The organism is Marinomonas epiphytica (assembly GCF_054780655.1).
The window spans coordinates 346,030-402,259 of record NZ_BAAGVX010000038.1; the positions used below are offsets into that span (position 1 = coordinate 346,030).

General features: G+C 44.1%; 61 protein-coding genes (2 of these 61 running past the window's edge). 31 read left to right on the plus strand and 30 right to left on the minus strand.

Annotated elements, in window-relative coordinates:
- Positions 1 to 489 carry the 5' portion of an exodeoxyribonuclease III gene (locus tag ACYVGZ_RS14070; RefSeq protein WP_460756872.1) on the minus strand. Its footprint begins 288 nt before the window's first position, so only the first 489 of its 777 coding nucleotides appear in the window; its start codon is at positions 487 to 489; its stop codon lies off the left edge, out of view.
- A 118-nt stretch (positions 490 to 607) separates the two neighbouring features.
- Between ACYVGZ_RS14070 and pyrE the strand changes: the two genes are divergently transcribed.
- The gene (pyrE, locus tag ACYVGZ_RS14075) at positions 608 to 1,255 is read left to right on the plus strand and encodes an orotate phosphoribosyltransferase (protein ID WP_460756875.1); all 648 of its coding nucleotides are present in this window, start codon (positions 608 to 610) and stop codon (positions 1,253 to 1,255) included.
- Between the two features lie 35 nt (positions 1,256 to 1,290).
- On the opposite strand, the gene slmA is transcribed toward pyrE, so the two are convergent.
- The 4 genes from slmA to coaBC form a co-directional block, all read right to left on the minus strand.
- Complete coding sequence (gene slmA, locus ACYVGZ_RS14080) at positions 1,291 to 1,884, minus strand: nucleoid occlusion factor SlmA (RefSeq protein ID WP_460756877.1); 594 nt, start codon at positions 1,882 to 1,884, stop codon at positions 1,291 to 1,293.
- Between the two features lie 59 nt (positions 1,885 to 1,943).
- The gene (gene argB / locus ACYVGZ_RS14085) at positions 1,944 to 2,852 is read right to left on the minus strand and encodes an acetylglutamate kinase (protein WP_460756879.1); all 909 of its coding nucleotides are present in this window, start codon (positions 2,850 to 2,852) and stop codon (positions 1,944 to 1,946) included.
- A 270-nt stretch (positions 2,853 to 3,122) separates the two neighbouring features.
- Positions 3,123 to 3,581 (minus strand): dUTP diphosphatase, encoded by a 459-nt coding sequence (dut, locus tag ACYVGZ_RS14090; RefSeq protein ID WP_460756882.1) that lies wholly within the window; start codon positions 3,579 to 3,581, stop codon positions 3,123 to 3,125.
- Positions 3,578 to 4,804, minus strand: a complete 1,227-nt coding sequence (gene coaBC / locus ACYVGZ_RS14095) for a bifunctional phosphopantothenoylcysteine decarboxylase/phosphopantothenate--cysteine ligase CoaBC (protein ID WP_460756885.1) — start codon at positions 4,802 to 4,804, stop codon at positions 3,578 to 3,580. Before coaBC ends, dut begins: the two co-directional genes overlap by 4 nt.
- A 144-nt stretch (positions 4,805 to 4,948) precedes the next feature.
- On the opposite strand from coaBC, the gene radC reads away from it, so the two are divergent.
- The 11 genes from radC to ACYVGZ_RS14150 all read left to right on the plus strand — a co-directional run bounded on the left by radC (position 4,949) and on the right by ACYVGZ_RS14150 (position 15,974).
- Positions 4,949 to 5,623, plus strand: a complete 675-nt coding sequence (gene radC / locus ACYVGZ_RS14100) for a RadC family protein (RefSeq protein WP_460756887.1) — start codon at positions 4,949 to 4,951, stop codon at positions 5,621 to 5,623.
- Between the two features lie 106 nt (positions 5,624 to 5,729).
- A complete protein-coding gene (locus ACYVGZ_RS14105) occupies positions 5,730 to 6,608 on the plus strand; it encodes a hypothetical protein (protein ID WP_460756890.1) in 879 nt (292 codons plus the stop codon).
- Positions 6,609 to 6,808: 200 nt separating this feature from the next.
- The gene (rpmB, locus tag ACYVGZ_RS14110) at positions 6,809 to 7,045 is read left to right on the plus strand and encodes a 50S ribosomal protein L28 (protein ID WP_013659714.1); all 237 of its coding nucleotides are present in this window, start codon (positions 6,809 to 6,811) and stop codon (positions 7,043 to 7,045) included.
- Between the two features lie 11 nt (positions 7,046 to 7,056).
- A complete protein-coding gene (gene rpmG, locus ACYVGZ_RS14115; protein ID WP_011978459.1) occupies positions 7,057 to 7,227 on the plus strand; it encodes a 50S ribosomal protein L33 in 171 nt (56 codons plus the stop codon).
- A 132-nt stretch (positions 7,228 to 7,359) separates the two neighbouring features.
- A complete protein-coding gene (mutM, locus tag ACYVGZ_RS14120; protein WP_460756893.1) occupies positions 7,360 to 8,175 on the plus strand; it encodes a bifunctional DNA-formamidopyrimidine glycosylase/DNA-(apurinic or apyrimidinic site) lyase in 816 nt (271 codons plus the stop codon).
- Positions 8,176 to 8,443: 268 nt separating this feature from the next.
- A complete protein-coding gene (locus ACYVGZ_RS14125; RefSeq protein ID WP_460756896.1) occupies positions 8,444 to 9,439 on the plus strand; it encodes a BMP family lipoprotein in 996 nt (331 codons plus the stop codon).
- A 164-nt stretch (positions 9,440 to 9,603) separates the two neighbouring features.
- A complete protein-coding gene (locus ACYVGZ_RS14130; RefSeq protein WP_460756898.1) occupies positions 9,604 to 11,151 on the plus strand; it encodes an ABC transporter ATP-binding protein in 1,548 nt (515 codons plus the stop codon).
- The gene (locus tag ACYVGZ_RS14135; protein WP_460756901.1) at positions 11,148 to 12,245 is read left to right on the plus strand and encodes an ABC transporter permease; all 1,098 of its coding nucleotides are present in this window, start codon (positions 11,148 to 11,150) and stop codon (positions 12,243 to 12,245) included. Before ACYVGZ_RS14130 ends, ACYVGZ_RS14135 begins: the two co-directional genes overlap by 4 nt.
- Before the next feature lie 9 nt (positions 12,246 to 12,254).
- Positions 12,255 to 13,223, plus strand: a complete 969-nt coding sequence (locus ACYVGZ_RS14140) for an ABC transporter permease (RefSeq protein WP_460756903.1) — start codon at positions 12,255 to 12,257, stop codon at positions 13,221 to 13,223.
- Position 13,224: 1 nt separating this feature from the next.
- A complete protein-coding gene (cdd, locus tag ACYVGZ_RS14145; RefSeq protein WP_460756904.1) occupies positions 13,225 to 13,626 on the plus strand; it encodes a cytidine deaminase in 402 nt (133 codons plus the stop codon).
- Positions 13,627 to 13,883: 257 nt separating this feature from the next.
- On the plus strand, positions 13,884 to 15,974 hold the full coding sequence (locus ACYVGZ_RS14150) for a methyl-accepting chemotaxis protein (RefSeq protein ID WP_460756907.1): 2,091 nt from the start codon (positions 13,884 to 13,886) through the stop codon (positions 15,972 to 15,974).
- Between the two features lie 51 nt (positions 15,975 to 16,025).
- Here the strand turns inward: ACYVGZ_RS14150 and ACYVGZ_RS14155 are convergent, their stop codons facing one another.
- Positions 16,026 to 16,412, minus strand: coding sequence for a hypothetical protein (locus ACYVGZ_RS14155; RefSeq protein WP_460756909.1), 387 nt, complete (start codon positions 16,410 to 16,412; stop codon positions 16,026 to 16,028).
- A gap of 199 nt (positions 16,413 to 16,611) precedes the next feature.
- On the opposite strand from ACYVGZ_RS14155, the gene ACYVGZ_RS14160 reads away from it, so the two are divergent.
- The 11 genes from ACYVGZ_RS14160 (at position 16,612) to ACYVGZ_RS14210 (ending at position 26,996) form a co-directional block, all read left to right on the plus strand.
- A complete protein-coding gene (locus ACYVGZ_RS14160; RefSeq protein ID WP_460756912.1) occupies positions 16,612 to 16,842 on the plus strand; it encodes a Trp family transcriptional regulator in 231 nt (76 codons plus the stop codon).
- Positions 16,839 to 18,242: an anthranilate synthase component I family protein gene (locus ACYVGZ_RS14165; protein ID WP_460756914.1), complete on the plus strand. Its 1,404-nt coding sequence runs from the start codon at positions 16,839 to 16,841 to the stop codon at positions 18,240 to 18,242. Before ACYVGZ_RS14160 ends, ACYVGZ_RS14165 begins: the two co-directional genes overlap by 4 nt.
- A gap of 10 nt (positions 18,243 to 18,252) precedes the next feature.
- Positions 18,253 to 18,915 (plus strand): anthranilate synthase component II, encoded by a 663-nt coding sequence (locus ACYVGZ_RS14170; protein WP_460756917.1) that lies wholly within the window; start codon positions 18,253 to 18,255, stop codon positions 18,913 to 18,915.
- 235 nt (positions 18,916 to 19,150) lie between these two features.
- Complete coding sequence (locus ACYVGZ_RS14175) at positions 19,151 to 20,122, plus strand: transposase (protein WP_460756920.1); 972 nt, start codon at positions 19,151 to 19,153, stop codon at positions 20,120 to 20,122.
- 42 nt (positions 20,123 to 20,164) lie between these two features.
- Positions 20,165 to 20,512, plus strand: a complete 348-nt coding sequence (locus ACYVGZ_RS14180) for a MerR family transcriptional regulator (RefSeq protein ID WP_460756923.1) — start codon at positions 20,165 to 20,167, stop codon at positions 20,510 to 20,512.
- Positions 20,513 to 20,951: 439 nt separating this feature from the next.
- Entirely contained in the window at positions 20,952 to 22,037 is a 1,086-nt protein-coding gene (locus ACYVGZ_RS14185; RefSeq protein ID WP_460756926.1) for a TRAP transporter substrate-binding protein, read from the plus strand.
- Between the two features lie 57 nt (positions 22,038 to 22,094).
- Positions 22,095 to 22,634 carry a TRAP transporter small permease subunit gene (locus tag ACYVGZ_RS14190; protein WP_460756928.1) on the plus strand — a complete coding sequence of 180 codons (540 nt, stop codon included), beginning with the start codon at positions 22,095 to 22,097 and terminating at the stop codon, positions 22,632 to 22,634.
- Between the two features lie 33 nt (positions 22,635 to 22,667).
- Positions 22,668 to 23,957 (plus strand): TRAP transporter large permease, encoded by a 1,290-nt coding sequence (locus ACYVGZ_RS14195; protein WP_460756931.1) that lies wholly within the window; start codon positions 22,668 to 22,670, stop codon positions 23,955 to 23,957.
- Positions 23,958 to 24,125: 168 nt separating this feature from the next.
- Entirely contained in the window at positions 24,126 to 25,469 is a 1,344-nt protein-coding gene (locus tag ACYVGZ_RS14200; RefSeq protein WP_460756934.1) for a cache domain-containing protein, read from the plus strand.
- A 39-nt stretch (positions 25,470 to 25,508) separates the two neighbouring features.
- Positions 25,509 to 26,153, plus strand: coding sequence for a response regulator (locus ACYVGZ_RS14205; protein ID WP_460756936.1), 645 nt, complete (start codon positions 25,509 to 25,511; stop codon positions 26,151 to 26,153).
- 9 nt (positions 26,154 to 26,162) lie between these two features.
- Positions 26,163 to 26,996 (plus strand): AraC family transcriptional regulator, encoded by an 834-nt coding sequence (locus ACYVGZ_RS14210; RefSeq protein ID WP_460756939.1) that lies wholly within the window; start codon positions 26,163 to 26,165, stop codon positions 26,994 to 26,996.
- A 2-nt stretch (positions 26,997 to 26,998) separates the two neighbouring features.
- Here ACYVGZ_RS14210 and ACYVGZ_RS14215 read toward each other — a convergent pair whose 3' ends face one another.
- On the minus strand, positions 26,999 to 27,589 hold the full coding sequence (locus ACYVGZ_RS14215; RefSeq protein WP_460756941.1) for a LysE family translocator: 591 nt from the start codon (positions 27,587 to 27,589) through the stop codon (positions 26,999 to 27,001).
- Between the two features lie 109 nt (positions 27,590 to 27,698).
- Here ACYVGZ_RS14215 and ACYVGZ_RS14220 point away from each other — a divergent pair, with 109 nt between their 5' ends.
- The 3 genes from ACYVGZ_RS14220 to ACYVGZ_RS14230 are packed head-to-tail and all read left to right on the plus strand — an operon-like array spanning position 27,699 to position 28,944.
- Positions 27,699 to 27,995 (plus strand): Dabb family protein, encoded by a 297-nt coding sequence (locus tag ACYVGZ_RS14220; RefSeq protein WP_460756944.1) that lies wholly within the window; start codon positions 27,699 to 27,701, stop codon positions 27,993 to 27,995.
- Positions 27,996 to 28,036: 41 nt separating this feature from the next.
- Positions 28,037 to 28,396 (plus strand): hypothetical protein, encoded by a 360-nt coding sequence (locus tag ACYVGZ_RS14225; RefSeq protein WP_460756947.1) that lies wholly within the window; start codon positions 28,037 to 28,039, stop codon positions 28,394 to 28,396.
- Positions 28,393 to 28,944 carry a cysteine hydrolase family protein gene (locus ACYVGZ_RS14230; protein ID WP_460756949.1) on the plus strand — a complete coding sequence of 184 codons (552 nt, stop codon included), beginning with the start codon at positions 28,393 to 28,395 and terminating at the stop codon, positions 28,942 to 28,944. The genes ACYVGZ_RS14225 and ACYVGZ_RS14230 overlap by 4 nt, the downstream gene beginning before the upstream one ends.
- Here the strand turns inward: ACYVGZ_RS14230 and fecE are convergent.
- The 20 genes from fecE to ACYVGZ_RS14330 all read right to left on the minus strand — a co-directional run bounded on the left by fecE (position 28,941) and on the right by ACYVGZ_RS14330 (position 46,658).
- Entirely contained in the window at positions 28,941 to 29,711 is a 771-nt protein-coding gene (gene fecE / locus ACYVGZ_RS14235; RefSeq protein ID WP_460756952.1) for a Fe(3+) dicitrate ABC transporter ATP-binding protein FecE, read from the minus strand. The genes ACYVGZ_RS14230 and fecE overlap by 4 nt on opposite strands.
- A 2-nt stretch (positions 29,712 to 29,713) precedes the next feature.
- Positions 29,714 to 30,670, minus strand: a complete 957-nt coding sequence (gene fecD / locus ACYVGZ_RS14240; protein WP_460756954.1) for a Fe(3+) dicitrate ABC transporter permease subunit FecD — start codon at positions 30,668 to 30,670, stop codon at positions 29,714 to 29,716.
- Positions 30,670 to 31,671 carry a FecCD family ABC transporter permease gene (locus tag ACYVGZ_RS14245; protein WP_460756956.1) on the minus strand — a complete coding sequence of 334 codons (1,002 nt, stop codon included), beginning with the start codon at positions 31,669 to 31,671 and terminating at the stop codon, positions 30,670 to 30,672. Before ACYVGZ_RS14245 ends, fecD begins: the two co-directional genes overlap by 1 nt.
- Positions 31,668 to 32,558 carry a Fe(3+) dicitrate ABC transporter substrate-binding protein gene (locus ACYVGZ_RS14250; protein WP_460756959.1) on the minus strand — a complete coding sequence of 297 codons (891 nt, stop codon included), beginning with the start codon at positions 32,556 to 32,558 and terminating at the stop codon, positions 31,668 to 31,670. Before ACYVGZ_RS14250 ends, ACYVGZ_RS14245 begins: the two co-directional genes overlap by 4 nt.
- Positions 32,559 to 32,643: 85 nt before the next feature.
- On the minus strand, positions 32,644 to 33,639 hold the full coding sequence (gntR, locus tag ACYVGZ_RS14255) for a gluconate operon transcriptional repressor GntR (RefSeq protein WP_460756962.1): 996 nt from the start codon (positions 33,637 to 33,639) through the stop codon (positions 32,644 to 32,646).
- A gap of 181 nt (positions 33,640 to 33,820) precedes the next feature.
- Positions 33,821 to 34,309: a gluconokinase gene (locus ACYVGZ_RS14260; protein WP_460756964.1), complete on the minus strand. Its 489-nt coding sequence runs from the start codon at positions 34,307 to 34,309 to the stop codon at positions 33,821 to 33,823.
- A gap of 65 nt (positions 34,310 to 34,374) precedes the next feature.
- Positions 34,375 to 35,691 carry a TRAP transporter large permease gene (locus ACYVGZ_RS14265; protein WP_460756966.1) on the minus strand — a complete coding sequence of 439 codons (1,317 nt, stop codon included), beginning with the start codon at positions 35,689 to 35,691 and terminating at the stop codon, positions 34,375 to 34,377.
- Positions 35,684 to 36,241 carry a TRAP transporter small permease subunit gene (locus ACYVGZ_RS14270; protein ID WP_460756969.1) on the minus strand — a complete coding sequence of 186 codons (558 nt, stop codon included), beginning with the start codon at positions 36,239 to 36,241 and terminating at the stop codon, positions 35,684 to 35,686. The genes ACYVGZ_RS14265 and ACYVGZ_RS14270 overlap by 8 nt, the downstream gene beginning before the upstream one ends.
- Before the next feature lie 76 nt (positions 36,242 to 36,317).
- Entirely contained in the window at positions 36,318 to 37,334 is a 1,017-nt protein-coding gene (locus ACYVGZ_RS14275; protein WP_460756972.1) for a TRAP transporter substrate-binding protein, read from the minus strand.
- 422 nt (positions 37,335 to 37,756) lie between these two features.
- Positions 37,757 to 38,557 carry a UDP-2,3-diacylglucosamine diphosphatase gene (locus ACYVGZ_RS14280; protein WP_460756975.1) on the minus strand — a complete coding sequence of 267 codons (801 nt, stop codon included), beginning with the start codon at positions 38,555 to 38,557 and terminating at the stop codon, positions 37,757 to 37,759.
- Positions 38,558 to 38,659: 102 nt separating this feature from the next.
- Positions 38,660 to 40,399, minus strand: coding sequence for an EAL domain-containing protein (locus ACYVGZ_RS14285; RefSeq protein ID WP_460756977.1), 1,740 nt, complete (start codon positions 40,397 to 40,399; stop codon positions 38,660 to 38,662).
- Positions 40,400 to 40,603: 204 nt separating this feature from the next.
- Complete coding sequence (locus tag ACYVGZ_RS14290; protein WP_460756980.1) at positions 40,604 to 40,786, minus strand: RSP_7527 family protein; 183 nt, start codon at positions 40,784 to 40,786, stop codon at positions 40,604 to 40,606.
- A 111-nt stretch (positions 40,787 to 40,897) separates the two neighbouring features.
- The gene (locus ACYVGZ_RS14295) at positions 40,898 to 41,935 is read right to left on the minus strand and encodes an LPP20 family lipoprotein (protein WP_460756982.1); all 1,038 of its coding nucleotides are present in this window, start codon (positions 41,933 to 41,935) and stop codon (positions 40,898 to 40,900) included.
- A complete protein-coding gene (locus tag ACYVGZ_RS14300; RefSeq protein ID WP_460756985.1) occupies positions 41,935 to 42,549 on the minus strand; it encodes a penicillin-binding protein activator LpoB in 615 nt (204 codons plus the stop codon). Before ACYVGZ_RS14300 ends, ACYVGZ_RS14295 begins: the two co-directional genes overlap by 1 nt.
- Positions 42,550 to 42,595: 46 nt before the next feature.
- Positions 42,596 to 44,272, minus strand: a complete 1,677-nt coding sequence (locus tag ACYVGZ_RS14305; protein ID WP_460756987.1) for a COG3014 family protein — start codon at positions 44,270 to 44,272, stop codon at positions 42,596 to 42,598.
- 15 nt (positions 44,273 to 44,287) lie between these two features.
- On the minus strand, positions 44,288 to 44,458 hold the full coding sequence (locus ACYVGZ_RS14310; RefSeq protein ID WP_460757078.1) for a disulfide bond formation protein B: 171 nt from the start codon (positions 44,456 to 44,458) through the stop codon (positions 44,288 to 44,290).
- Positions 44,459 to 44,474: 16 nt separating this feature from the next.
- Positions 44,475 to 44,957, minus strand: coding sequence for a protein-export chaperone SecB (gene secB / locus ACYVGZ_RS14315; RefSeq protein ID WP_460756990.1), 483 nt, complete (start codon positions 44,955 to 44,957; stop codon positions 44,475 to 44,477).
- A 47-nt stretch (positions 44,958 to 45,004) separates the two neighbouring features.
- The gene (grxC, locus tag ACYVGZ_RS14320; RefSeq protein ID WP_460756992.1) at positions 45,005 to 45,256 is read right to left on the minus strand and encodes a glutaredoxin 3; all 252 of its coding nucleotides are present in this window, start codon (positions 45,254 to 45,256) and stop codon (positions 45,005 to 45,007) included.
- A 12-nt stretch (positions 45,257 to 45,268) separates the two neighbouring features.
- Positions 45,269 to 45,688, minus strand: a complete 420-nt coding sequence (locus tag ACYVGZ_RS14325) for a rhodanese-like domain-containing protein (RefSeq protein WP_460756996.1) — start codon at positions 45,686 to 45,688, stop codon at positions 45,269 to 45,271.
- Between the two features lie 166 nt (positions 45,689 to 45,854).
- The gene (locus tag ACYVGZ_RS14330) at positions 45,855 to 46,658 is read right to left on the minus strand and encodes a 2-oxoadipate dioxygenase/decarboxylase family protein (protein WP_460756998.1); all 804 of its coding nucleotides are present in this window, start codon (positions 46,656 to 46,658) and stop codon (positions 45,855 to 45,857) included.
- A gap of 266 nt (positions 46,659 to 46,924) precedes the next feature.
- Between ACYVGZ_RS14330 and ACYVGZ_RS14335 the strand changes: the two genes are divergently transcribed.
- The 5 genes from ACYVGZ_RS14335 (at position 46,925) to ACYVGZ_RS14355 (ending at position 52,981) form a co-directional block, all read left to right on the plus strand.
- The gene (locus ACYVGZ_RS14335) at positions 46,925 to 47,830 is read left to right on the plus strand and encodes a LysR substrate-binding domain-containing protein (RefSeq protein WP_460757001.1); all 906 of its coding nucleotides are present in this window, start codon (positions 46,925 to 46,927) and stop codon (positions 47,828 to 47,830) included.
- A 100-nt stretch (positions 47,831 to 47,930) separates the two neighbouring features.
- Positions 47,931 to 49,460 (plus strand): 2,3-bisphosphoglycerate-independent phosphoglycerate mutase, encoded by a 1,530-nt coding sequence (gene gpmI / locus ACYVGZ_RS14340; protein ID WP_460757004.1) that lies wholly within the window; start codon positions 47,931 to 47,933, stop codon positions 49,458 to 49,460.
- A 16-nt stretch (positions 49,461 to 49,476) separates the two neighbouring features.
- Positions 49,477 to 50,613, plus strand: a complete 1,137-nt coding sequence (locus ACYVGZ_RS14345) for a murein hydrolase activator EnvC family protein (RefSeq protein WP_460757007.1) — start codon at positions 49,477 to 49,479, stop codon at positions 50,611 to 50,613.
- A gap of 47 nt (positions 50,614 to 50,660) precedes the next feature.
- A complete protein-coding gene (locus ACYVGZ_RS14350) occupies positions 50,661 to 51,923 on the plus strand; it encodes a S41 family peptidase (protein WP_460757010.1) in 1,263 nt (420 codons plus the stop codon).
- 17 nt (positions 51,924 to 51,940) lie between these two features.
- On the plus strand, positions 51,941 to 52,981 hold the full coding sequence (locus ACYVGZ_RS14355; RefSeq protein ID WP_460757012.1) for a divergent polysaccharide deacetylase family protein: 1,041 nt from the start codon (positions 51,941 to 51,943) through the stop codon (positions 52,979 to 52,981).
- A 1,314-nt stretch (positions 52,982 to 54,295) separates the two neighbouring features.
- Here ACYVGZ_RS14355 and ACYVGZ_RS14360 read toward each other — a convergent pair.
- The 3 genes from ACYVGZ_RS14360 to ntrC form a co-directional block, all read right to left on the minus strand.
- Entirely contained in the window at positions 54,296 to 54,850 is a 555-nt protein-coding gene (locus ACYVGZ_RS14360) for an L-threonylcarbamoyladenylate synthase (RefSeq protein WP_460757015.1), read from the minus strand.
- Between the two features lie 79 nt (positions 54,851 to 54,929).
- Complete coding sequence (locus ACYVGZ_RS14365) at positions 54,930 to 55,310, minus strand: DUF3461 family protein (RefSeq protein ID WP_460757017.1); 381 nt, start codon at positions 55,308 to 55,310, stop codon at positions 54,930 to 54,932.
- A 130-nt stretch (positions 55,311 to 55,440) separates the two neighbouring features.
- Positions 55,441 to 56,230 carry the 3' portion of a nitrogen regulation protein NR(I) gene (gene ntrC, locus ACYVGZ_RS14370; protein WP_460757020.1) on the minus strand. It continues 638 nt past the right edge of the window, so only the last 790 of its 1,428 coding nucleotides appear in the window; its start codon lies off the right edge, out of view — the gene reads right to left on this strand; it ends in the stop codon at positions 55,441 to 55,443.

Consider the following 56,230-nt stretch of genomic DNA (forward strand, 5'->3'; position numbering starts at 1 on the left):
CCAACTGCTTACATCAATAGGAGAGCGCGCCACATTGGCTGTGCCGCAAAAAATAAACTCACGGCGCTTTCGTCGAGTTTTAATTAAGTGGTTCTTAAACCCCTCCATAAAACGATACTTATGCTCCTGTAGAGCTTCTTCGTGATTGGAACCGTGAGGCGTTAAGAAAGCACCAATGCTGACCTTATCAAAGTCTGCTTGAATAAAGCGGCCTTCAAAGTCGCATTCAGGAAAACCCATCCCGGTCATAATGGCTTTAGGCATGGCTTTACAGTAAATCGCCACACCTGCTTGCTCTGGGTCTTCCATCGATTCGAAGAAGTATGTGTTGTACCCTTCAGGAAAGAATACACTGTCGTTTAGGGTGCGTTCGTCCGCCTGTACGTCTTGTAAACAGACGACGTCAGGGTTTTGACGAACCATCCACTCAAAGAAGCCGCGATCGGCTGCTTGTCTTATACCGTTTAGATTAAGGCTGATAACCTTCATTTCTAGTGCCTACAATTCCTAGCCGTGTGTTATATTAGCGTTTTTTCCCATGTTAGCATGGCTTCGCAAGTTCTGGGCGACGCTTTGTTTAGTATAAACTTATCTTTCTGGAGTCGGCATGAAACCTTACCAAAGAGACTTTATCGAATTCGCCATAGAGCAAAATGTTTTGCGTTTTGGCGAGTTTACGCTTAAATCTGGCCGTGTTAGCCCCTATTTTTTTAATGCCGGTCTCTTTAATTCTGGACAGGCTCTCGCTAAATTAGGGCGCTTTTACGCGGCCGCATTAATGGAAGCCAAGGTGCCATTCGATGTTTTGTTTGGCCCTGCCTATAAAGGCATTCCTTTAGCAACCACTACTGCCGTTGCACTTTACGAACATCATAACCTAGATACGCCTTATGTTTTTAACCGTAAGGAAGCAAAAACTCACGGTGAAGGCGGCTCATTGGTTGGCTCACCACTTGTGGGTAACGTCATGATTATCGATGACGTGATCACAGCGGGAACCGCTATCCGTGAAGTCATGGCCATCATCCAAGAAGCAGAAGCGACACCTGCTGGTGTTTTAATCGCCCTTGACCGCCAAGAGCGAGGACAAGGTGAACTTTCTGCCATTCAAGAAGTGGAACGTGACTTCTCAATGCCGGTTATTAGTATCGTTAGTTTACATGACATTATGACCTACTTGGCAGAACAGGATTCTCCTGAATTTGCCGAGCATCTTAATGCGGTAAAACAATATCGAGCTCAATATGGTATTTAATAGTTAAACTAAATAACTTGTAAATACCAATGGTATTAACGATTTAGCATCAAATTTTGTGCCAACACTGGCCATTGTTCTGGCCAGTTTGTTGTTGGCTTAGTTTTAAATTCGCTACGAACATAGTGGCGAATTTTGCCTTCCAATATAGCTATTAAGTAATCTGCACATGGTGTTACACCCATAGTAGGACGTAATCCCTGCTTCAAATCCGCTTCACGAATAATTTGTTTGAGTTGCGTTTCAACGCGATCAAACAATTGTGCAATACGAACACGCAAACGCTCTGTTTCACCAGCAAGAGCGTCGGCAGTTAACAATCTGCACATGCCTGGATTGTGTTCGGCAAACCCCAGAATAAGCTGGCTAATATGCTCTATTCTTACCATAACATCCGCTTCCTCTTGGATGATGAGGTTAATTCGGGTAAACAAGCTTTCTTCAATAAACTCGATTAAGCCCTCGAACATTTTGGCTTTACTGGGAAAGTGGCGATAAAGCGCCGCTTCGGATACGCCAACTTGTTTTGCTAACGCCGCCGTTGTAATCCGAGCACCAGGGCTACTTTCCAGCATGTGTGCTAGAGATTGTAATATCTGTGTACGACGATCACTTTTTTTATTGCTCATTTGACTATCCAGTTCTGATTTATGAGTTAGTTTGCCATTTAACACATCAGATGAATGCTTTAGTTTTCCTTTGCTGCATTCGATATGAAGGTGCCCACCCCTTTGTCGGTGAAAATCTCCAATAACGTGGCATGAGGTACTCGCCCATCTATGATAATAGCGCTAGTAACTCCTGCATTCACAGCGGAAAGTGCGCAGCTGATTTTAGGCAGCATGCCACCGTAAATGGTGCCATCTGCAATCAGTGCGTCTACTTGAGCAGTACTTAGGCCGGTGAGTACTTGCCCAGACTTATCCTGCACGCCAGAAATATTAGTCAGCAGCATGAGCTTTTCAGCATTTACTGCCTCAGCCACTTTGCCAGCCACAAGGTCTGCATTAATATTGTACGCATTGCCTTCATCATCGACCCCAATTGGTGCAATAACGGGGATGAAGTCACTGTTTTCAAGCTGCTTCAAAATGCTTGTGTCTATGTTGGCCACTTCACCAACATGACCAATGTCTACTTGCTCAGCACTGCTAGCGCCTTCCGCCTGATGCTTCACAAAGAGTTTTTTGGCTTTAATAAAACGGCTGTCTTTACCGGTAATACCAATGGCTTTACCACCGGCATCGCCAATTAAATTAACGATTTCTTTGTTTACTTGGCCACCTAAAACCATTTCAACTACATTCATTGTAGCGGTATCAGTAACTCGCATACCGTTTAGAAATTTAGATTCGATATTCAGTTTGGCAAGCATTTCACCAATTTGCGGACCACCACCGTGGACGACAATTGGATGAATGCCAACAGCCTTCATGAGCACTATGTCTCGTGCAAACCCGGCTTGAAGTGTTTCGTCGGTCATCGCGTTGCCACCATACTTAATGACAATCGTTTTACCCGCATAGCGTTGAATGTAAGGCAATGACTCACTTAAAACTTTTGCGACATCTAGTGCCGGCTCGCGAGAAACATCCACGAATCACGTACTCCTGTAAATCAAAAACAATTAGGTATTGGGGCTGTAAAAACACAAAGCACTGCTACAGCTGGTTAGCCATGTATGTGAGCAACCACTAAGGGGTAAAATAATAGCTTTATATGCGGGTAGAAACTACTGATTTTTGTATGAAAATTACAGACTTTTGGAGAGAAATCCTAAAAAAAATCGAAATTCTAAAAGAAGGGTGAAAGAATCTAAAATAATTGGCCCAAAAGGTGAAATAAAATCACCATTTGGGCCTTAATTTTACTTGGTTCCTGTATGGCCGAAGCCACCTTCGCCACGTTCGGAAGAAGCAAACTCATTAACAATATCAAATTCGGCTTGCACTACAGGTAATAAAACTAACTGAGCAATGCGCTCACCGGGTTCAATGATGAATTCGGTGTTTCCTCTGTTCCAACATGAAACCATCAGTTCGCCTTGGTAGTCAGAGTCGATTAAGCCAACAAGATTACCAAGGACGATGCCGTGCTTATGACCCAAGCCAGAACGAGGCAAAATAGTGGCGGCTAAACTAGGGTCCTGAATGTAAATGGCCAGTCCCGTGGGCAATAAAGTAGTTGCGCCAGGAGCTAAGGTAATTGCTTGGTCTAAGCAGGCTCTTAAATCTAGCCCTGCAGAACCTTCTGTTGCATAGGTTGGCAACGGAATGTCTTTACCAATTTTGTCGCTTAAAACTTTGAGTTGAATGGCTTGTTTCATGCTGGTCTCGTACAAGTGTGTTGAATAATATAATCCACCAATTGATCAGCAAGTTCACTTTTGGCGGCTTTAGCTGGTGACCAAGTGTCGCTTTTTGTAATCACGGTAACTTGGTTCTCGTTGTGATTAAAACCGATATCGGCTCTCGACACATCGTTGGCAATGATTATATCTAAACCCTTCCTTTCAAGCTTGTCTTTCGCATAAGCAATGACATTCTGGGTCTCGGCGGCGAAGCCAACTAGGGTCGTTGCGAGTTTTTGTTTAGCGAGAGTCGCAATAACATCAGGGTTTTTCACTAGGGTTAGCTGCAGCTCGTCACTGTCGGTTTGTTTTTTCATTTTTTGATCACAGGCCTGCAGCATTTTAAAGTCTGCAACCGCAGCTGCACCAATATACACGTCGGTTTGTTCTTGCATGATTTGTTGGCAGGTGGCGAGCATGTCATCTGCGCTTTTTATAGGGTAGTAGTTCACTCCTGCGGGCGGTGTGATGGTGACTGGGCCGCTAACAAGAGAGACACGAGCGCCTCGCTTTAATGCAGATTCTGCTAAGGCATAACCCATTTTTCCAGAGCTGTGATTGCTAATGTATCGAACTGGGTCAATTGCTTCCATCGTAGGGCCCGCGGTAATAACCCAGTGTTGGCCTTGTAAGTCTTGCGTCGTTAAAGAAGCAGAAAAGTGTTCTTGTATCGCCATGAATATTTCAGCAGGTTCGCTCATGCGCCCGAAGCCTATATCGCCACAGGCTTGAGCTCCCGCTGCTGGGCCGACTGTGAGCACTTGTCGGGCTAACAGGGTAGATAGATTGTGCTGGGTTGCTGGGTGTTTCCACATGGCTTGATTCATTGCTGGGGCAATGAGTACTGGCGCTTCGGTTGCTAAGCATAAGGTACTTAACAGATCGTCTGCCATTCCATGGCTGTAACGGGCGATAAAATCAGCAGAGGCAGGCGCGATAACAATCAGATCGGCCCATTTCGCTAATTCTATATGCCCCATTCCAGCTTCAGCATTAGGGTCAAGAATGGTGCTTCTCACTGGATTGCCTGAAATGGCTTGTAAAGTCATTTCAGTAACGAATGCTTTGGCACCTTGTGTAATTACAACCTGGACCTGTGCGCCAGCTTTGGTCAGTAGGCGGATGACTTCTATGCTTTTATAGGCAGCAATACCGCCAGTAATCCCAAGCAGGATTTTTTTGTTTGCTAAATCTGACATAAACCGCGTCTCGTTAAATGGGTTAGGGCGAAAAGGCACTGGAGGTTTTGTATAAGGACAACAAAACATTACTTACTCCAGGCTATCCGTACCGCAAAATAGTTAACAGTTAATGCAAGACTACCATGGATCAAGGAGTAGATCATGAGCATCAAGCATTGGCCTGAACAAGATAGGCCTCGGGAAAAACTCATCAATCTTGGCCCCTCAGCGTTAACAGACGCAGAGTTGTTGGCTATTTTTCTGCGTACTGGGAGCCAAGGGTTTAGCGCCGTAGAACTTGCCCGGCTTTTATTGACCGAATTTGGCGGGTTGCGTTCCCTACTTTCTGCCAGTCGTGAAGAATTTTGCCAAGGGTATGGCTTGGGGGATGCTAAATACACTCAATTACAAGCCGTGATGGAAATGTCAAAACGTCACTTATTGGAACAACTGCAAAGAGACACTATCTTTGCGAGCGCAGACCTAGTTCGACAGTATTTAGCTTCTCAGCTTAGGCATGTGCAACGAGAAACGTTTGCTGTGCTGTTTTTGGATTCGCAACATAGGCTCATTCAATACCAAGAGCTGTTCTTTGGTACGATCGATAGTGCTGCAGTGTATCCGCGAGAGGTGGTTAAGGCCGCATTAAAGCATAATGCGGCGGCGGTTATTTTAGCTCATAACCACCCCTCGGGGGTGGCTGAGCCAAGTCAGGCGGACATCGCCATTACGGAAAGAATTAAGTCGGCATTACAACTGGTGGATATTCGTTTACTGGACCACTTTGTAGTGGGAGAAGGAGAGCCCGTTTCGCTTGCAGAGCGTGGTTGTGTGTAACTCATAGGGTGGGCGAAAATGTGCGAAAACAGTGCGGGTGTGGTATTAATTGCAAATAGGGGAGATTACTCTTTATAAAACTCTGGATAAAAGAGCTCTGATAGTTATGAAAAATACACAAATTATATTTTTAGCATTTGGGCCTCGATTGGATCTTTATACCCAGATACACTTTGCATTACGCTCGATTCAAATGTGGGGCGAGGAAGGCTATACCGTAACGCTTCTTACGGATAGAGTAGATAGATTTGCGACCTTAAAAGATGAAGTGAACATTCTTCCTTTAACTGCGGATCAAATGCAGGCTTGGAGGGGGAGACATGATTTTATGTGGCGTATAAAAATGAAGGCCATCGAGCATGTTGCTAACATTTATCCAAATGACCATGTTCTCTATTTTGATTCTGATGTAGTCATCGGCAAGCCATTAACGAATATTTTCAAGGGTTTGGAAAATAATCAGTTTTTTATGCACAAAGCGGAGAAAGTCATTGCTGACTCCCCATCCAGCAAAGATAAAAAACTGACTCGAGCCTTGCAGGGGTTCGCATCCCAAAACTATCAATTTGATGGAACAACTCAAATGTACAATGCCGGCGTAATTGCAGCGCCTGCTGAAAGAGCCTCAACAGTTTTAGCTGATGCCATCGAATTGTGTGATGCGCTGTGTGAGACAGCAGCAGATAAAACCTTTCTGGAGCAGTTAGCTTTTTCAATGGCCTTTTATCGTACTGGTGGCTTGCGAGAAGCGGCTGCTGAAGTTATTCATTACTGGGGAAACAAGGACAATTGGAACCGAATTGCTGAAGTCTTTTTTATTGAATCACGTTTGGAGAATAGAACAAAGGCTGAAGAACTTGACGCGATTAAACAGATCGATGTGAGCGCCACGCCTTATTATTACCGCATCCAGGCTACCAACAGAAGGCTCAAAAAACTGATAGATAAATGTTTTGGTAAGGAGAGGAAAACATTTTTTGGATGATCGCTATACAGGAGTTTCTTTAAAATAAGAGTCAGTTGATCAAAAAATTAACAAAAAGTTTGCTCATTCAGTCGGCTTATGGGAGAATGCGCGCCGCTATATCCTCGGTATGGGATTTATTTGAATCATTCGGATTCATGCTCCGCCTGAGGAAGTGAAGCGCACTTCCAACAATTTCTGGATAGCAAAAGGTATTTAATATGTCTCGCGTATGTCAAGTTACTGGGAAGCGTCCTGTTACAGGTAACAACGTTTCTCACTCAAAGCGTCGCACAAAGCGCCGTTTTCTTCCTAACCTTCACTGGCACCGTTTTTGGGTAGACAGTGAAAACCGTTACGTTCGTATCCGTGTATCTTCAAAAGGTATGCGTATTATCGATAAAAAAGGCATCGATGCAGTTCTTGCTGACATGCGTGCTAACGGCGAAAAAGTATAAGGAACTGAATTATGGCTTCTAAAGGCGCTCGCGATTTAATTCGCATGGTATCTTCTGCTGGTACTGGTCATTTTTACACAACTGACAAGAACAAGCGAAATACTCCAGACAAGCTTGAAATGAAAAAGTTTGACCCTGTTGTACGTAAGCACGTTATGTACAAAGAAGCAAAAATTAAATAATTTTTGCTTCTGCAAACAGAACCGACTCTTGCAGTCGGTTTTTTTGTATCTGAAGTTTATGACTAGCTGTGAAAGAACATATAAAAGCGTTAACTTGTCATAGTCATTTGCGATTATTTGGTGAGGTAAACTGTGCCCGAGTTACCAGAAGTAGAAACGACACTGAAAGGTATTGAACCTCATATTGTCGGTAAGGTAGTAGAGCGTGTAGCTATACGTCAACCTAAATTACGTTGGCCCATAACGACAGGTCTAGCTGAGCAAATACAAGGTCAGGAAATTCTCCACTTAACTAGGCGTGGTAAGTACATTGGTATACATACGCCAGCTGGCACGATGATTATCCATTTAGGTATGTCAGGAAGCTTGTATCTGGTGGATAGTGAGACCCCGCCAATGTTTCATGATCATGTTGATATCTGTTTGTCTGGTGAATTATGGCTCAGATATACCGACCCAAGGCGGTTTGGGGCCATTTTATGGACTCAGCAGGACTGGTTGAATCATGAGCTATTGGTAAGCTTAGGGCCTGAACCGTTATCGGACGATTTTACTGCAGAACAACTTTATCAAAGAGCCAAAGGTCGTAAAGTACCTATAAAAACTTTCATTATGGACAGCAAGGTCGTGGTAGGGGTTGGTAACATATATGCCAATGAGGCTTTGTTTATGGCTGGTATCCGTCCTACTAGAATGGCAGGTAGTATCAGTAAAGCAAGGTTGAGTAGGCTAGTTGATAGTATTAAGCAAGTTCTTGCCCAAGCGATAGAACAGGGCGGGACAACGTTAAAAGACTTTGTCGGCGGTGACGGTAAACCGGGCTACTTTAAACAACAGCTTTGCGTTTATGGCCGTGCCGAGCAAGCATGTGTTTCGTGTGGCAGGACATTAAAAGAAATACGTTTAGGTCAGCGTAGCACAGTGTTCTGTGCAAACTGCCAAACATAGAGACTTGTGAACGGGCTTATTTAAAAGGACTGTACGTTTTATGCGGCACAAGATTTGCTGGTTGAAATACGAAGGGGCTTTTTCAGCTCTTTTAGGCAATTTAAACCGGAAAAAGATGAAAATTTGATCTGTTTTTTATGTTAAATGCACTAAAATAATGGATTAATTTTGAATTTCGCATTGCTGTATTGCACGAATAGGTATATTTTTTGACCGTATGGACAGGTAAACTGTCTAACTATAATTAAAAAAGAAAAGAGGAATTGGAATGAAAGCTGTCTTTTTGGCGTCTGTAACAGCGCTTGCCATCTCTACAACTGTAGCTCACGCGGCTAACACAAAGCCTGCAGTAGTTTATGATCAGGCAGGTAAGTTTGATAAATCCTTTAACGAGGGCGTGTTTAATGGTGTACAGCGTTATACCGCTGATACCAGCATCCAAGTTCGTGAATTTGAACCTAAGAATGAGGCGCAGGTAGAGCAAGGACTACGTCGCTTAGCGAAACGTGGTTACTCTCCGATTGTTGCCGTAGGTTTCTCAATGACGTCAGCTGTAGAAAAAGTAGCGAAAGACTTTCCTGAAATTCATTTCAGCATTATTGATGGTGTTATCGACTTACCTAATGTTCAGTCTATCGTATTTAAAGAACATGAAGGTTCGTTCTTAGTTGGTGCATTGGCTGCTATGGCATCGCAAACTGATACAGTCGGTTTTGTGGGGGGGATGGACATTCCTCTTATCCGTAAGTTTGGCTGTGGTTACGAGCAAGGCGCTAAGTACATCACGCCAAATGCTAAAGTAATTCAGAATATGACAGGTTCGACTGGTGCAGCCTTCAATGACCCAACTAAGGGTTCTGAGCTAGCGAAAAGCCAATTCTCACAAGGCGCTGATGTCGTCTTTGCAGCAGCTGGTGGTACCGGTATCGGTGTATACCAAGCAGCGAAAGACGAAGGTAAATTTGCTATTGGTGTAGATTCAAACCAAAACCACTTGCAACCAGGCACAATGCTGTCTTCTATGGTGAAACGAGTCGACCAAGCAGCATATAACGCCTACAGCGAAGCGGAAGCAGGTCAATGGAAAGCTGGTTTTACAGTACTTGGTCTAGCCGAAAAAGGGATTGATTGGGCTCTTGATGACAATAACAAGAATCTGATTACTCCAGAAATGAAAGCCAAAATGGATGAAATCACAGCTAAAATTATTAGCGGTGAAATTAAAGTACACGATTACATGGCAGACAGTACCTGCTCATACTAATCGTATGATAAGCAGTTGCTCACTTACTTAGTGGGCAACTGCTTTTTTGTTTATAAGCATCTAGTTTTTAGATGCTCTAAATATAAGCTTGCAACCGCTATTAACAATTTTGACTCTGTCACCTTGTTTTGGTGCAGCTTAATTTAAAGCAGACGAATTTAAATATGACGAATAACATCCCCTACGCAATAGAATTGCGCGATATAAGCAAACGCTTTGGAGCCGTTCAAGCTAATAAAGATATTTGCTTACAAATCCCTGCGGGCACAATACACGGTATCATTGGTGAAAACGGAGCAGGTAAATCGACCTTAATGAGTATAATTTATGGCTTTTATGAAGCCGACTCAGGTTACATTGAGGTTGATGGTAAGCGGGTTAATATCCGCAACTCTCAGGACGCTATTAACGCCGGTATTGGCATGGTTCACCAGCACTTTATGTTGGTTGACAACTTCACTGTGCTAGAAAATGTTGTGCTAGGTGCGGAAGGTGGGTCGTTACTAAAAGAAGGAATGGAGGCTGCGCGTGTAGAGCTGCAGCGTTTAGCCCAAGAATACAGTTTAGACATAGATGTGGATGCCGTTGTGGAAGAGTTGCCTGTCGGCCTACAGCAACGAGTGGAGATCCTTAAAGCATTGTATCGCGGTGCCCGGGTTTTAATTCTAGATGAACCGACAGGAGTGTTAACGCCACAAGAAGCTGATCACCTTTTCCGTATCTTAAAAGCTTTAAAAGAGCAGGGTGTGACGGTTCTGTTAATCACCCACAAGCTGCGTGAAATTATGGCTTCCACTGATAATATATCCGTGATGCGCCAAGGGCAGATGGTGGCAGACAGAAAGACCTCAGAAACCTCTACGGATGAGCTGGCTGAGCTTATGGTGGGCAAAAAAGTCCGTCTAGTTGTGAACAAAGAAGAGGCAACACCAGCTCAAGTATTATTGAATGCAAAAGACTTGAGCCTTTTTGATGGCCAAGGTGTAAAACGCTTGAAAGAGGTTTCCTTGCAGCTCAAAGCCGGTGAAATCTTAGGTATTGCGGGCGTGTCTGGCAATGGGCAAAGCGAGCTGTTAAATGTGTTATCTGGCATTGAGACGATGAGCGAGGGGGAGATTACTTTCTCAGGGCAAACGATCAATGCTCAGAATCCTAAAAATGCGGCACAAATGCGAGAGCTTAAAATGGCTCACGTGCCAGAAGATCGCCATAAAATGGGGCTAGTGACCGGCTTCGAAGCCTATGAGGCTGCGGTACTTGGTTATCATAACTCATCCGACTATAACGGTAAGGTTCTCATGAATCGCTCAGTAATGTTGGACGAGTGTAAAGAGCGTATGGCGGATTGGGATGTGCGTCCGCCAAATCCACATTTGAAGACCGCAAACTTCTCCGGTGGTAACCAGCAGAAGATCGTTATCGCTCGTGAAGTAGAGCAAAACCCTGATGTTCTACTGATTGGCCAGCCAACACGTGGTGTTGATATTGGCGCCATTGAAAATATACACGAACAAATTGTGAAACTTAGAGACTCAGGTAAAGCGATTTTGCTTGTGTCGGTAGAATTGGATGAAATCATGGCATTAAGTGACCGCATCTTAGTGATGTTTGATGGGGCTGTTGTGGGTGAGCTAGATGCGAAAGAGGCAAATGAGCGTACTCTCGGTTTAATGATGGCGAATGCCTATAACGAAGAAGGAGAGACGGCATGAGTCAACCGAAAGTGCCTGTATGGGTTAATGTTGCGTTAATTCCTTTTATTAACATAGTGTTAGCTTTTATCGTCTCTGGCCTTGTGATTTTAGCCATCGGCGAGAATCCAATTGAAGCGGCCGGTTATCTAATTTACGGTGCCTTTGGCTACGATGAAGGTGTGGGCTATACCCTTTATTACGCAACCAACTTTATTTTTACTGGCTTAGCTGTGTCTGTGGCATTTAAAGCTGGCTTGTTTAATATCGGTGGTGAAGGTCAGGCTTACATTGGGGGCTTGGGTGTTGGACTGGTCTGCTTGGCATTTGACCACACCCTACCTTTCATAGTGATAGTGCCTCTCGCTATTATTGGCGCCGCGGCATTTGGTGCTGCATGGGCTTATATTCCGGCGTATCTGCAAGCTAAGCGTGGTAGCCACATTGTTATTACAACCATTATGTTCAACTTCATTGCATCGTCTTTGATGGTTTATCTAATGGTTAACTGGCTAAAAGAAGATGGCCGTATGGCGCCTAATAGTCGTACTTTCGATGAAAACGCGTGGCTACCTTACCTGCATGAGTTGTTATCTCCACTCGGCATTGATATTGGTGATTCTCCTTTGAATATGGCCTTTATTTGGGCGCTTATTTGCTGTGTATTAGTGTGGGGACTCATTTGGCATACTCGCTGGGGCTATCAGCTACGCACATTGGGTACTAACCCGACTGCTGCCAAGTACGCTGGCATCAATACCGTTCGCGTTACTATATGGGTAATGTTGATTTCAGGTGGCTTAGCGGGTTTTGTGGGTATCAACGAAATTATGGGCGTTAATCACAATCTATTACTGAACTTTACGGCTGGCTATGGTTTTGCTGGTATCGCGGTATCTTTAATGGGGCGTAACCACCCAATTGGTATTATCATGGCGTCTGTTTTATTCGGTGCCTTGTATCAAGGTGGTGCAGAACTGGCGTTTGAGCTGCCAAGCATCACACCTGAAATCGTGGTTGTTATTCAGGGTCTAGTTATTCTTTTCTCAGGGGCACTTGAGCATATGTTTAAAGACCGTATCGAAGGCTTTTTTATTCGTAGATCAGTGGCCTAGGAGAAAGATATGTTTGAGACACTCATACTGATTTTAGATGCCACAATGCGTGTGGCAACCCCATTATTATTAGCGGCTTTAGCGGGCTTGTATGCTGAGCGTTCTGGTATCGTCGATATTGGCTTAGAAGGTAAAATATTAGGCAGTGCTTTTGCCGCTGCTGCAGGGGCAGCCGTTTATGGGTCTGCTTGGGTTGGCTTAGGCTTTGGTATTTTAGCGTCTATATTCCTAGCATTGATTCATGGCTTTGCGTGTATTACGCACCGAGGTGACCATATTGTATCGGGGGTGGCTATTAATACCGTCGTTGCGGGTTTAACGGTGACCTTAGGGCTTGACTGGTTTGGTTTGGGTGGGCAAACACCTACCTTAGCAGGTGATGCTCGCTTTACTTCTATTACCTTTCCGTTTGCCGATGCATTAGCGGATGTTCCTGTTATTGGTCTGATTTATTCAGAGCTGTTAAGTGGTCACAACATTCTGGTTTACTTAGCTTTTCTGATGGTGCCAGCAACTTATTGGGTGGTGTATAAAACTCGCTTTGGTTTGCGTTTACGTGCTACTGGCGAAAACCCACATGCAGTCGATACAGCGGGTATTTCCGTGGCTCTCGTCCGTTATCGTGCCATGATCATTTGTGGTGTTTTGTGTGGTTTAGCGGGAGCTTATCTGTCTACCGCCCATAATGCCGGTTTCTTAAAAGATATGAGTGCTGGTAAAGGTTACATGGCCTTGGCGGCGTTAATCTTTGGTAAATGGCGTCCCGTTCCTGTTTTGTTTGCTTGTTTGTTATTTGGTTTCTTAGATGCGGTTGCTGTTCGCTTACAAGGGGTTGTTTTACCTGGTATTGGCGAAGTGCCAGTTCAGGCTATCGAAGTGCTTCCGTACGTTCTAACCGTGCTTTTACTCGCTGGCTTTATTGGTAAAGCGGTTGGGCCAAAAGCCGTAGGCCGCCCTTATGTGAAAGAGCGAGCTTAGTATGAGAAACAACAATGAGACACTGCTTCAGCTAGCTGAAGATGCAATGGACAAAGCGTATGCTCCTTATTCTAAGTTTTCTGTGGGAGCGGCTATTGAAACAACGGCAGGGAAAGTATTCTCTGGTTGTAATGTAGAGAATGCTTCCTACCCAGAAGGTACTTGTGCGGAAGCGGGCGCTATTGCAGCTATGGTCATGGCTGGCGAAAAACAGATAAAGGACATATATGTAATGGGTAAGGGCGATCAGCTCGTTACTCCTTGCGGTGGTTGCCGCCAGCGAATTCGCGAATTTGCTGTAGCAGAAACGCAAATACACATCTGCGGTCCTCAGGGAGTGCGTAAATCATTAACTATGAATGAGTTGCTACCTTTCTCTTTTGGTCCTGAAAATCTAGATTAGATCGATTGCGCCAATCCTTAAGCCCCTCCCGGACTAATCTCTGCGAGGGGCTTTTTATTGCGTTTTGCTTTGAGCGTGGGAATTATCGATGAATAGCATATATAAAAGATTTTAAGAAAAATCATCTACTTCATATGGAACAATGAGTTAGATTTCATTAAAATTGCGAACTTACAAAAAATTACACAGTGGGTTTTCGCTATTTAGCCAATGTAACAACTCCACTATTCTCTTTAACTATACAGGAGCGTTGGTTAATGAAGTCCATTCAAATGAAAATTGCTTTAGTTACAGGGCTGACTACTTTAGTCGCTATTTTGTGTTTATCGTCATTTTCTTTTATATCAAATAAGCAATTACATAATAGTGTACAGCACAGTACGCAAAAGTTGGTGGATGAGCTCTTTAAAAAGCAATTAGAGGGACATTTAGAAAATAGTGCTCAGCACATCAGTAATTTAATGCAGCAAGCATTACTTATGACTCAAGAGCAAGCTCGGACTTTTGCTAGTTTAAAAAAAAGCGCTGAATCCCAAGGAACGGTGAACGTCCTTAGGCATAATATTAATACCATTCTTAAAGACACAATTGTCTCAACTCCAAATGTAATTGGTGTGTATACAGCATGGGAGCCAAACGCTCTCGATAACGAGGACAGGCACTATAAAAACCAAGTAACTGAAGGTTATGACCATACCGGTAGGTTAGTGCCATATTGGACTTTGTCGACCAACGGAGCACCTAAAATTGAAGCTTTGCTCGGTTATGATAACGAAAGTTATTATTCATGCACTCGATTCTCTAAGCAAAGTTGTTTGCTGGATCCTTATTCTTACCCCGTTAATGGGGTCGATACAATGATGACCTCTATCGTCAGTCCCATTCTAGATAGTGGTAGATTCTTGGGTATTGCAGGGGTAGATATTTCTTTAAAAAGCTTTGAGAGTGTTGCTCAGGACTTGAGTAAGGCGCTTTACAATGGGCAAAGTCAAGTCTTCATTATTAGCCGAAATGGGACAGTTGTATCTGATAGTAAAGGAGTTCATTCTGGTGACAATATTAAAGACATTCTCAATGAGCACACAGATCGTATTGTGTCTTCAATGGAGAATAGTTCATTCGAATTGTTATCTGATGACGAAAGCCCAACTATTAGCGCAGTTAATAGCATAAAAATTGGTAAGGGGTTAGATAGCTGGGGTCTTTGGGTGAGTGTACCAAAGAAAATTGTGATGGCTGACTTTATAGCTTTAAATCAGTCAACTAATGAGAAGCAGTTCTCTCAGGGTATATGGATTATAGTAGCAGGCTTGTTGATAACTGCTTTATCTATTACCTTAATTTGGTGGTTTTCTGGAAAAATCTCTAAACCAGTTGTGGTGCTTACGAACTTTATGAAGCGAGTTGCTGACGGTAATTTTCGGGAAAGAATAGAGCACTATTCTACTGATGAAATTGGTCAATTAAGTCATGCATGTAATCAGTTTCTAGATCAGATTCAGCCACTTTTAAAGCAAGTGGTTATCTCAAGTGAGCATATTTCTAAACTTGCAGAGCAGTCTGCTAAGATTTCTTCTGAAACTTTGCAAGGTGCAAGCCAGCAGCAGGGCGATGTTATTCAGCTTGCTTCAGCTTTGACTGAATTAAGTGCAACAGCCCAAAATGTAGCGGATAACACAATCACTTCTGCACAATCAACAAATAATATGAGAGGGAACGCGGCGCAAGGTCAAGAAGTGTTACATCTATCAAATTTATCAATGGCTGCCTTATCTGAAAATGTGAAATATTCGGGACAGGTGATAGATCGAGTGAGTCAGGATAGCCAAGAGATACAAACAGTTATGGATGTAATTCGCGAAATTGCCGAGCAAACGAATTTGCTGGCGTTGAATGCTGCAATAGAGGCTGCTCGGGCTGGAGAGCAAGGCCGTGGTTTTGCCGTAGTGGCTGATGAGGTTCGCTCACTTGCCAAACGGACGCAGGACTCAACGTCAGCCATACAAGAAAAAATTGAGAGGTTGCAAGCCAGTGCCATAGAAGCTGTAAACGCTATGAAGCAGGGCAGTGAAAAGGCTATAGAGTCGGAATTAAGAACGAATGAGGCGAATCAGAAGCTTAAAGAGATTCTCGACAACATTGAGGAGCTGAATGACCTAATTATTCAAGTTTCTAGTGCTGCTGAACAACAAAGAAGTGTTACTGACAGTATTAATGCAAATGTTAATAACATTACTACAATTGCAAGCCAAACTGCATCTGGGGCGACAAGTACAAATGAAACAAGCTTGGAATTAGAAAACCACGCAGAACATATGAAGGGACTTGTTAGCCAATTTAAGCTATAGCTCTAATTGAAGGACCCTAGCAACTACAAGCAGGGTCCTTTCTTAATGGTATTAATGCACCATATTTAGCTTTAGTAGGTTATAGGTGTACAGGCAGAAGAATACAAACAGAATGACTAAACATAATTCGTAAAGCCCTTGTGGGAAGCATCGAGTTTTATGTTGAGCCTTGCTAGTGAGCTTTTGCAGGAAAGAAGGCAGAAGCTCTGTTTTTAGCAGAGGAAGGCTTGTAAGCATCATGAGCAATCCTGAAACCAAAGAAGCATTCCCCCATAGTTCGCCAATATGCTGAGCCCCATACCAAAAAAAATTCCAAACGCCTCCTAAAAAAGCCGCAGCAGCTAAGATTCCTTGCCATTTTCTGACCCAGCCTCGAAGAGGGCTAGGCACCGAAAGTAGCAATATAACCACCATAAGTACGGCCATTAAAATGCCCATTAAAGATCTCCAAAATAATTGAACTCAACGTTAGACGCCAAATTATGTAATTTGTTACATGGATCTAGCAAAAAATTCTTATAGGGTAAACTTTAATGTAAAGCGGTGTTGCGGTATTTGTCTTTTTCAATTATTGTACTTTTAGATATCTGTACTAGTACGTAAGTGCAGAAGTAACAGTGTAATCAGAGTGAGACACATGAAAGACCTTATTCAGTTCTTAAAAGCCTCGGCAGATGACAACGACCTTGAAAAGCGTTTGACAGCCCTGCTGACCCCAAATGAATTAAGTGAGTTACAACACAGATTAGAAATTTTTGCTCTTCTAGAAAAAGGTTTACCCCAAAGAGAAATTGCCAAGCAACTGGGTGTGGGTATCGCCACTGTGACCCGCGGCTCGAGAGCATTTAAGGAAATGGCACAAGCATGACAACAAATAAAAAGCCGGTTCGCATTGAGCTGCCGCGAAAACCTAAATACATCACGATCAGTTCTGACTGCGATTTTTTTGAATTATTTAAGAAAATTGAAAAGCAATTTGACCAGTGTTTTATGCTGGAGTCCTTAGGCGAAGAAAGTTTTATTTCGCGTCATTCCATTATTGGTTTTGACCCCGAAAAACTGATCTGGGCAGAGGGCAAGAAGCTGTATATTCAAGAAAGAGACGGCAGTACAGAAGTCTATGAGTCTGATAACCCTTACTACTTATTGCGTGATATTGTCCCTCAAAATATTCTATCCAGAGGGTTTGCGGGAGGGTTAACGGGTTATATTGGTTACGATAGTATGAACTACTTCGAGCCCAGTTTAGACTTGCAAGCAAGTGAAATGTTTGACGCTTTTCGCTTTGGTTTGTTTAAAGATGGCTTGATCTTAGACAAAATGACAGGGGAAGTATTTTACTTTTACTATGATGATAATCGAGTTGATCTTGTTAACCAGTTAATGTCAGAGAATACGCCCGAAAATGGCTCTCTTGTTGTTCGCCCTGCTGGTGAATCTATGACTAAGCAAGACCACGCCCAAGCAGTTGCTAACGTTAAGCAAGATATCATCGATGGCAAAATCTTCCAATGTGAAGTCGGTTTCAAAAAATGGTTCGACTTAGAAGGCGATACCGTAAACCTCTACGAACAACTGCGAGAAGTGAACCCCTCTCCACAGATGTATTACATCAAATTTGGTGACCAAAAAGTTATTGGTGCGAGCCCTGAGCTTTTGTTTAGAGTGCGCCAAGGAGAAATGGAGACATTTCCTCTTGCGGGAACGGCAAAGCGAGGAGCTAATGAAACTGAAGATACAGCATTAGCACGGGCGTTATTAAATGATCCAAAAGAAATAGCAGAGCACAATATGATTGTCGACCTACATCGAAATGATATTGGTCGTGTTGCTCGCTTCGGGACAGTGAAAGTTCGTAGCCTAATGGATATCAAACGCTTTAGTCACGTTCAGCACATTTCTAGTGAAATTGTCGGCATTATGTCTGAAAAACATGACATGTTCTCCGCATTAGCCAGTAATTTCCCTGCGGGTACCTTAACTGGAGCGCCAAAAATAGAAGCCATGAAAATCATTGATAACCTAGAAAGTGATGGCCGCGGACCTTATGGCGGAGCAGTAGGGCAGTTTTCTTTTAACGGTGATTGCATGTTTGCTATTCCTATACGTACTGTATTTGCTAAAGGTCAAAGAGCCTATGTGCAAACCTGTGGTGGTAATGTATATGATTCAAATGCTGAAGATGAGTATGAAGAAATTCAGCGTAAATTTGCAGGTACAAAGCGAGTGCTTGACAGCTTCGCCCCTTCAGTAGATCAAGACAAGTAAGAGACACAGTATGAAAGTATATATTATCGATAATTATGACTCTTTTACTTACAACTTGTACCAATTTATTGGCGAAGTATTAGAGTCCGAAGCGAGCAAAGGTTCGCTTAGTGAATTCGAGGTAATTGTAAAACGTAATGACGAGGTTACATTAGAAGATATTCGAAAAGCCTCCCCTGACCGAATCATCATTTCACCTGGACCTGGATCGCCTGATGATAAATCTTACTTCGGGGTATGTGCAGACGTTATTCTTGAATTTGGAAAAACGACGCCATTAATGGGGGTGTGTCTTGGCATGCAGGGGATTTGTCATGTTTTTGGCGGCAAAGTTGTAAAAGCTCCCTTGCCTATGCATGGTAAAACCAGCCCTATATCCCATAATGGGCAAGGCATCTTTCATGATATTCCAGATCAACTAGAAGTCATGCGATATCACTCTCTTATTGCGCAAGCAGAGAGTTTTCCTGATGAACTAGAAGTCACCGCTGCAGTGGGTGGTTTACAAGAAAAGAACTTCAACAACCATAGCTTGATTCAGCAAGGTGGGGAGTTCGAAATCATGGGTGTTCGCCATAAGCAATACCCCATTCAAGGTATCCAATTTCATCCTGAGTCCTTCGCAACAGAGGGTGGCAAAGATCTAATTAAAAACTTCCTATTCCAATCCTAACTACCCCAAGGGTGCTTCACTGCACCCTCTACCTTCCAACCAGGACAGGCACCTCTGCGAACTCCTAACTAGGAACACATAACTTGGACAGGCACATAACTTGGACAGGCACATAACTTGGACAGGCACATAGTCTAGTCAGGACAGGCATATTTAATTTCATCGTGGATAACGCTTTGCTGTTTCTTAGCTATAATTAAAAAATATTTTCTCAGGGAAGAGGAGTATTACCACCATGCCTACTGCTAGAAACCAACAAATTTGTCTTGAAGATACCCCTTATTACCACTGTATTTCTCGTTGCGTAAGAAGGGCTTATCTTTGCGGAGAAGATCACGCTAGCGGAGTAAGTTATGAGCATAGAAGAGAATGGGTAGAAAAGAGGCTTTGGTTTCTTTCTAAAGTGTTCTCAATTGATATTTGTGCTTATGCCGTCATGCAAAATCATATTCATGTCGTTCTTCATATAAATTCTATTGAAGCTGAGCATTGCTCGTTAATGGAAGTAATAATGAGATGGCATCGGCTGCATAAAGGAACGTGCATTACTCAGAAATTCTTACGTGGCGAGCCTTTAGATAGCGGAGAAAAACGCTTGTTAGAAACTCTAGCGGAAACATACCGAAATCGATTAGCGAGTATCAGCTGGTTTATGAAAGAGTTGAACGAGCCGATTGCTCGTTGGGCTAATACAGAAGACGACTGTACCGGGCATTTCTGGGAAGGAAGGTTCAAATCTCAGGCTTTATTAGACGAGTCTGCACTGATGGCATGTATGGCTTATGTGGATTTAAACCCATTGAGAGTTAAAGAGAGTGAATTACCTGAAAAATCAAATTTCACAAGTTTTAAGCAACGAGTCATTAGCGCTGAAAAAGGCAACCAGCCTGTATGTCTATTTCCTTTCTTAAGTCACTTAGAGCAAGCTCATCAAATAGGTTTGCCATTTGCCTTGCAGGATTACCTTACGCTTGTAGACATAACTGGAAAAGCTATTTGCGTTAATAAAAAAGGCGTTATAGATATGTCAGCACAACCCATATTGCAGCGAATTAATGTGACAACGGAGTGTTGGTTACTATTAGCAAATAGTTTTGAAAAAAATACTAAAAATATTGTCGGGCAAGAGGCTTCTGTTAATCAATATTGTCTTGCTCATAATCGGCGCAGACGACTTGATAAGAAAAGTATTATAAAGGCGGCGTAATAAGGTTGAGCATGAATTTACCTATGCTTTTTGGAGGAGACTATGTTTATCGGAGAAGTGTCTAAGCTAGCAGGTATCTCAGATAGAGTGATACAGAAATATATAAAGGTAGGGCTTCTTGAACCTAACACTAAAAACGGAAGATACAGGGTGTTTAGTGATGAGGACCTTAAAATGATTATGATGATTAAACAGGCGCAATCTTTTGGTTTTCAGTTAGTTGACCTTAGAAGGCAAGTTGAATCGTGCGATGTAATGAACTTAGATGCACTTCGTGGTGCAATTAATTCGCTAATTAATAGAAAAATAATAGGCCTATCGCAACAGGCGAATGAACTCTTAGAAAAAGTTGGTTATCTCGAAGAGTTCCAAAATGAACTACAGGAGTAGCATAAAAATCATTGATTGGATGGACAGGCATAATTACTGTAACTGAGCATGGTTACTAGCTCGAATCCGTTGCTACGTCTTAGTGGCTGCCTTTTGGTGGCTTTAGGCTCCCGTTTGTCTTCCTATATTAAGAAGTGGGGGTGCCTGTCCGACTAAGTCGTTGTGTGTCTGTTAGCTGAACTATTAATTAGTAGGTATTAATACGTAGTTTTGTGCGTAGTTTTCCAAGCGTTTTCGGTATTCGTACGAATTGTTTGCACTTTTTATTCAAGGGATTATTAGTCTTGCTTTAACTGTTCAACAAAAATAATCGAAGTGAAGCCATCTTTAGCATTGCTAAAGCAAATAAATAGGAATTTACTCTGCTTTATTTGCCAACTGCTATTATGCTGTAAGGTGTAAAAACACTTCTTAACTTGATAGCAGGATGATAAAAACAATGAAATCCTTAAAGATTACTTCTCTCGTTGCTGCCGCAGCAGTAACAATCAGTGCTTTCTCTTTACCTGCATTTTCTGCAGATCGTGTATACAAGTTGAAGATGGCCGAAACTTGGTCTTCTAATTTCCCTATTTTTGGTGATGCACCACGTAATATGGCTCGCATTGCAGAGGAAATGTCTAACGGTCGTTTAAAAATCACAATCGACTCTGCTAACAAACATAAATCACCATTTGGTGTTTTTGATATGGTTCGTTCTGGTCAATATGATATGGGTCACTCCGCATCTTATTACTGGAAAGGCAAGGTTCCAAACACTCTATACTTCACCACAATGCCTTTCGGTATGACAGCACCTGAGCAGTATGGCTGGTTCTACTACGGTGGCGGTATGGACCTAATGCAAAAAGTCTACAAACCATTTGGCCTATTGTCTTTCCCAGGTGGTAACACTGGTAACCAAATGGGTGGCTGGTTCCAAAAAGAAATCAACTCTCTTGAAGACCTTCAAGGTCTGAAGATGCGTATTCCTGGGTTTGCTGGGGAAGTGATGGCTAAGTTAGGTGCTAAACCAACAAACATTGCTTCTGGCGAACTTTACACAGCGCTTGAGCGTCGCACAATTGATGCTCTGGAGTGGGTTGGACCTTCTCTAGACCTTCGTATGGGCTTCCATAAAATCGCGCCATACTACTACACTGGTTGGCATGAGCCTGCGACAGAGCTTCAGTTCTTAGTTAACGAACGTACTTGGAAAAAACTTCCAGACGACTTACGCGCCATCTTGAATACGTCGATGAAGCTAGCGTCATATGATATGTACATCCAGTCTTACCATGAGAGTGCTGAGAACTGGGTTACTATGAAAACTGAGTACCCAAATGTAGAAGTGAAAACTTTCCCACACGATGTTTTGGTAGCAATGAAAAAAGCTAACCAAGAATTGTTAGATGAGAAAGCAGCCGCTGATCCATTAGCAAAAGAAATTCTAGACTCGCAAGCAGCTTACATGGAGAAAGCTCGAGTATGGACTAACATTTCAGATCGCGCATACTTGGACAGTGTTGACGCTCTAGCAGACTAACCTCATTTAAAACGGGAGCATTATGGCTCCCGTTTTATCATTTTCTAGGAGCTTATAATGGTGTTACAAAACCTAGAACGAGGTATTACTCGTTTCTCAAATCTACTAGGTACACTTTCTGCTTTACTCTTTATTGTCCTGCTTTTTAACGTTTTTTATGACGTTCTAATGCGATACGTATTTAATGACGTCTCTATTGCTATGCAGGAACTGGAGTGGCATTTGTATGCGGCTATCTTCTTACTCGGAATCCCATACGGGATCCAACATGGTGGCCATGTGCGAGTGGATTTGATCTACGAGAACTTATCGATTCGTAGTAAAGCATGGATTGATTTATTTGGTTGCGTTTTCTTTTTGTTGCCGTTTACCTTATTAGTTGGGTACTACGGGATTAGCTTTGCCCACGAGGCTTATAGCCTAGGTGAAACCAGTGGTGACCCAGGTGGATTACCTTATCGATGGATTATTAAAGCAGTTATTCCTTTTGCTTTCTTTTCTATGGCCGTCAGTGGTTTAGGAATGGTGATCCGCTCTATCAACGTCATTCGTGGTGTGAGCGAAGAAGGTTTCTCACATCCTCCTATCCAGCACTAACTGTAGCTTTTATTTTCAGCGAGTAGGTAGTTTATGATCGGCATTATTATGTTTTTTGTTGCCCTAGTATTATTACTATTGGGCTTTCCGGTTGCCTTTACTTTTGGCGGCGTGGCGTTAATCTTCGGTGTGTTTGCCGAAGGTTTTGATATGTTTGCTTTTATGCCTTTCCGCATACAAAGTTATATGGAAAATACCGTTATGATGGCGGTACCCCTATTTGTATTCATGGGGATAGTATTGCAGAAAACCCAACTGGCGGAGCAGTTGCTTGAAGCTATGGGAAAACTGTTTGGTGGTGTTCGTGGTGGTCTGGCTATTTCTACCATTTTAGTGGGAGCCTTGTTAGCCGCATCGACAGGTGTTGTAGGTGCGAGTGTGGTCGCGATGGGTCTTATTTCTTTGCCTGTCATGCTCAAGTATAAATACGATAAGTCCTTAGCCTGCGGAACAATTTGTGCGTCTGGCACATTAGGGCAAATCATTCCCCCTTCAATCATATTGATTATCTTAGGGGATGTACTTGGTATCCCTGTAGGCGACTTATTCCAAGCGGCGCTGATGCCTGGTTTAGTCTTAATTGGCTGCTACATTGTATATATCCTCATCCTTACTTATCTGAACCCAGAAATGGCGCCACCCATTCCTCATGAAGATGAGACAGAAACCAGAGCTGAACAGATTCGAGGAGCGCTTAAGGCAATTATCCCTCCTCTTGCATTAGTATTAATTGTACTGGGCTCGATCTTTACTGGTATTGCGACACCAACAGAGTCATCTGCACTAGGTGGCGTGGGCGCTATTATTTTAGCCTTAATATACGGCCAGTTTAGCTGGAAGATGATCTTCGACAGTAGTATTGAAACCGTTAAAGTGACAGCAATGGTGTTTGCTATCCTTATGGGGGCAACCGCTTTCTCAATGGCATTTAGTTACACAGGTGGTGACTATATCGTCGAAGAGGCTTTGCTTAGCTTACCAGGTGAGAAATGGGGCTTCATAATTTTAGCCATGGTTGCGATTTTGATTCTTGGTTTCTTTATCGACTTTGTAGAAATCGCCTTTATTATTGTTCCTATCTTGGCTCCGGTAGCAGAAGCGTTGGGTATTAACATGGTATGGTTCGCAATCCTGATTGCCATGAACCTACAAACATCCTTCTTAACACCGCCCTTTGGGTTCAGTTTATTCTACTTAAAAGGGGTCGCTCCGAAGTCGATCCGCACAACGGATATCTACAAGGGTGTAACGCCTTTCATCCTAATACAAATAGCGGTTTTAGCTAGCATCATGATCTTTCCTGCTTGGTATGGCATGGGCTAAACACAGGTTAATTGGAGTTAGACAAAAAGCGGATTGCCTAGGTAATTCGCTTTTTTGCCATTTAGGTGCCACTAAAAATAACTTGGACAGGCACAGTAAGTTAACTAGGACAGGCATAGAAAACTAGCTAGGACAGGCATGGTTGGTGAATAGACAAAGAGGTGTCAGATGAGATTAAAAAGTAAGGTGTTCTTGTTGGCATTGGTGCCATTAATTATGGCAACGTCGATTATTACTTACCTTAGTTTGCAGTCTGCGCGTGATCTTGCCGAAGAAGAGTTGTCTATTTATGAATTCAACCTTGTAAATGCGAAAAAGAAAGCGCTCATTAGTCATGTTGAGATTGCTATGTCTGCTATCCAGCCAGTACTGGATGACGATTCGCTTTCAGACGAGGAAGCTCAGAAGCTCGTTAAACAAATTCTTACTGGTCTACGTTATGGAGACGATGGGTATTTCTTTGCCTATAAAATGTCGGGAGTTAACCTTGTTCACCCAACGATCCCAGGCTTTGTGGGCCAAGACCTTTGGGACTTTCAAGATTCTAGTGGGAATCATTTAATCCAAGGCCTGATACGAACGGCTCAAGCTGGTGGCGGATATTATCGTTATATCTGGGAGAAACCGCCCTTAATGGAGCAAGAGGAAAAACTCGGTTATGTGATTTCAATAGATCGCTGGAATTGGATGATGGGTACGGGTCTGTATCTGGGGGATGTATACGAAGAGCTCAAAAAAACTCAACAAACAATGAACGATAATATCCAACGTAGTTTCATCAGTGTCTTGGTAGTTGTGGTGATTACCGTATTGCTCGTTATCTTATTAGGGCTTGCTATTAACTTGCATGAGCATAAACTGGCTGATACTCGCTTGAATGAAATGGCCCAACGTTTTATGAGGCTTCAAGTGAGTGAGCGCCGTGGCTTCTCTAGAGAACTACACGACGGAATTAATCAGCTCTTAGTGAGCTGTAAATTTCGAATTGAGCTAGCGGGCAATAAGCTTAGACGCGAAAATAGCGAGGAATTGGTTCAAGCAGAGCTAGTTAAAGCGAGTGACCTGATTAACCAAACCATCGGAGAGGTACGGCAAATTTCCCATAATCTACGCCCGACTATTTTGGATGATTTAGGGCTAGATGCGGCATTACGGTCTCTTATTGACCAGTTTACCGAGCGCACGACTATTCAGGTGGACTATCATTATCAGGTGGCCTTCGAGATGGCCGATGAAGTGGAAACAACAGTTTACCGACTAACGCAAGAAGCCCTTACAAACATTGAAAAACATGCCAAGGCTACACAAGTAATTCTTCGCTATATTCAATCAAATCAAGAGCTTGAGCTTACTTGTCACGACAACGGCATAGGCCTTGCTAACTCAGCAAACTCGTCCCCAGGGATAGGTTTTATCAATATGCGAGAAAGGCTTGAGCTGCTTGGCGGCGAGTTTAATGTGTCATCTACACAGGGAAAGGGCACAAGAATCTATGCAGCCTTTCCTATTTGATGGTAGGGTAAAGGGCAAATAAGAATGAGAGAAACCATTATGTCGAAGTTGCCCTCCCGATTAGGCGTTTTGCTAGTAGATGATCACACCTTGGTGCTCGATGGGCTACAGGCGCGTCTAGAGTTAGAAGAGAATATTGACATAGTCGGCACGGCTTCTAATGGTCAAGAAGCGCTAGACAAAGCAGCTCAACTTAAGCCAGATCTAGTGCTAATGGATGTTTCTATGCCAGTTTTAAATGGCCTTGAAGCAACTAAGCGATTTAAAGCAGAGCAGCCGTCCATCAAGATTCTCATGCTAAGTATGCATAATGACAAAGAATACATACTGTCTCTCATTCAGTCTGGTGCCAATGGTTATGTGCTAAAAGATGTCTCTTCTGAAGAGTTAGTACAAGCGATTAATACCGTGCATCAAGGCGGCACATATTTTAGCGCTGGCGCCTCGGCCTCTTTGTTTTCCCCTGAATCTAATAATTCTGCTCAGTGCGATGAACTAACCAAGCGTGAAACCGCGGTATTGAAAGAAATAGCATCAGGTCTGTTAAACAAAGAAATCGCCCAAGTATTAGATATTAGTGTTCGAACGGTTGAGACTCACCGACAAAACATCAAAAACAAGTTAGACATTCATACCTCTGCGGGCCTAGTCAAATACGCCATAGAGCATCAACTGATCGATTAGTGGGGGCGTATGAATAAGTCTGCCTTACCTCTTTTCTGGCGCCATCAAGATCTTCCATTTATTGAGTTAAGGAGGGTATTAGATGGGTCTAAAGTGAGCTATACACCTCATTCACATCAAGAGTGGTCAATCGGTGCCATTCTTGAGGGTAGGAGTGACTTCCTCTGTGAAGGCCGCCAGCATGATGTTGCGAAGGGCGACCTTGTCATCATGAACCCAACGGCCGTGCATGCCTGCAACCCTAAGCCTGATTCGAACTGGGCGTATTACATGATGCATGTAGACGTAAAATGGTTGGTTCGATTGCTTTACGACAAAGGCATTCTAGACCAAGAGCAATGGCAACCAACATGCGTAGATACCCTCAGTGACACAGGCTTTTATAATGACTTTGTTGATTTATGCGAACTTATCTTTAGGCTAGATGCATCGCTCGCGGATAAACAACAAGCCATTGAAGGGTGCTTACTCGCTTTATTCTCACACTTGCCGGGGTTGTCTGACCTGCACCTCAAGCAAGTGGAGCGCAATCGACTGTATGATGTTGCAGACTATTTAAATGACCATTGTTTAGACGACACACCCATTGAAAAGATCAGTGCGCATTTTGCGTACAATACAAGTTACTTAATACGTGCTTTTAAACGTCACTTTAATATGACGCCCCACGCATATCGATTAAACAGGCGAGTGCAGCTGGGGCAAGCCGCGATCAAGCAAGGGGAGCCGATTGTACAAATAGCTCAGTCACTAGGGTTTAGTGACCAGGCCCATTTTCAGCGTGTTTTTAAACAACGCGTTGCGGCAACACCAGGTCAATACAAAGAAACACAACGTAACTGAAATTACGCAATAATGAGCCCGCAACTGAACAAAAGCAGCACAGCAAGGCTACGGTTCATAAGTCGTATTTTGGCTGGGCTATTGAGGCGTTTACCGAGCATAACACCAGCCCATACCCAAACACTTAATGAAAGCCAGCAAATAGGCAAATATAAACTGGCAAAAACAACTATCTCGATCGGCTCGGCTTGGTTGGTATAAGCCGCGATACCTGAAACAGAAGCTAACCACGCCTTTGGGTTGAGCCATTGCATGATAACTCCTGTCATGAAGCTAGGGGCTTGCTGATGGTCCGTTAGAGTTAATTGCCCCTTGTCTTTTAATAGTTGAATGCTCAGCCAAAGTAAAAAGGCCGCCCCTGCCCACTTTAATGCCATGACCATCCAAGGGAACTGGTCGAGAACACGCCCAAGCCCAAAACCGATCAGTAAAAACAGCACAATAAAGCCAAAGCTCGAACCAGTAACAAAGCGTAGCCCAGTAGCCACACCATACCGAGCACTGCTACTGAGCGAAAGTAAGTTCACAGGGCCAGGGGAAATAGACGCCACTAATGAAAATAGCGCCATTGAAAGTAGCATTGAAAAAGTCATCGTTATCTCCTTGCATTTAAGTGTGAATAGTGTGGCAATACAAGAAACCGTTTTATTGAACAAAACTGACCATTAGACTGCTATCGACTGAGACTAAAAGGGAAACTCTATGATTCGCCATATTTTACTCATTGCATTTAAACGAGATGCGATACAAAGGGATATCGACCTGAGCCTTACGCTATTCGAGCAAATTCAGTCTCAGATCCCCGGCATAGTGTCCGTAGAATGGGGGGAGAATGACAGCCCAGAGTCCTTGAATAAAGGCTTTACTCATTGTGTGATCATGACCTTTAAAAATGATGAGGCGAGACAACGCTATCTGCCTCATACCGCTCACGAGGCCCTAAAAGAACACTTCGTTCCGCTACTACAAGACATTATAGTATTTGATTACACCCTATAAACGGCATGATGAAACCATTAAGACAGCAAGGAGGAAAGCCTATGTTAGTACGTCGCTATTTAGCGCTTTTATTGATTACTTTGTTTTCCGTGACAACTCTAGCTAACGACGCAAGTGCTAATCGATCTAATGAGACAGAGATAGAGAATACACTGGCAAGTACTGTGTTCGAGTTGGAGCGTAGTTTGGCTATTCTACAGCTCTCAAGTGTTCGCCAAAGTGATTATCAAGTCTTAGCTGAACAGGTGGCAGCAAATCATACATTACAAAGTAAAGTGGACTTTTTAATCGTGTTTTGTGCCTTACTCTTCTTGTCTTTAATATGGCTAATCGTAAGAGTTCATCAACAACACAAGCAGCTCCAAATTTTAGTCTCGAAAAGTCAGCAGGATAACCCATGAAGCCTCTATTAATGATCATCGACATGCAACAAGGGATGTCTTGGCCGCAAGCTGGGCAACGTAATAACCCCAACGCTGAATATGAGATACGCTCACTGCTTTCTCAATGGCGAGTTCATAAGGCGCCCGTCATACATATACGACATCATTCCCGAGACCCTGATTCATTGTTTTGGCCAGAGCAAGATGGCGCCTTGTTTCAAGCTGCTTTCGAACCAGAAGCGCATGAAAAACAGCTAACAAAATCGGTTCCAGATGCCTTCATTCATTCTGAACTTGAAAGCTGGCTGCACCAGCAGAAGATCACTGAGGTGGTTGTGGTGGGAGTGAGTACAAACAACTCAGTGGAAGCAACGGTAAGAAGCTCTGGTAACCTTGGATTTAATACCTATGTTGTTCATTCCGCCTGCTTCACGTTCGATAAGCAAGATTTCCATGGCCAGTTAAGAAGTGCAGCAGATGTACACGCCATGTCATTAGCAAACTTACACCAAGAGTATGCGCAAGTGATTGATTTAGATAAGGCGCTTAGCTTGTTAACAGACTAAGAATTGACAATACACATAGGTGTGTGTGCGATAGGGTCTTTATGAATGCTAACGGATACGCTAAACACATCCTTTAGCAATGTCTCTGTCAGTACGGTATCAGGTGCGCCTTGAGTGATCAGTTGTCCGTCTTTCATCACCATTAAATGATCGCAATAGCGTGCTGCTTGGTTGATATCGTGTAATACGGTAACAATGGTTTTACCTTGCTGATTTAGCCTTTTAAGCAATTGCATGAGCTCAACTTGATGATTTAGATCCATATAAGTGGTTGGTTCATCGAGTAATAGATAAGGAGTATTCTGGGCTAAAGTCATTGCTAACCAAACTCTTTGGCGTTGGCCGCCAGATAGTTCGCTAATGGCTTGCTCTGCAAGAGGTTCAATGCCCGTATCTTCCATGGCTTGTGAAACAAAACCTTGGTCTTCGGCGTTTAATTTACCCCAAAAACCGGTATAAGGGCTGCGTCCGTAGGCAACAATGTCCTTAACCAACACTCCTTCAGGGATAGGTTGAGTTTGGGGCAGTAAAGCCAGTTGTTTAGCCAGATCCCGTTGAGAAATGCTTGTTAAATCTTTGTCGTGCCAGCAAACCTTTCCTTGCCAAGGTGAGAGCGCTCTGGAAAATGCTTTTAACAAAGTAGATTTTCCACAACCATTCGGGCCGATAAGTGCGGTAATTTTACCCTCAGGAATGGCAAAACTGACATTTTTGACTATGGTTTTTTGGCGGTATCCTAAAGTAAGTTGGTGAGCGCTTAAAGCCATCGTTATCGCATCCGAAATAGTAACCAAAGAAAATAAGGAGCACCTAAAATAGCGGTCATTATGCCCGCAGAAAGCTCTATAGGTGGATCAATTGTTCTGGCCGCAAGGTCTGCGGCCAACAATAGGCAAGCGCCTACCAGCATTGCACAGGGTAATAAACGTTGGTGTCGCCCTCCAATCAAATGGCGGGTTAAATGAGGTGCTATTAAGCCTAAAAAGCCAATAGGGCCGCAAATGGCAACACTCGAGGCGGTAAGCCCTACGCTAATGCCTAGTGCAGCAAATTCAAGTCGTTTCACGTTTACCCCTAAGCTCAAAGCGCTTTCCTTGCCTAGCACGATTAAGTTAAGAGGTTTTGCTAACCATAGGCTAATAGGGACCAAAATAAGCCACGGCAGTAGCAGATTTAGCTGCTGCCAACCTCGTCCCCAAAGGCTACCAGTTAACCACAAAAGAGCATTATTGATTTCCAGGGGCTTCACTAGCATCAAGAAATCGATCGTGCTTGCATAAAGCGCCCCCAAAGCAACCCCTGTAATAGCAAGTTTAATGGCATTACTTTGTGTGCCACATAGACACCATAAGACCAAAGCAGCAGTAATGCCCCCTATGAGCGCCACATAAGGTAGCCAGCTTACATCCGAGTTTGGCAAAAATGTCATGTAAGCTACCGCTGCCAGCCCTGCCCCATGGTTAACGCCGAGCACATCAGGAGAGGCTAAAGGATTGCGTATTACCCCTTGAACTAAGCAGCCAGCAAGAGCCATCATGGCGCCAACGCACACCGCAATGAGTGTTCTCGGTAGGCGGTACTCATGTAAGGTGAAATAATGAGGATGTCCAGCCTGGAAACCAGCAAAGACTTCATTGAAAGGTATGTTTACGGCCCCGAACAATAAGCTGGCAAGGCAAAGAGATAAGGTGATTAAACACAGCCAAGAGATTGTTCTAATAGGCACTAGTATGCTCTCTTTTTAACTAAATAAATGAAAAAAGGAGCCCCTATTAGGGCAAGTATCGCGCCTGCAGGAGTTTCTAAAGGAAACTTGATGCCACGGCTGAGAGTGTCGGTAGTGATAACCAAAGTAGCGCCTAGTAGCATAGCAAGAGGCAGGAAAAAACGATGGTCTCGACCGGCAATTAAACGTGCGGCATGGGGAACAATGAGACCAACAAAACCAATACTGCCTGCAAGGCTAATAGAGCAGGAAACCAGTATCAAAACAACCAAGCTTGCGAGGAGTTTATAGCTTAATAAAGACACCCCTAGGCTTTGGGCCTGTTCGTCGCCAAGCTGTAAAAGGTTCAGAGTAGGAGTGAGCAGTTGACTGACTACTAATCCCGCTAACGCAAAGGGCCAGAAGCTGTTCCATGAGTCCCAGCTTACATTTGCAAAGCCGCCTGCAAGCCAAGCAAGTACAGCTGAGGCCTGATCTTCTTCCATGATAACCAACGCTTTGGTCAAAGCAGCACATAATGCTGAAATAGCCACGCCCGCTAAGACTAAGCGACCAATGTCGTTGCCTACTTTCCAAGCGCGGCCCAATAACATCACCAAACACCAGGTAATACCTCCGCCAAGCATAGCAGCAGTGGAAGTGCCAAGTATGCCAAACCAAGGAGCTATTGTAGAAACACAAGCCATGCCTAATGCTGCCCCTGCATTAATCCCCAACACACTGGGAGACGCAAGAGGGTTTTGTGTTAACCCTTGCATAATGACACCTGCTGCAGCTAAGCAGGCGCCCACCAATATGGCTGCTAAAGCTCTTGGTAGACGCACTTCAAAAATAATTTGTTGAGCAAGCTGTTGTTGGTCTCTATTAATAAGGGTTCGCCAAGCACTCTCTAGAGTGAGAGGAAAGCTTGACCAACTAGAAAGGTTTACCAGCAATAACGCGCCTAAAAGCGTTAATGTGCAGGTAAAGATTAAAGCGTATTGCGCACGAGTTAACATCATTTTTTAAGTAGAGCAACCAGTTCTTCAGCAATAATCTCAGCGGCTATAATGCCCCGACTACGAGACCAGGTGCCTGGGTTTTGAATGTGATAAACCTGCTTTTTTTTGACCGCTTGAAGCAACGTCCATAGTGGCGACTGTTGCCATTTCTGGGTAATGTCGTGGTCATAATAATGACCAATAATGAGGTGCTCTGGGTTGTTTGCAAAAAGTTGCTCGAGCCCAGTATGTACAGATCCTGATTCGTTTTTTAGTATTTCAGGTGTCCGCATTCCAAGCGCTTGAATGAGAGTGCCTACATAAGACTTACCTGGGTGAAGGGACAAATAATCGTCCAGAGCGATGCCAAATTGCACCTCAATATTGTCAGGAAGTTGTTGGGCGAATTTGCTCATAACACCTTGGTGTTGAGCTAGGCGAGCGGTCATTTCAGCTTCCTTATTGATAACCTTACCAATGACTTCAGCTGCTTCAAGGTGTCCAAGGTAGCTTTCCCTACGTGATCTTAGCATCAGGGTAGGGGCAATTTTTTGTAATTCAGGGTAGACGCCTTCATGGCGGTCAATATCGGCAATGATGAGATCTGGCTGCAAGGAAGAAATTACTTCTAAGCTGGGCTGCGAACGTGTACCTACGGAAGTCCAAGGCCCAATAATATCGCGAATTTTTGGTAGAATTCTCAGTTTGTCATTATCATCAGCTATACCAATGGGGTGGCTATCCACAATGGCTAGGGCATCCACAAAAGAATACTCTAATACCACAATGCGTTTTGGCACATAGTCTAAGGTAAAGGTGCCTTTAGCACCTTCGACCGTAGTTGCAAAAAGCCATGAGGGGAGTAAGAGAGTAAAGCATGCTAGCAGGCGAATAAAGCGGCACGTCATTGTAAACCTTAGTGTAATAAAATTTCGATAATGATAACACTTATCACTATCGTTATTCTATATTCACTATCATGTCAGCCTTATGCTAAATGCTTTCACCTTCTTCTATTTTAAAAGGTAGGTTAATGATCTTTTTCTCTACTTGGCCGCCTTTCAAGCGGTGAAGTAAGTGCTGGGCAGCAAGCTTGCCCATCTCTTCTCTTGGGGTGATTACGGTAGCGAGTAAGGGTGACATAACGCGGGCGATATCATGGCCATGAAACCCAGCAATGCCCATTTCACTTGGCACTTTTATTCCTGCTTTTTGGCAAGCATACAAGGCTCCAATAGCCAAATCGTCATTGGTGCAAAATATTCCATTGGTATCGGGTTGCTGCTCTAGAACCTGGTGCATGAATTTCTCTCCTAATGAGAAAGACGAAGCGCTATCAGTGGTTAAGCAAAGCGTTCTAAGGTCGTGATCTTGCATGGCGGCTTCGTATCCGCGAATACGAAACAGAGTTCGCTGGTCCATTCTGGCGGCAAAATACGCGATTCGATCATGCCCTTTATGAATCATTTTTTCCGTCATGGCATAAGCGGCAGCTTGGTTGTCTATGCCAATTGCTTGCTCAATAGGAGGGGAAACCGAGTCCATAATTTCAATGACTGGAATGCCAGCCACTTTCAGCATTTTTCGAACTCTATCAGTATGGTAGCTTTCTGAAATAATTAAGCCATCAACATTGTAAGACAACAAGGTGGCAATGCGTGCTTCTTCTGCTTCTTTACTGTATCCGTAATGGGCTAACATAGTTTGGTATCCCGCTGGCTCTAATGTGCTCTCAATACCGCGAATGACCTCAGAAAAAACCTGGTTAGTAAGAGAGGGTAATAGTACTCCTATAGCGTGGCTTTTCGACTTAGAAAGAATATCGGGAGCGCGATTAGGAATGTAGCCAAGTTCGTCGAGTGCATCAGCAATGCTCTTTTGCAAATGAGCAGAAACTTGTTCTGGGTTGCGTAAGAAGCGACTTACAGTCATTTTGGTCACGCCAACAAGGTCTGCAACATCTTGTAAAGTAGGGCGTTTCTTTTTCATAAAGCGTTTTCGTGTCCTATTTTGTTACCTGTAACATTAGCATGACCAGCGAGGATAAAGAAGCCACCAACGGGTTTGTTGACGTTTCTAATGGGTGTGTTTCGGTGGGTTTTAGTAAGGAAGGTAACTGGGCAAGTGGCTCTGCTCTAATAACGAAACAGAGCACACTGCCCAAGAAAAATTAGCGAGGGATTCTTGTTAAAGCGTCCTGAACGACATTATCAACTTCTTGCGCGATATCGACCACAATAGCTTCATCTTCACTAGGCTCTATTAAAGTGGCAAATTGGCTTTCTAACATCTCACGGCCATTAAAATAATGACTGTTACGTTGTTGGTGACGTTGCCAAATGGTCTCAAAACTGCCTTTCAAATACACCATGGTTAAATCATCCACACCTTCACGAAGAGCTGAGCGATACTCTGGTTTTAAACCAGAGCAAGCAAGGACAGCGTTATCTTTTTCTTTGAGCAAGTGATTAAGAGTGATGAGCCAGCCTTGGCGATCGTCATCGTTTAGTGGTGTGCCACTACTCATTTTGTCTATATTCGCTTGGCTATGAAAGTCGTCGCCATCGTAAAAATCTAAGTTAAGCGCATCTGCAATGCGCTGACCGATCGATGACTTTCCTGAACCAGATACCCCTAGTACAACAATTTTTTTTGTCATAGTTACTTATTCCTTACGGCCTCACCAAGGTGAGGCAACGTTTGTTTGATTACTGCGGGCCGAAACTATTTCCACCAAAGGGCCAATTCAGGGAAGAAGATTACTAGAGCTAAAACAATGATTTGCAAGCCGATAAAGGGCAGTAAAGAGCTGAAAATTTCTCCTAGGCTGATATCTTTTGGGGCAACAGATTTCAAATAGAATGCAGCAGGACCGAACGGCGGCGACAAGAAAGAAACTTGCATGTTTAAACAGAACACGACACCAAACCAAATTGGGTCAAGGCCTAATCCAGTGATAATGGGTACAAAAATAGGCATAGTTAGAAGGGCGACCCCCACCCAGTCTAGGAACATGCCAAGTACCAGAAGGATTAACATCATGATGAGGATGGTGCCCATTACGCTACCACCACTTAGAGATAAAATCAGCTCTTCAACAAAGTCGATACCACCCATTAGGTTGTAAACACCTACTAAAGCAGTTGCGCCAATACCAATCCAAATGATCATGCCGCAGGTGTTCATGGTTGCTTTAGCACTGTCTTTTAACATGCTCCAGTTCAACTCACCGCGAATGGCTGCGCTGATAACAATACCTACCACGCCAAGCGCTGAGGCTTCTGTTACCGATGCGACACCACCGTAAATACTACCGAGTACCATGATGACGGTTAATAATGGGAAAAATAGGGCTTTAAAATAATTAATGTCTTTATCTGCTGCGAGCTCTTCTTCAGTTGGCAGTGGTGCATATTCTGGATGTAAGCGACATAGAATCAATACATAGGCCATGTAGGCGAGAGCTAGAATTAAAGCAGGCAAGAAAGCGGCTTTAAATAAATCTCCAATAGAGACACTGGCAGTGAGTCCATAAATAATTAGGACAATACTAGGAGGTAACATGGTGCCAAGTGCACCACCTGCACATGTTGTACCTATGGCGAGCTTGCGGTTATAGCCAAGACGTAACATCTGGGGCAATGCCAAAATACCCAGCAGTACGGTTTCACCCCCGATCACACCCGACATCGAAGCCAAAATTACTGCGACCAACAAGGTTTGAACCGCAACACCGCCTCGCAGGCGACGGCCAAATACCTTCATTGCATCAAATAGGTCCCGAGCAATGCCAGAGCGGTCTAACAAGGCGGCCATGAGAACAAACATGGGGACAGCGAGGAAGACATAACCACCAACAAAACTATAGAGTCGGCTGGTAATTAAAGGCAGTGCTCCGACGCCAAACCAACCAATAGCAAATACCAAGGCGACTAACGCGGTAACGAAAGCCAGTTGCATACCGGTCAACAAGAGTAAAATCATTGAGACCAGCATTAATAGGCTGCCGTAGCCAATGCCTAATGCAGATAAATCAAACATCTTTGTTTTTCCTCAGGCCATTAATTTCTTGGATCAGGTGCAAACAAAATTGAATGAACATGATGCACAGTGTTAATAAAATGATGCCTTTTACCAAGGCCGGAAAAGCTGGATTCCAAGCAGAACCTGAGGTTTCTAAGCGCAGCTCTCCAAAGGGGGAAATCCAGGCGTCATACGCCATTTGATAAGCCGCCCAACTAAGCAATGATGTGAATACTAACCCCATAATATGGTGAAAAATATTCAGTAAACGGCGAACCTTGTCTGACACCGAGTCGTAAATAAGCACAACGCGCACGTGTTTGTTTATTGCTAAGGCGTAGCTACCACCAAAAACAAACAAGCAAGCGCCAATAAAAGAAGCAGACTCATGCACCCAAGTGGTTGGGGAGTCAAACACATAGCGCATTACAACCTCATAAAATGAGATAGCAACAGTGACAAGGAAGAGTACGCTAAGGGCGTTACCCGTTTTATAAATGAGCCGATCAAGAAAGTTATTAGTTTGCTCTTCTTGCTCGGTTTCATGGTGAGGAGTAGGTTCTTTCATAGTAAGAGTCCAATAGAAAGTAGGCGCTAATAGCGCCTACTTTGTTGGCTTGAAAAGATCGCTTTAAACGAGAGGCTTATAGCAATCCATTGGTTTCAAGGTAAGTCGTAATAGAGTCATACACTTTCTGTGCATTAGGAGAGCTTTTCGCGAATTCTTCCCACTGTGTACGAGCAATAGCACGGAACTTTTTACGCTCTTCAGCAGACCAATCATGAATCGTGATGTTTGGGTCTTCTTGAGCGGCTTTAACGGCCAATTGATCAGCAATACGTAGTTGAGTAGTCATGTCTTGAGCAAAGTCACGAACAGACACAATTAAGATTTGCTGTAAATCAGCGGGTAGAGAGTCCCACTTTTTCTGGTTCATTGAAATATCGATCAATGGCAAAGAGTGGAAACCAGGCTGTACTGGGTGAGTCGCAATATCATTCATCCCAGCTTTTTGGTTTGTAGAGAAAACCGTATAGTCAGCTGCGTCGATTACACCCTTACTAAGACCAGTGAATACTTCAGAGCCAGGAAGGTTAACAGGTGCTGCACCTGCGGCTGCGAAAACACGTTGTACAAGGCCTTCTGGAGCACGTAGTTTCAAGCCTTTTAAGTCGTCTACACCATTAAGAGGGACACGAGACACAAAAGATTCTACGCCAGTGGTTGAGCCGCCAATGAACTTCACACCGTATGGTGCGTAAAGCTCAGTCATTAATTCATAGCCGCCACCGTAGTTAACGTATTGAAGTAGTTGTTGAGTGCTAGACCAAGCGCCAACTGTGTTACCAATTAAGCCGAATGCAGGATCCTTACCAGAGAAAAACTCAGTTGCTGTGATATGTCCGTCTAGAATACCAAGCTTCATGCCATCCAAAGTTTCAGTATGTTTAAACACACTGCCGACAGGCAAAAGATTGATCTCTACACGGCCGCCAGTCATGGCTTGAACACGATCTGCCCACTCTTGCTGAACTTGAAAGTTTTTATCGCCTGCTGGGTCAGAAGACTGAAATTTAAATTTGTAATCTGCAGCGAAGGCAGAAGTCGAAAGAGCGCCTGCAAGGGCTGTGGTTAGGAGTGCTGTACCAAGTTTTTTCATGTTGGGCTTCCTGATGCTTATTTTTTTTAGTAATAATAGAGTGATGTTACCGGTAACTCAGGAAGGAATGTTACCGGTAACTTTTTGTTTGAGTCAAGCCTTTCTACTATTTAAAATGGTCTTAAATTCTAGTTTATTGATCTATAAGCATTTATCAGAGCGCAGGTGGAGTGGGGTAGATAGGATCGGCCGCGTTTGCGTTTCAATGAGTTTTTTAGATGGCTGAGCTGCAGTAGAAATGCTGACGCAGACAATGAACCTTTGTTCTGCTCTTCTACAATAAAGAAAGCGAATTATGTGCAATGATGTACTCGGATATTAAAGCCATGACTCATTGGTGACAGCCGAGCTACTAGTTAGCAAGCAGACTACAAGCTAATGAATCTAGTGCGCCAAGGTGGAGGGCGCACTAAAATTCGAGCTTAATTTTGTACAGGCTGCGGCTCGTACGCCCATTCTGGTGTTGGCTCTGTGGCGAGAAGGCGTGGTTTTTCAGACCAGTGAATCAGGCTAAGCTCCCCGCTCTTTGACTCGGTCAGAGCGGTGCAATGTTCTACCCAATCGCCATCATTGCAGTACAGCACGCTGTCTTTTATTCTGAATGAGGCGAAATGAATATGGCCGCAAATATAGCCATCAACCTGTTGGTTTTTTGCAGATTTGAGCGCTGCCGTCTCGAAGCGTTCAATAAACTCTTTGGCTTTGGCAACATGTTTTTTTACATAGCCTGCTAACGACCAATAAGGCAAACCAAGTAATCGGCGAACGCCATTAATCCATTGGTTTAATGACAGCATAAGGCCATGGGCTTTGTCGCCAATGGCTAACATTAAAGGACTGATCTTTACCATTTGATCAAACTCGTCACCATGACTAACATGAAAAGTTCGGCCATTGGCAGTCTGATGGCGTGCGTTCAAGCGAATATCAATGCCAGATAGGGTCTGGCCTACAAACTTACGGAAAAAAGCATCATGGTTACCAGGTATATACACAACCTTGGTACCCGATCTTGCCATAGATAAAACTTGCTCGATCACCTTATGATGTGTGTCTATAAAGTGTGCTTTATGACGCATTTCCTGTAGGTCTATAATGTCACCAACAAGATACAATGATTCAGTCTCAATGCTTTGCAAAAAGTTGAGTAAGTGTTCTGCTTGGCAGGCTTTGGTGCCAAGGTGAACATCTGAAATAAAGACTGATCTAAAGGATGTTTGCATAATCGTCTCCTATCACTTTATGAATAGGCTAAGGCAGTAATATGACAATCCAATGTGCGCTTTATGACATTTATATAACAATACCCCTTAACTCAAGGGGCTTTAAGTCTCTAACAGGTAAAGGTGGTTGCCGCCTTGTTGTTTGGCTAATTTTTTCGCCTGTGCTGCCATTTCGGCCACCTCATGGTGGCTTTTGCAATAAGTAGGATCTGGGTTAACAACGCCAATTGCTAAGCTCAGAATAGCGTGAAAAGCCAGTTCACCAGAGCGGTTCTTGCTCCATACTCCACCTTGCTCTAGGTCCTTTTGAGGGTAGAATTGTTGCACCTCATTGGCAAAGTCGGTCAGAACCGATTCACATTGTTGGCGCCAGTCAGTGCTACCAAAAATCACCACAAAATCGTCTCCACCAATATGGCCAATAAAGTTATTTTCTAAGTCAACGAGGCGTTTAATGAGATTGCCGAGCAGCTGAATAACCTGGTCCCCTTTGCTGTAACCAAAGTAGTCGTTAAAAGGCTTAAAGTCGTTTAGGTCAAAGTACGCCACATGAAAAGACTCTTGAGCCTCAAGGCGGTGAGTAACATTACGATGAATAGGCACATTACCCGGCAATAGAGTGAGTGGGTTGGAATAAGTGGCATTCTGAATTTTTAGCTCAGTAATGCGTTTAAGTAAGTCGCGTAAATGCCCGGTTCCCATGTATTGTCCTTGGCTGACAACAATGATTTCATGGTTCAGGGAGTCCGCGGCCTGATTAGTTACAAGAGTCGAAACACTAGATAAACTGGCTGAAGCTTCCACTACTAGAATATCTTCACTCAGTAGATTCGTTACAGGTTTGTGCTCGTATAAAGAGCGCCCGTAAGGCGTAGAAAAAAGCTCATGAAGCTGGTGTCTTCGAATTACACCTAGAGGCTTGCCATTTTTTAATACAGGAATAGCAAATAATTCAGGGCTCTTTTTAAAGAGCTTCGCAGCATCAATTAACTCACTAGTTAACTCTAAGTGAGGGGTGCTACGACATAACGACTGTACAGATTCAGCGCTGTCGGATTGCATATAGCTACGTCGTTGTGACTGCTTCGCTAAGTAGCTGTTCGTATTGAAATTTGGTGTGGCTGTCGGTTTGCCTAGGAAATACCCCTGTCCGTATGTCACACCAATCTCAATCAGTTGATCGAGCTCTTGCTGGGTTTCTATACCTTCTGCTATGACCATGCATTTGAGTTTTTGAGAAATGGTTAAAATGGAACGCACAAACTCTCTTTTGATGTCGTCCTTGTCGATGCCTTTGACAAAATGCATATCAATTTTCACTATATCTGGCTGTAGCATCGACCAACGTTGTAACCCCGAGTAGCCCGCACCTAGGTCGTCTATGGCCACCTGAAACCCCATGTTTCGATAGTGCTCGACACTATTGTTTGGTAAGCCATGGTCTTCGTAAGGGTGCTGCTCTGACAACTCAATTACTATGTCGTTTTGGCTGAGTCCTAGTTCTTGTAGGAGCGACAGAGTCATGCCTTTTTGATGATCCGGAGAGCACAATAAAGAAGCGCTGACATTCAAGTAGAGCTTACCTTTAAGCTGTAACTCAGAAAACCGAGAGAGTGCTTGCTCGCGACAGAGTATTTCTAAAGGGTGCAGCTTGCCTTCCTTTAAGGCCAATGAGAACAGGGTATCGGGAGTAAATAATGAAGTATCATGTGGACCTCGTGTTAAGGCTTCATGTCCGTGTAATTGGCCGTTAGATAAATCATATATAGGCTGAAAATAAGGAGTGACCCACTTTTTTTCGAGTATCTCGGCTAATAGCTTGGCATCTTGGTAGGCAGACATCTTACTTCATCTTGAGTTAAGGTGGATTAGATGATGAACAGTTTATGTCTTATTTATGACGGTTTGATGTCGGTAAGGTGGGGAGTAGGGTAAGTTGTTGCTTTGTGTGTCATGGCGTTGCCGGATCGGTATTGTTATTTTAACGCTCGATCACAGGTAACGTGCCAATAACTCAATAATCACGAAGGTGATTGAGTGATGTGCTTATTTTGAGGTTGCAGGGCGTTGAGTCGCTGAAAAGCTTAAGCTTGCAAAAAAGTTTTTAACACGGCTTTTAGCAGTTTTGACGGCTTGTGCATAGTATTCACGACGCATTTCGTATGCTTGTTCAACATAAAAATCTGTGTCTAGGTTACCAAAGTCATCGTATTTGAATTCGTCTTTCATTGTGTATCTCCTGATATAAAGTTTGTTTACATGGTCAATAATAAGGATGAAAGAGCAGGTAAACAAACGATCAATTTTCAGTCGAAAGGTGAAAAAAATTCAACAATAAAATTAGTTTAACCGAGTGAGCCAATTGAACATGGCCTCAACGGCTTGCACTGACCAAGCTTGATTCGCTTGGTGGGTAGCACGTATTTGGTCTGTACCAATCCCCCGGGCGCTGACCGTCCAAGCCGCTAACTTTTCCCCCTCGGGGCCTGTAAGGCTTAAGCTTCCTTCTTCAAACACATAGTAGCGACCACTTTGAATTTGATGGTTAAGGTTCGTGTTTGTGGTGAGTGTAAAAAGAGAGTTTTCTTTAGGGCTTAGACCAAACTTGGCCAGGGCTGAGGCAAGTGTGTCTGAATTCTTGTTATCGCCGACGGCAAAACCAATAGACTGCAAAGCCTCATTGACTCGTGTTTCCACGGCTTTCACTTCGCTTGAGGGAACCCCCTGTAACGAGCGACTAGTACTAAAGAGGTTGAGTTCTTGTTGATAAGACGATCGTTGCGCAAAGAGCGGAATGAGCCCCATGTAGGTAGGCCAATCATCATGATAAGCGGCTGCATCGGAAGTGCTTGCGAGTTGAGAGGCTAGGTTCAGGATTTGAATGTCTTGCTCGGCCAGCTTGCTTTGTAAACGAGCGGCCACACGACTTCGATCCAAGGATTGCAAAGCATATACATAGTGCTCACCAGTAAAGCGCTGCTCATTCTTCGTTTGTTCTAAATCAATCGGCGCGGTTCTGACATGAGTATAGGCCGTTTGCACCTTGTTAACCTGCTCATCTTGACCTGCTTGACTAGAAACTTGCACATCTTGAGTGCTTACTTGGCTCACTTGCGTTTGCAGTTGTTGAGCAATTTGGCCATTGCCATTTTGCTCAGCTTGGGCAAATGCAAGGGCAATGTTTTCAATACGCTCGGCGCTGCCTACACCATATAACAGACTGCTACTTTTAGGAGGATTAAATACCCAATCTGGTAACTCAGTCGCTTTGTTTGCCGTATCGCTTGACGTGCCTAAACCGACACAGCCGCTTAAGCCAAGGGCTAGGAGTCCTAACAATAAGCACTGTTTAATCTGCATCGATTTAAGCTGTGTCATTAGAAGAAGCCCTTGTCAGCCAGTTTCTTGATTTTCTTCTGACCATTCCACACTTCTCGGTTAGTTGTCATATCAATCAGTTTCAAATCTACCTGATAAAAGCTGACTCGCTGCTTACCATTTGAGTCAACGATAGAATTAATTGAGCCAGACAAAGCGAAGCCAGCGCCTTGCTCTAAACCGAATTGAGCAACCGTATCGGGCGCTGCGTTTAGCGCTTGGTCCTCACGTTCGCTACGAATGTCATTGCGTTCTTCTCCAGAAACGACAAAGTCTACTTTACCGGCCCTCAGTAAGCTGCGTTTAATATCATTCACAAAGGTGTCGACAGGAATGTGTTCAGAACTCTTGTTGCGAATGGTCTGAATAATCACAGTAGGATTGCCTTTTTGAGAGAAGTTGAAGTCACGAAACCAAGGAAAGCTCAACATATCCGCCATCATTTCTTCTGATACTAAGCGAGAGTCTGTATCGTTCCAGCGATCTGAGAGAGCCACTTCCTCGGTTGTATCCAAGCGTTTTACGCCACCACTGGAACAGGCAGTTAGTGCCACTGCAATGAACACAGTGAACAGGCTTTTCCATTTCTGTAGAGCAAATTGAGCGAGAGTCATAATTATTTCCTTATCCTAAGTATCAGTTGGCCTAAGGCCTAGTATTCTAGTTCGGGTTACGTAAATTCCAAAGTTCGGTTTGATTTTCAGACAATGAGATGGTGCCCATTTTAAACACTTTATTGTTCACTTGGTAAGTCGGTTGATATTCGCCTGGGGGCAAAGGCGTTCGTGTTAAGCGAATTTGCGCTGGTAAGGTTAACCAGTTTCTAGTGTCTGCTGCTGAAGAAGCAAACACCGCCACTTGGCCGACAAGATTCAGGATCAGGCTGGTGGCTTGGTCTTCGACCTGGCTGGCGGCTTGATAGGCTAACCAGCTACGTACCAACTCCCTTAATAAGCTCTCGTAAATGTCCCTCTGTGCCACTGCGAGCTGTTGCTGGAAGGCAATGTCTGATAACGAGGTCATGGTGATGGATTGTTGGGTCTGTGTGGTGGTCTCACTGGCTAGATTGAGAATTTTAAGCTGAACTTGCTGTTTGTCTAGGGTAAAACGACGGTAATAAGGCACGGTTAAACGTATTGGTTGCTGTGCGAGTAGGTTGTCCGCCTTGGCCTGTTCGAGTTGTCGCCAGATTCCCCGGCCTAAAATCACGCGTTTGGTGAATAAACCTGTGTAGGATCCCCAAAAGCCACCTGCTTTGTAGTTAGCGATTAAGTTTAGAGGGTTTATATCGGCATAGACCATGGTGAACCATCGAAAGGCATCATTTTCCTCTATGTTGCCACCGCCATGTAAAGGTTGTAAAACAAGTGAATAGCTATAAGGCTCAGCTTGGAGTATCAGTGTCATTTCGTCTCTGTGCTGAATAAACCCTTGGTGCTCAAGCACCACCAATTCAGCCGAGTTGTCTTGATAAGCGTCAAGTTGCTGTAGGCTTTCTTCTGATAATTTTTCATCGCGCAAGCGATTAATGTCATCAGAGCTCCAGCCTGTTTTTTGCATCATGCGAATCGTGTCGAGCCAGGCTCTTTGGCTCGTCACATCGGACAGGCTGTATTGCTTTGCGTAGCCGTCTTCATAGAGTTTGGCAGCAGCCTGATAGCTGATGCGGGCATCGTCTAGCTCACCTTGAATCTCGTATTGAACACCCTCTAAGTAACGTCCCCAAGCATCATCTCTGTATAGGTATTGGTCCCAATCTCGGCCTCCAGTATAAAAACCAGCAAGCCAGTTTAGAGCTTTTAGGTAAAAAGCTTGGTTTTGCTTGGCTTCTAGGTCGGCATAACTGGGTGTTTGGGCGCCTATTTCATTGAGCTTTATCTCAATGCGTCGCACTTCAACAAGTGCAGCGTCTTGTAGGCGAATAGCTTCTTGGCGAGTTTGCGCCTGTTTGGCTAGGGCTAAGTAGTTGAGGGATTTTAAATAGCTGATATAGACCCTTTCAATGCCGTTTCCTTGATAATTCGCTTGCCTTGGGTTGCTTAACAATGCCCAGGCACGATTTTCAAAACTGCGGCGGAAAAAGGTATCACTGAGTTTGTCGGCTTGTTCTAAAAGCTGATTACTACGCTCGTAGTCGCCTTGATTCTGTGCCAAGGTGCCGACCTCTAAATAGTATAACAGCTGGTCATGTGGGTTATCCAAAGCGTCGGAAAACTTTGCTTCCGCTTCTTGCCATTGGCCTTCTTTGGCAAGTTCGAGGCCTGCTTGTACATCTTGTTGGTAGGTACTGCATCCACTGAGTACGATAAAACAAAGCCAGAGCAAAGCGTGTTTCACAGGAGGGGTCCTTCCTTAAGAGACAAATCGATCAAAAACCAATAACGCAATCAATGCGATACAAGCAATATAGAGTACGAACCATCGGATCTTAAGGCAATAGGGGCAAGGTTTTTTCTTCATTGTCGGGCTTGCTCTATAAAGGGGAATGACAACAAAAAAGGAGGCTGTCGCCTCCTTAATGATTCATGCTCAAACGTCTTTATTGCTCTGTTTGAGTGTCAGCTTGTTGTTTTTGCAAGCTTTCTAGGTACAAAGCATCGAAGTTGATCGGTGCGAGCATGACAGCAGGGAAGCTACCTTTCACGACAATGGCATCTACATTCTCACGTGCATATGGGAAAAGCGTCGCAGGGCAGAAGGCACCCAATGCATGATGTAGCTGCTGATCGTCAAGACCTGAAATGACAAACAGACCGCCTTGTTGAACTTGAACTAGGTAGGCCGCTTCATCGTTGTTTTTCACATTAACCGTGATTTCTAATACAACTTCGTAAACGTTTTCGCCTACTTGGCGGCTCTTAGTGTTTAGTTCAAGGCCAACTTCAGGTTTCCATTCTTCTTGGAAAACCATAGGAGAACGTGGAGATTCGAAAGAAATGTCTTTCAAGAATACTCGTTGCATAGAAAGCTGTGGGCCTTGTGCTTCTTGTGTTTCAGTCGCTGCACTTGTCGTATCAGACATGTTTGATCCTTTTTATAGTCAATTATAATAATGTGAAAAGAAAACCGTTAAGCCAAAAGGTTATCTAGCTTAGCGGCATGTTCAAGGGCGAAAAGATCATCACATCCGCCGACATGCAGGTCGCCAATCCAGATTTGTGGCACAGTGTGGCGGCCACTTTTTTGTTTCATTTCTTCTCTTAGTTGAGGTTTCCCATCAACCACGATCTCATTAAAGGCAACACTTTTACTGTTCAATAGCTGTTTCGCACGAATGCAAAATGGACAGTAATCGCTAGAATAGATAGTGACAGATGCCATAATTATACCCTGTTATGCTTTAACCAAAGGAAGGTTAGAAGATTGCCATTCAGCAATGCCACCTTGCAGTTTAAATACCTTGCTAAAGCCCGCTTTTTTAAGTTCTTTAGCGCTTGCTCCAGCATTAATGCCAGACTTACACGTTAAAATAATAGGGGCGTCTTTATGCTTTTCAAGGGACTTAAGCTGGTCCTTAAGCTTGGTCGCAGGAACATTCACTGCACCTGTTATATGGCCGCCTTTAAATTCTTTTTCAGGGCGGATATCCACAATCACGGCATCTTCAGTATTAATCATAGTGGTTGCTGCGGAGGGGGTGAGGGCTTGCGCACCGCCTTTGCTTTCAACAAAGATTAAGGTTGCCAAAATGGCAAGGAATACCGCTACCATTTCCCAATGGTTGATCGAAAATTCAATTAATTGGTTCATCATAATCGTAAAGCCTATAGTAAAACTGCCAGCATTATACACACCGAATAGCAAGGATACATAGCCTTTAGACTTAGCTTTTAAGTATCTATTTAAAACCCATAAAATTTTTAGAATAAAAAAAAGCTAAGAGTGCCGAAAGCACTCTTAGTAATGTGAGGGGGAGAACCTAGTTAACGTTAGTAGAATCAAATATTTTATCGGCATTACCTTCGATGAAACTATCGAATAATTGGCCGTTTGTTTGCTTGTGGCGCAGTGCAAATTCGTAAAAGCAGCTCGGAATCGTGCTCTGTGTACCACAAGAAAACTGATACTCAATTTTGTCAGCCATGGTAGACGACTGCTCTAGGTAAGCTTCCGGTGATCCTTTGATGAGACCGCCTACTTGATTGAGTTGATAACCTTCGTCTAGTAGCAGTTGGTTTACATCCTCCAAGCAGCTAAAACCTGTTAGATGATTGACGCTGACGGTGAAATGGTTGGCTTGTAAGCCCATAGTCGCAAGCCAAGCAGCATATTCTGACTCTTCGCTCAGCGTCTTATAGTCTTCGTTTGAAGGTGTATCCCACAGTTTGCCTGCCCAAAAAATAGCAGGGCTTTGCACCGCATCCGCAGGAATTTGCTTAACCAGTTTGTTGATGATGGTTTGGCTGTCAGAGCTGAGCTCTTCTACTAACAATTCAGAAAGGAAAATCTTAGGTGCCGTCTCTTGCTCGCTATGCTTATAACAACGAGCTTTTAGGTGTTTATTCTCAAAACGAAACGCGCCATATGCTTGGTAGCCCAGTGCAAAGAGCTGTTGTTCCAGTACTGCTAGGCTGATGGGAGAGTTATTAAAGGTACGAAAAGCCACATGGTCATTTAAAACCTGTTCGCCTCGGGCTTGAAATAGCGCTTGAATTTTAGCGGCTTGGGGGGTGACATGAGTATATTGTTGCCATAGAGAAGAATAGAAATCAGTAACTTGCATCGTAGAACCTCAAAAAATAGTCTGTCTTTAAAGCACTTTAGAAGCAATATCAAAGAATGACAAAGGATGAAAATGCACTTTGTTATGCGTAAATCTTCTGCGATACCACATATCGCTTAAGAACCTGCGTCAAGATAGCCTATGAAAAAAGTATTTTTACCGAAAAAGCTTGAGAAAACCGGAGTGATACAGGATTTCAGGTTGGGCTTAGAAAGGGAATGAGGTAGAGTAAGTTGCATCTATTTTGCAAACTAAATGGCATTTAAATGAGGCGATACATTCCCTCTTCAACGGCATTAAAATGCTTTGAAGCATCCGTTAGGCACCTTAGCTTTACCCGCGCAGCAGAAGAGTTACATTTGACGCAAAGTGCGGTAAGCCGACAGATCCGGAATCTGGAAGAGTTTTTGTCCCGAGACTTGTTCATTCGCTTGAATAAGCGATTGGTACTGACAGGAACCGGTGCGGCCTATTATAAAGAAGTGGTGCCATTGCTCGATGGAATGGAAAGCGCTTGCTTGCGTATGTTACATAGAGAGGATGAAAAAACTACCCTTACGATATCGGCGTTACCGACTTTTGCGTCCCATTGGCTCATGCCACGCTTAGCAGAGTTTCAACGTGCGCATCCTCAGTTTCAGATCAAGCTGCGTTCTCTGGACGACGCTGCCAAGATTGATCCAGAGTGTATCGATATTATTTTGCACTATGGTGGTGATCATTGGCCACGAGCTGTGTCCCACCAATTACTAAGGGAACAAGTCGTCGCGGTATGCTCGCCAAGTTTATTAACAAACTTGGCGCCACAAAAAACGTTTGAAGATTGGTGCTTAACTGACGTAACAGAACTGCCTTTACTGCATTTATCGTCGCGGATTAACGCTTGGCCAGACTGGATGGTAGCAAAAGGACTGGAAGGTGGTGCCTATGCTGGCACATCCTTTGCTCACTTTCATATGCTCCTTGAAGCTGCGAAGAACGCCATGGGGGTTGCAATAATGCCGACTATTTTAGCCCATAAAAGTTTACAAAATGGGGAGTTGGTCGCGCCGTTTGGTGAATCGATAACGACAGACCATGAATACCTTTTATCTTACCCAGCTGATAAGGCTGATTTAGAGCAGGTAGTCACCTTTCGAGACTGGTTATTGGCACAAGGGCGCATGCCATAAAACGTATCTATAGCATACATAGAAATTGGGCTATGTAATAAAATTACACGAATGTGGTAGTATCAAGTGAACGTTAGATCAAAAATTTGGAAGGATTAACATGAGTAAGAAAACAACCGCACTCTTTATTCTTGATGGTTGGGGGTACAGTGAGACCTCTACATCGAATGCTATCACAGCGGCGAATACCCCAAACTGGGACGCGTTGTGGGGTAACCGTCCACATACTTTGATCAAAACTTCTGGTATGGCTGTTGGTCTACCTGAAGGTCAGATGGGTAACTCTGAAGTGGGCCATATGAACTTAGGCGCAGGACGAGTGGTCTACCAGAACTTCACCCGCATTAGTAAAGCCATTGAAGATGGCAGCTTCTTCGAAAACCCTGCTTTAGTAGCGGGAGTCGACAAAGCCATAAGTGCTGGTAAAGCAGTACATATTCTTGGCTTATTGTCAGCGGGTGGGGTGCACAGCCACCATGAGCAGATTTTGGCAATGTGCGAAATGGCCGTAAAACGCGGCGCTAAAGCTGTGTATGTGCATGGCTTTACGGATGGTCGTGACACACCGCCTCGTTCAGCAGGTGAACCCATTGCTGACTTAGAAGCGAAACTAGCAGAGTTAGGTGTTGGTAAGATTGCCAGCTTAACAGGTCGTTATTTTGCTATGGACCGTGATAACCGCTGGGACCGAGTACAAACCGCTTACGATGCGATTACTTTGGGTAAAGGTGAATTTCAGGCAGAAAGCGCAGAGCAAGCGATTGCAGATGCTTACGCTCGTGATGAAAACGATGAGTTTGTGAGAGCAACTATCATAGGTGAAGCCGTGCAGTTAGAAGATGGTGACGCAGTCGTGTTTGCTAACTTCAGACCAGATCGTGCTCGCCAATTAACGCGTGCGTTCACTGAGCCAAGTTTTGATGGCTTTACCCGCTCTGCAACACCTGCTTTAGCGGCTTTTGTTACCTTTACTGAATTTGCTTCTGATATCCAAGCGGATGTTGCATTCCCTCCTGTTGCCCTGACCAACACGTTAGGGGAAGTTCTAGCAAAAGCTAATAAGAAACAGCTACGTATCGCTGAAACAGAGAAGTATGCTCATGTGACTTTCTTTTTCAATGGCGGTGAAGAAGCTTTATTTGAGGGCGAGGAGCGAGAGCTGATCCCTTCCCCAAATGTTGCTACCTATGATTTGCAGCCTGAAATGAGTGCTCCGGAAGTCACAGATAAACTGGTTGAAGTGATTGAAGCAGGAAAATACGACACGATTATCTGTAACTTCGCCAATGGTGATATGGTTGGTCATAGTGGTATTTTTGACGCAGCGGTAAAAGCAGTAGAGGCGGTGGATGCCTGCCTAGGTCGTATTCTTACTGCACTGGAAGCAAATGGTGGTCAGTGTCTTATCACAGCAGATCACGGTAACGTGGAGCAAATGCTCAGTGACGATGGCACCCAGCCTTTGACTTCTCATACGATTGAGCCGGTCCCACTGGTATTGGTCTCGCCGAACGACACCTGGGGTGTTAAAGAAGGCGCTTTGTGTGATCTAGCTCCCACTTTATTAGAAATGATGGGGATGGCGAAGCCTGAAGAAATGACGGGTGAGAGTTTACTTACCAAGTCTTAAGGAACCAAAACACAATATGAAAAAAAGCATACTTGGAGTCTTGCTTATCCTGCTGTCCAGCTTTGGCTGGACAGCAGGAGAACCTCAAACGCCGGAAGAGGCGAAGCAACAAATAGAGGCTTTGCAAAAGGACCTTGCACGCTTGAATCGTTGGATGAAAGAACTGAAATCGGAGCGCTCAGGTGTGGAGTCTGAGCTTGAAGATAAAGAGCAAGCAATTCAAGACCTTGTGAAAAAGCTGCAAGAAATACAAGAGTCATTAAAAAAAAGTGACAAGCAGTTGAGCGAGCTGCGAACTCAACAGAAGAGTCTGCAACTCAGTATTCAACAGCAAAATGATCAAATAGCCGCCCAATTAAGGGCGGTTTATCGTTCTGGGGAAGAAGAAAGCCTTAAATTACTATTAAACGGTAATAACACCGAGCAAGCACAACGTTTGGTGGAATATAATCGCTATTTTTCCAATGCAAGAACGTCTCTTATTAATGGCTTCATTAATGAAGTCAGTGACTTAGAAATTGTCGAAAAAAGCATTCGGAGCCATAGTGCTCAGCAAGCCAGAGAAAAAGCAAATTTAGTGGCTCAACAAGAGCAGCTGGTGGCTCAACAAAAACAGCGTAAGCAATTACTCAGTAAAATCGAGCAGGATTTACAACAAGGCAATAAACGCTCTACCCAGCTGATTGAAGACCGCCAAAGTCTACAGAGTTTATTACAACAGCTTGAAGAAGCCTTGGCAGCTGCCGAGTTACAAATACCCGACCAAGACGAACCTTTCTCAACCTTAAGGGGAAAGTTGGTTAGACCTTTACAAAAAGTCAGCGCCCTACCAAATATTGGTCAGGTGAATCTAGGTGGTGTCACCCTTAAGGCTAAAGAGGGGGAAGCGGTAAAAGCGATTTATCAAGGTCGCGTCGTCTTCTCAGACTGGATGCGAGGTTTTGGCTTTCTACTGATTCTTGATCATGGCGAAGGTTATATGTCCTTGTACGGCTATAATCAGAGTTTATTAAAAGAAGTGGGTGAGTGGGTGAGCGCTAACGAGACGGTAGCCACCGCAGGCAGTTCAGGAGGTCGACCAGATCCAGGGCTGTTTTTTGCGATCCGCCATAATGGCACACCATTAAAACCCCTTTCTTGGGTCAGAACTTGATATACTAACTTAATACTTTTTCACGCATAGGAAGGAACGGCTGTAAAATGAACATCATGACTCGTATTCTTGCTTCGCTCGCTCTTTTCTTGAGTTCGTCTTTGGTGTTGGCCGCAGAGGACAAACCTTCCTCTTTTCCTGTTAGCAAAATTCAGTCATTCGTTGAAGCTTTTGAAACCATTCGAGAAGGCTACGTAGAAGTTTTGTCGGACGATGAAATCCTTCAAAAAGCGTTAAAAGGTATGGTTACCACGTTAGACCCTCATTCTGAATATTTCACCAAAGCTGAACTAGTAGAGTTCAACGAGCTTACGTCTGGAAAATACGCCGGCATAGGGGTTGAGGTAGAACTGCGCGACAACCGCTTAATTATCGTCGCGCCTATTGATGGATCTGCAGCGTCAGAAGCGGGCATTTTACCCGGTGATGTGGTGGTCCGTGTTGATAAGACTCTAATCACGGATTTAGGAATGCAAGATATCGTGAATCTGATGCGCGGTGAAGTAGGCTCAAAAGTGCACCTCGACATTGAACGAGGAGATGAAATTATTGGTTTTGATTTGGAACGCCGTCTTATTGAAGACGACAGTGTCACTGCTGAGTGGCTGGCGCCTAATGTGGCATATATTCGAATTAGTCAGTTTCAAAGCGACAGCAGTGACGAAATGCGTACTGCTATTAAGGATCTGCAAGACGAACAGGAAATAAAGAGTCTAGTTTTAGATTTAAGAAACAACCCAGGTGGTGTACTTCAAAGTGCCGTTGGGGTTGTTGATAGCTTTTTAAATAGTGGCTTGATTGTCTATACCGATGGTCGCCATGAAATTTCAAAAAATCAATTTGCTGCTTCTTCTAGTACGACGTTACTAGCAACTGTGCCTCTTGTCGTACTGGTTAATGAAGGGTCAGCCTCGGCCTCTGAAATTGTGGCTGGCGCATTACAAGACCAAAACAGAGCGATCATTTTGGGCGTTGAAACCTTTGGTAAAGGGTCTGTGCAAACCATAGTGCCTTTATCTAATGGGGATGCCGTAAAACTGACTACGGCGTTATATTACACGCCAGAAGGGCGCTCTATTCAAGCTCAAGGTATCGTGCCAGACTTAATTGTTCCTCAGGCCAAACTTAGTTTTGATAACGATCGCTTTTTCGTTAAGGAATCTGAGTTAAAGGGGCACCTTGGTAATGGGACGGGAGGCAAAGAGCACACCAGTGCAGATGTTAGCACCAGTCTAAATGAGCTTGCCTTAGAAGACTTTCAACTCTATCAAGCATTGCTGATTTTAAACTCTCAACCTAAGTTGCATTAAACCCCGTGATTTCTATTTTGTCTTACATACGTTCGTATGTTCCCGTACTGAGAGCAAAGCAATACACCTTAAAAATTACAGCCTTTGCTTTGCTCATACAACTAATTACCCCAACCGCTTTAATGGCTGAGCAAACACAGCCAGTTATGCTGCTAGGACCACTAATCGCTGAGTCTAATGAACAAGATGCTCCAAAGCTGAATGAGTTAGGCCCTCTGGTTGATTGGACTGAATTTCTGCCGGGGCCGGCTTCGACACCGGCCCAACCAAAGAGTCAGCCGGGTATTCCCTATGTCTTATCTGACGACGATCCCCAAGAAGATAAAGTCGTTAAACCAGATACAGAGCAAGTGGAGCAAACAAAGCTTGTTGAAGTGGAAGTAAAAGAGGAATCTATAGATAAAGCCAAAATTGTCATATTAATCGATGACCTAGGCTATAACCGTAAAGGTATGGAAGGGGCTCTCGCACTTCCAAACGAAGTGGCATTAGCTATTTTACCAAGTACGCCGTTTGCTCAGAAAACGGCACTCACTTCAAAAGAACAAGGGCGCTTAATTATTTTGCATGCCCCAATGGAAACAGAGCACAAGTTTAAGCTTGGACCAGGTGGCTTGTATGCCGATATGACAGAGCAGGAATTGAAAGAAACCTTGCTAAGAGACATTGAAAGTCTACCGGATATTCAAGGCGTGAATAATCATATGGGTAGCTTGCTGACAGCTCAACCAGATGCAATGCAATGGGTTATGGAAACCCTTAAGCCCAGGTCACTCTTCTTTATTGACAGCTTAACAAGCCCTCACAGCGTGGCAGAACAAACAGCGAAAGAAATGGGGCTAAAAACTGCCAAGCGCGATGTCTTCTTAGACAATTTTCGGACGGAAAAAGCCATTGATAAACAGTTTTCACGGCTCGTTAAACTGGCCCACAAACAGGGCATTGCATTAGCGATTGGGCATCCTTACCCAGAAACCATGACGTACCTGAAAAAGCGCCTCGCTCAGCTAGAAAGCGACCACGTCGAATTAGTGCCCTTAACTGCCATCCTCAAATAACCCCGGTTTAATCAAAAAATTGCATGTTGATGCGCAGGTCATGGTTCGCGAAGCGAATCTGACGCCGAGGGCGAAGCCCTCGTATAACACCAATGGATTTGGTTCAATTATGGGCGCTTCGCACCCAACAGCGCATTACGATTTGGTGGTGCATTACAAATTGATGGGGCATTGTCGTTAATCGAAAAATTGCATGTTGATGCGTAGGTCACGGTTCGCGAAGCGAATCTGACGCCGAGGGCGCAGCCCTCGTATAGCACCAATGGATTTGGTTCAATTATGGGCGCTTCGCACCCAACGGCGCCCTACGATTTGGCGGTGCATTACAAATTGATGGGGCATTGTAGTTAATCGAAAAGTTGCATGTTGATGCGTAGGTCACGGTTCGCGAAGCGAATCTGACGCCGAGGGCGAAGCCCTCGTATAACACCAATGGATTTGGTTCAATTATGGGCGCTTCGCACCCAACGGCGCATTACGGCCTTCGGCCTAACGGCGCCCTACGATTGACGGCGCATTTTTTTAATCGAAAAATTGCATGTTAATGCGTAGGTCACGGTTCGCGAAGCGAATCTGACGCCGAGGGCGAAGCCCTCGTATGACACCAATGGATTTGATGTCGCCATCGTTTAACACCAATGTAATTTGGTTCAATCATTGGCGCTTCGCACCCAACGGCGCCCTACGATTTGGCGGTGCATTACAAATTGATGGGGCATTGTAGTTAATCGAAAAGTTGCATGTTGATGCGTAGGTCACGGTTCGCGAAGCGAATCTGACGCCGAGGGCGCAGCCCTCGTATAACATCAATGGATTTGATGTCGCCATCGTTTAACACCAATGTAATTTGGTTCAATCATTGGCGCTTCGCACCCAACGGCGCATTACGGCCTTCGGCCTAACAGCGCCCTACAATTGACGGCGCATTTTTTTAATCGAAAAATTGCATGTTGATGCGTAGGTCACGGTTCGCGAAGCAAATCTGACGCCGAGGGCGAAGCCCTCGTATAACACCAATGGATTTGATGTCGCCATCGTTTAACACCAATGTAATTTGGTTCAATCATTGGCGCTTCGCACCCAACGGCGCATTACGGCCTTCGGCCTAACAGCGCCCTACAATTGACGGCGCATTTTTTTAATCGAAAACTTGCATGTTAATGCGTAGGTCATGGTTCGCGAAGCGAATCTGACGCCGAGGGCGCAGCCCTCGTATAACATCAATGGATTTGGTTCAATTATGGGCGCTTCGCACCCAACGGCGCATTACGGCCTGCGGCCTAACGGCGCCCTACGATTGACGGCGCATTACGGTTAACGGAATACTTTGCCGGTGATCAGGTCTTGTACCTGGGAAGGTTGCGCTGCTTGCCCTAACGGTGCGTCATAAATGGCGTCTATTTTATCGCCGAAATAGGCTTGCACTTCTTCTGGGGTCATGGCGGGTTCAAGTCCTGCAGGGTTGGCTGATGTGGAAACCAAGACACCACCAAACGCGGCACATAATGCCTGTACAGGCTGGTGTTTGGATAGCCGAATGGCAACACTTTTATGCTCTCCTCTTACCCAGCTAGGCGTGATACTCGTATCGGGCACCACCCATGAGGTAGGGCGATCGGTTGGGCTGATTAAGCGTTCCGCTTCATCATGATCAAGCACTTGGGTCCAAGGGGCAAGGTGGTCTTTATGACCCCCAATAAGAATTAAACCTTTGGCTTCAGGGCGCGATTTAATCTCTAGAATACGTCTTACTGCTTTGGCATTAAAAGGGTCGCAGCCTAACCCCCAAACGGCCTCAGTTGGGTAGGCAATGACCGCGCCTTGAGCTAATAATTGGGCTAGTTCGTTCTCGTTTTGGATTCGTTTCATAGAAGGTATTATTCATGCAGAAACTGGTTGAGAGTGTTTACTCAACCAGTACGTGGAGATATTGAAAAGCTGTAAAATATTAAGAAATTGCGTCGATTTTCTGTTTAATTTCGCTGATCTTGCTCGTCATTACTTTTTCTAAGTGATCAAGCTCTTTGATCAAGTCTTCTTTCGTGACCTTGGCTTCTTCCTGTTTACCAACGATCTGGCTCAGTTCTTCCATTGCTCTAAGAACGATCAAAGAAGGCTCTTGCACTTGGCGATAAGTCTGTTGGCCACCGTCAGCTAATACGGTTTTTGTCGAACGGCCAAATTTGAATTTTTTACTCTTAGGAAGTAAAGAACCTTTCTCTCGACGGTAATAGACTTTAAGAACATCGTGTCCTCCTTCGTAACGAAGGGTGAATTTTTCAATGTCTTGTATACTGGTAATGCCCATAGATTCGAGAGTTGGATACATAGTGAGTTCCCTATAGATATGTTTGAATAGCTTTTATTAGTAGGGGATAGTATCGCTAAAAGCAAGTGTTTGGGCAAAAAATCCCCACAGAATATCGATTTAAATCAATTTGATATCCTGTGGGTGTGGCTTACTCTTCGTCTTGATCGGAATGATCAATGTTAAGCTCTTTAATTTTTCGCGTCAGAGTGTTCCGTCCCCAACCTAGTAGCAAAGAGGCATCTCGACGACGGCCACCAGTATGGGCAAGGGCGGTTTCAATCATAATTCGCTCAAATTTAGGCACAGCTTGTTCCAGAATGCCTTTTTGTCCCGAGGCCAAGCTGCTATCAACCCAATTTTTAAGGGCTTCTTCCCAAGAATTAAATGGCATTTCGCTGGTGGTAGCAGACAAGAGTTCTGGGGGTAAATCTTCAACCAACACTTCGCGGCCGGATGCCATAACAATCAACCATCGGCAGGTGTTCTCTAATTGACGAACGTTACCCGGCCAATCCAGTTGAGTAAGATACTGCTCAGTCTCTTTAGTTAGAACCTTAGGTTCAACGGCAAGTTCTTCAGCCGCTCGGCTCAAGAAATGACGGGCCAGCTTCGGAATATCCTCGCGTCTTTCTGCCAATTTAGGTAAGTGAATGCGAATCACATTTAGGCGATGAAATAAATCTTCACGGAACGACCCTTTTTCAACCAGACCTTCTAAATCTTGGTGTGTGGCAGCAATAATACGAACATCGACTTTTACCGGAATGTGTCCACCTACACGATAGAATTCACCATCGGCTAATACGCGCAGTAATCGAGTTTGGGTTTCAGCCGGCATATCGCCGATTTCATCGAGGAAGAGGGTGCCGCCATTCGCCTGCTCAAAGCGGCCTCGACGTAAGGTATTTGCCCCCGTAAAAGCCCCTTTTTCATGACCA

Bases quoted from the DNA above. Each gene is read 5' to 3' on its own strand.
- cdd (WP_460756904.1), top strand. From the start codon at position 13,225: ATGAGAAACAACAATGAGACACTGCTTCAGCTAGCTGAAGATGCAATG.
- ACYVGZ_RS14260 (WP_460756964.1), bottom strand. From the start codon at position 34,309: ATGACAAAAAAAATTGTTGTACTAGGGGTATCTGGTTCAGGAAAGTCA.
- ACYVGZ_RS14180 (WP_460756923.1), top strand. From the start codon at position 20,165: ATGTTTATCGGAGAAGTGTCTAAGCTAGCAGGTATCTCAGATAGAGTG.
- ACYVGZ_RS14190 (WP_460756928.1), top strand. From the start codon at position 22,095: ATGGTGTTACAAAACCTAGAACGAGGTATTACTCGTTTCTCAAATCTA.
- ACYVGZ_RS14365 (WP_460757017.1), bottom strand. From the start codon at position 55,310: ATGTATCCAACTCTCGAATCTATGGGCATTACCAGTATACAAGACATT.
- ACYVGZ_RS14105 (WP_460756890.1), top strand. From the start codon at position 5,730: ATGAAAAATACACAAATTATATTTTTAGCATTTGGGCCTCGATTGGAT.
- dut (WP_460756882.1), bottom strand. From the start codon at position 3,581: ATGAAACAAGCCATTCAACTCAAAGTTTTAAGCGACAAAATTGGTAAA.
- ACYVGZ_RS14170 (WP_460756917.1), top strand. From the start codon at position 18,253: ATGAAAGTATATATTATCGATAATTATGACTCTTTTACTTACAACTTG.
- ACYVGZ_RS14325 (WP_460756996.1), bottom strand. From the start codon at position 45,688: ATGATGAACCAATTAATTGAATTTTCGATCAACCATTGGGAAATGGTA.
- rpmG (WP_011978459.1), top strand. From the start codon at position 7,057: ATGGCTTCTAAAGGCGCTCGCGATTTAATTCGCATGGTATCTTCTGCT.
- ACYVGZ_RS14280 (WP_460756975.1), bottom strand. From the start codon at position 38,557: ATGCAAACATCCTTTAGATCAGTCTTTATTTCAGATGTTCACCTTGGC.
- ACYVGZ_RS14285 (WP_460756977.1), bottom strand. From the start codon at position 40,399: ATGTCTGCCTACCAAGATGCCAAGCTATTAGCCGAGATACTCGAAAAA.
- coaBC (WP_460756885.1), bottom strand. From the start codon at position 4,804: ATGTCAGATTTAGCAAACAAAAAAATCCTGCTTGGGATTACTGGCGGT.
- pyrE (WP_460756875.1), top strand. From the start codon at position 608: ATGAAACCTTACCAAAGAGACTTTATCGAATTCGCCATAGAGCAAAAT.
- secB (WP_460756990.1), bottom strand. From the start codon at position 44,957: ATGTCTGATACGACAAGTGCAGCGACTGAAACACAAGAAGCACAAGGC.
- ACYVGZ_RS14300 (WP_460756985.1), bottom strand. From the start codon at position 42,549: ATGACTCTCGCTCAATTTGCTCTACAGAAATGGAAAAGCCTGTTCACT.
- radC (WP_460756887.1), top strand. From the start codon at position 4,949: ATGAGCATCAAGCATTGGCCTGAACAAGATAGGCCTCGGGAAAAACTC.
- slmA (WP_460756877.1), bottom strand. From the start codon at position 1,884: ATGAGCAATAAAAAAAGTGATCGTCGTACACAGATATTACAATCTCTA.
- ACYVGZ_RS14150 (WP_460756907.1), top strand. From the start codon at position 13,884: ATGAAGTCCATTCAAATGAAAATTGCTTTAGTTACAGGGCTGACTACT.
- ACYVGZ_RS14210 (WP_460756939.1), top strand. From the start codon at position 26,163: ATGAATAAGTCTGCCTTACCTCTTTTCTGGCGCCATCAAGATCTTCCA.
- ACYVGZ_RS14330 (WP_460756998.1), bottom strand. From the start codon at position 46,658: ATGCAAGTTACTGATTTCTATTCTTCTCTATGGCAACAATATACTCAT.
- ACYVGZ_RS14125 (WP_460756896.1), top strand. From the start codon at position 8,444: ATGAAAGCTGTCTTTTTGGCGTCTGTAACAGCGCTTGCCATCTCTACA.
- ACYVGZ_RS14130 (WP_460756898.1), top strand. From the start codon at position 9,604: ATGACGAATAACATCCCCTACGCAATAGAATTGCGCGATATAAGCAAA.
- ACYVGZ_RS14350 (WP_460757010.1), top strand. From the start codon at position 50,661: ATGAACATCATGACTCGTATTCTTGCTTCGCTCGCTCTTTTCTTGAGT.
- ACYVGZ_RS14265 (WP_460756966.1), bottom strand. From the start codon at position 35,691: ATGTTTGATTTATCTGCATTAGGCATTGGCTACGGCAGCCTATTAATG.
- ACYVGZ_RS14140 (WP_460756903.1), top strand. From the start codon at position 12,255: ATGTTTGAGACACTCATACTGATTTTAGATGCCACAATGCGTGTGGCA.
- ACYVGZ_RS14220 (WP_460756944.1), top strand. From the start codon at position 27,699: ATGATTCGCCATATTTTACTCATTGCATTTAAACGAGATGCGATACAA.
- ACYVGZ_RS14295 (WP_460756982.1), bottom strand. From the start codon at position 41,935: ATGACACAGCTTAAATCGATGCAGATTAAACAGTGCTTATTGTTAGGA.
- ACYVGZ_RS14225 (WP_460756947.1), top strand. From the start codon at position 28,037: ATGTTAGTACGTCGCTATTTAGCGCTTTTATTGATTACTTTGTTTTCC.
- ACYVGZ_RS14360 (WP_460757015.1), bottom strand. From the start codon at position 54,850: ATGAAACGAATCCAAAACGAGAACGAACTAGCCCAATTATTAGCTCAA.
- gntR (WP_460756962.1), bottom strand. From the start codon at position 33,639: ATGAAAAAGAAACGCCCTACTTTACAAGATGTTGCAGACCTTGTTGGC.
- ACYVGZ_RS14345 (WP_460757007.1), top strand. From the start codon at position 49,477: ATGAAAAAAAGCATACTTGGAGTCTTGCTTATCCTGCTGTCCAGCTTT.
- ACYVGZ_RS14250 (WP_460756959.1), bottom strand. From the start codon at position 32,558: ATGACGTGCCGCTTTATTCGCCTGCTAGCATGCTTTACTCTCTTACTC.
- fecE (WP_460756952.1), bottom strand. From the start codon at position 29,711: ATGGCTTTAAGCGCTCACCAACTTACTTTAGGATACCGCCAAAAAACC.
- ACYVGZ_RS14275 (WP_460756972.1), bottom strand. From the start codon at position 37,334: ATGAAAAAACTTGGTACAGCACTCCTAACCACAGCCCTTGCAGGCGCT.
- ACYVGZ_RS14165 (WP_460756914.1), top strand. From the start codon at position 16,839: ATGACAACAAATAAAAAGCCGGTTCGCATTGAGCTGCCGCGAAAACCT.
- ACYVGZ_RS14335 (WP_460757001.1), top strand. From the start codon at position 46,925: ATGAGGCGATACATTCCCTCTTCAACGGCATTAAAATGCTTTGAAGCA.
- gpmI (WP_460757004.1), top strand. From the start codon at position 47,931: ATGAGTAAGAAAACAACCGCACTCTTTATTCTTGATGGTTGGGGGTAC.
- ACYVGZ_RS14160 (WP_460756912.1), top strand. From the start codon at position 16,612: ATGAAAGACCTTATTCAGTTCTTAAAAGCCTCGGCAGATGACAACGAC.
- ACYVGZ_RS14135 (WP_460756901.1), top strand. From the start codon at position 11,148: ATGAGTCAACCGAAAGTGCCTGTATGGGTTAATGTTGCGTTAATTCCT.
- ACYVGZ_RS14245 (WP_460756956.1), bottom strand. From the start codon at position 31,671: ATGATGTTAACTCGTGCGCAATACGCTTTAATCTTTACCTGCACATTA.
- ACYVGZ_RS14185 (WP_460756926.1), top strand. From the start codon at position 20,952: ATGAAATCCTTAAAGATTACTTCTCTCGTTGCTGCCGCAGCAGTAACA.
- ACYVGZ_RS14230 (WP_460756949.1), top strand. From the start codon at position 28,393: ATGAAGCCTCTATTAATGATCATCGACATGCAACAAGGGATGTCTTGG.
- rpmB (WP_013659714.1), top strand. From the start codon at position 6,809: ATGTCTCGCGTATGTCAAGTTACTGGGAAGCGTCCTGTTACAGGTAAC.
- ACYVGZ_RS14195 (WP_460756931.1), top strand. From the start codon at position 22,668: ATGATCGGCATTATTATGTTTTTTGTTGCCCTAGTATTATTACTATTG.
- grxC (WP_460756992.1), bottom strand. From the start codon at position 45,256: ATGGCATCTGTCACTATCTATTCTAGCGATTACTGTCCATTTTGCATT.
- ACYVGZ_RS14290 (WP_460756980.1), bottom strand. From the start codon at position 40,786: ATGAAAGACGAATTCAAATACGATGACTTTGGTAACCTAGACACAGAT.
- ACYVGZ_RS14155 (WP_460756909.1), bottom strand. From the start codon at position 16,412: ATGGGCATTTTAATGGCCGTACTTATGGTGGTTATATTGCTACTTTCG.
- ACYVGZ_RS14270 (WP_460756969.1), bottom strand. From the start codon at position 36,241: ATGAAAGAACCTACTCCTCACCATGAAACCGAGCAAGAAGAGCAAACT.
- ACYVGZ_RS14200 (WP_460756934.1), top strand. From the start codon at position 24,126: ATGAGATTAAAAAGTAAGGTGTTCTTGTTGGCATTGGTGCCATTAATT.
- ACYVGZ_RS14175 (WP_460756920.1), top strand. From the start codon at position 19,151: ATGCCTACTGCTAGAAACCAACAAATTTGTCTTGAAGATACCCCTTAT.
- ACYVGZ_RS14215 (WP_460756941.1), bottom strand. From the start codon at position 27,589: ATGACTTTTTCAATGCTACTTTCAATGGCGCTATTTTCATTAGTGGCG.
- ACYVGZ_RS14205 (WP_460756936.1), top strand. From the start codon at position 25,509: ATGTCGAAGTTGCCCTCCCGATTAGGCGTTTTGCTAGTAGATGATCAC.